Origin of the sequence: Domibacillus epiphyticus (genome assembly GCF_001975785.1) — a bacterium.
In the GTDB taxonomy this organism is placed as follows: domain Bacteria; phylum Bacillota; class Bacilli; order Bacillales; family Domibacillaceae; genus Domibacillus; species Domibacillus epiphyticus.
On record NZ_MSFI01000025.1, the window covers coordinates 1 to 57,671 of the forward strand.

Annotated in this window: 59 protein-coding genes, 1 riboswitch and 2 other annotated features (1 of these 62 running past the window's edge); of the genes, 9 read left to right on the forward strand and 50 right to left on the reverse strand. The window is 41.7% G+C overall.

Translation table 11 applies throughout. The features are described from left to right. Nucleotides 1–395: 395 nt before the first annotated feature. The 5 genes from BTO28_RS13740 to bioB all read right to left on the reverse strand — a co-directional run bounded on the left by BTO28_RS13740 (nucleotide 396) and on the right by bioB (nucleotide 3,259). Nucleotides 396–1,070 (reverse strand): LrgB family protein, encoded by a 675-nt coding sequence (locus BTO28_RS13740; RefSeq protein WP_076767240.1) that lies wholly within the window; start codon nucleotides 1,068–1,070, stop codon nucleotides 396–398. Beyond that, entirely contained in the window at nucleotides 1,067–1,447 is a 381-nt protein-coding gene (locus BTO28_RS13745; protein ID WP_076767242.1) for a CidA/LrgA family protein, read from the reverse strand. The genes BTO28_RS13740 and BTO28_RS13745 overlap by 4 nt, the downstream gene beginning before the upstream one ends. A gap of 2 nt (nucleotides 1,448–1,449) precedes the next feature. Next, nucleotides 1,450–1,797: a MaoC family dehydratase gene (locus tag BTO28_RS13750; RefSeq protein WP_076767244.1), complete on the reverse strand. Its 348-nt coding sequence runs from the start codon at nucleotides 1,795–1,797 to the stop codon at nucleotides 1,450–1,452. Beyond that, complete coding sequence (locus BTO28_RS13755) at nucleotides 1,790–2,188, reverse strand: FAS1-like dehydratase domain-containing protein (protein ID WP_076767246.1); 399 nt, start codon at nucleotides 2,186–2,188, stop codon at nucleotides 1,790–1,792. The genes BTO28_RS13750 and BTO28_RS13755 overlap by 8 nt, the downstream gene beginning before the upstream one ends. A gap of 72 nt (nucleotides 2,189–2,260) precedes the next feature. Beyond that, nucleotides 2,261–3,259: a biotin synthase BioB gene (bioB, locus tag BTO28_RS13760; RefSeq protein ID WP_076767248.1), complete on the reverse strand. Its 999-nt coding sequence runs from the start codon at nucleotides 3,257–3,259 to the stop codon at nucleotides 2,261–2,263. 183 nt (nucleotides 3,260–3,442) lie between these two features. Between bioB and yidC the strand changes: the two genes are divergently transcribed. The 3 genes from yidC (at nucleotide 3,443) to BTO28_RS13775 (ending at nucleotide 6,198) form a co-directional block, all read left to right on the forward strand. Then, a complete protein-coding gene (yidC, locus tag BTO28_RS13765; protein ID WP_076767250.1) occupies nucleotides 3,443–4,204 on the forward strand; it encodes a membrane protein insertase YidC in 762 nt (253 codons plus the stop codon). A gap of 172 nt (nucleotides 4,205–4,376) precedes the next feature. After that, nucleotides 4,377–5,069 (forward strand): 5-bromo-4-chloroindolyl phosphate hydrolysis family protein, encoded by a 693-nt coding sequence (locus tag BTO28_RS13770; RefSeq protein ID WP_076767252.1) that lies wholly within the window; start codon nucleotides 4,377–4,379, stop codon nucleotides 5,067–5,069. Further along, nucleotides 5,014–6,198, forward strand: coding sequence for a toxic anion resistance protein (locus BTO28_RS13775; RefSeq protein ID WP_076767254.1), 1,185 nt, complete (start codon nucleotides 5,014–5,016; stop codon nucleotides 6,196–6,198). Before BTO28_RS13770 ends, BTO28_RS13775 begins: the two co-directional genes overlap by 56 nt. Nucleotides 6,199–6,235: 37 nt before the next feature. Here the strand turns inward: BTO28_RS13775 and brnQ are convergent, their stop codons facing one another. From brnQ to BTO28_RS13800, 5 genes are all read right to left on the reverse strand, one after another. Then, complete coding sequence (brnQ, locus tag BTO28_RS13780) at nucleotides 6,236–7,519, reverse strand: branched-chain amino acid transport system II carrier protein (protein WP_076767255.1); 1,284 nt, start codon at nucleotides 7,517–7,519, stop codon at nucleotides 6,236–6,238. A gap of 16 nt (nucleotides 7,520–7,535) precedes the next feature. Then, nucleotides 7,536–9,446, reverse strand: coding sequence for a vWA domain-containing protein (locus BTO28_RS13785; protein ID WP_233129886.1), 1,911 nt, complete (start codon nucleotides 9,444–9,446; stop codon nucleotides 7,536–7,538). Continuing rightward, entirely contained in the window at nucleotides 9,421–10,290 is an 870-nt protein-coding gene (locus BTO28_RS13790; protein WP_095532690.1) for an ATP-binding protein, read from the reverse strand. The genes BTO28_RS13785 and BTO28_RS13790 overlap by 26 nt, the downstream gene beginning before the upstream one ends. Nucleotides 10,291–10,387: 97 nt before the next feature. After that, nucleotides 10,388–10,798: a Rok-like winged helix domain-containing protein gene (locus tag BTO28_RS13795; protein ID WP_076767257.1), complete on the reverse strand. Its 411-nt coding sequence runs from the start codon at nucleotides 10,796–10,798 to the stop codon at nucleotides 10,388–10,390. A gap of 40 nt (nucleotides 10,799–10,838) precedes the next feature. Beyond that, on the reverse strand, nucleotides 10,839–11,045 hold the full coding sequence (locus BTO28_RS13800) for a DUF6501 family protein (protein WP_076767259.1): 207 nt from the start codon (nucleotides 11,043–11,045) through the stop codon (nucleotides 10,839–10,841). 602 nt (nucleotides 11,046–11,647) lie between these two features. On the opposite strand from BTO28_RS13800, the gene sda reads away from it, so the two are divergent. Continuing rightward, on the forward strand, nucleotides 11,648–11,782 hold the full coding sequence (sda, locus tag BTO28_RS13805) for a sporulation histidine kinase inhibitor Sda (protein ID WP_076767261.1): 135 nt from the start codon (nucleotides 11,648–11,650) through the stop codon (nucleotides 11,780–11,782). Between the two features lie 41 nt (nucleotides 11,783–11,823). On the opposite strand, the gene odhB is transcribed toward sda, so the two are convergent. Both odhB and BTO28_RS13815 read right to left on the reverse strand, forming a co-directional pair. Next, on the reverse strand, nucleotides 11,824–13,056 hold the full coding sequence (gene odhB / locus BTO28_RS13810; protein ID WP_076767263.1) for a 2-oxoglutarate dehydrogenase complex dihydrolipoyllysine-residue succinyltransferase: 1,233 nt from the start codon (nucleotides 13,054–13,056) through the stop codon (nucleotides 11,824–11,826). Nucleotides 13,057–13,152: 96 nt separating this feature from the next. Then, nucleotides 13,153–15,966, reverse strand: a complete 2,814-nt coding sequence (locus tag BTO28_RS13815; protein WP_076767265.1) for a 2-oxoglutarate dehydrogenase E1 component — start codon at nucleotides 15,964–15,966, stop codon at nucleotides 13,153–13,155. A gap of 922 nt (nucleotides 15,967–16,888) precedes the next feature. On the opposite strand from BTO28_RS13815, the gene BTO28_RS13820 reads away from it, so the two are divergent. Continuing rightward, nucleotides 16,889–17,686, forward strand: coding sequence for an ABC transporter ATP-binding protein (locus tag BTO28_RS13820; protein ID WP_233129887.1), 798 nt, complete (start codon nucleotides 16,889–16,891; stop codon nucleotides 17,684–17,686). Between the two features lie 52 nt (nucleotides 17,687–17,738). Here the strand turns inward: BTO28_RS13820 and trpA are convergent, their stop codons facing one another. The 21 genes from trpA to ribD form a co-directional block, all read right to left on the reverse strand. Continuing rightward, the gene (gene trpA / locus BTO28_RS13825; protein ID WP_076767268.1) at nucleotides 17,739–18,521 is read right to left on the reverse strand and encodes a tryptophan synthase subunit alpha; all 783 of its coding nucleotides are present in this window, start codon (nucleotides 18,519–18,521) and stop codon (nucleotides 17,739–17,741) included. Further along, nucleotides 18,518–19,726 carry a tryptophan synthase subunit beta gene (trpB, locus tag BTO28_RS13830; RefSeq protein ID WP_076767270.1) on the reverse strand — a complete coding sequence of 403 codons (1,209 nt, stop codon included), beginning with the start codon at nucleotides 19,724–19,726 and terminating at the stop codon, nucleotides 18,518–18,520. The genes trpA and trpB overlap by 4 nt, the downstream gene beginning before the upstream one ends. Continuing rightward, on the reverse strand, nucleotides 19,719–20,336 hold the full coding sequence (locus BTO28_RS13835) for a phosphoribosylanthranilate isomerase (protein ID WP_076767272.1): 618 nt from the start codon (nucleotides 20,334–20,336) through the stop codon (nucleotides 19,719–19,721). The genes trpB and BTO28_RS13835 overlap by 8 nt, the downstream gene beginning before the upstream one ends. Nucleotide 20,337: 1 nt before the next feature. Then, nucleotides 20,338–21,108, reverse strand: a complete 771-nt coding sequence (trpC, locus tag BTO28_RS13840; protein WP_076767274.1) for an indole-3-glycerol phosphate synthase TrpC — start codon at nucleotides 21,106–21,108, stop codon at nucleotides 20,338–20,340. Continuing rightward, nucleotides 21,105–22,718 (reverse strand): bifunctional anthranilate synthase component II/anthranilate phosphoribosyltransferase, encoded by a 1,614-nt coding sequence (locus BTO28_RS13845; protein WP_076767276.1) that lies wholly within the window; start codon nucleotides 22,716–22,718, stop codon nucleotides 21,105–21,107. Before BTO28_RS13845 ends, trpC begins: the two co-directional genes overlap by 4 nt. Further along, on the reverse strand, nucleotides 22,715–24,109 hold the full coding sequence (gene trpE / locus BTO28_RS13850) for an anthranilate synthase component I (protein WP_408606678.1): 1,395 nt from the start codon (nucleotides 24,107–24,109) through the stop codon (nucleotides 22,715–22,717). Before trpE ends, BTO28_RS13845 begins: the two co-directional genes overlap by 4 nt. Nucleotides 24,110–24,161: 52 nt before the next feature. Further along, nucleotides 24,162–24,372 (reverse strand) — a binding site (T-box leader). Between the two features lie 23 nt (nucleotides 24,373–24,395). Further along, nucleotides 24,396–24,627, reverse strand: a binding site (T-box leader). 40 nt (nucleotides 24,628–24,667) lie between these two features. After that, nucleotides 24,668–25,333 carry a GNAT family N-acetyltransferase gene (locus tag BTO28_RS13855; protein ID WP_076767278.1) on the reverse strand — a complete coding sequence of 222 codons (666 nt, stop codon included), beginning with the start codon at nucleotides 25,331–25,333 and terminating at the stop codon, nucleotides 24,668–24,670. Then, nucleotides 25,333–26,199, reverse strand: a complete 867-nt coding sequence (locus BTO28_RS13860) for a carbon-nitrogen hydrolase family protein (RefSeq protein ID WP_076767280.1) — start codon at nucleotides 26,197–26,199, stop codon at nucleotides 25,333–25,335. Before BTO28_RS13860 ends, BTO28_RS13855 begins: the two co-directional genes overlap by 1 nt. A 228-nt stretch (nucleotides 26,200–26,427) precedes the next feature. Next, entirely contained in the window at nucleotides 26,428–27,330 is a 903-nt protein-coding gene (thrB, locus tag BTO28_RS13865) for a homoserine kinase (protein WP_076767282.1), read from the reverse strand. After that, nucleotides 27,327–28,391 (reverse strand): threonine synthase, encoded by a 1,065-nt coding sequence (gene thrC / locus BTO28_RS13870; protein WP_076767284.1) that lies wholly within the window; start codon nucleotides 28,389–28,391, stop codon nucleotides 27,327–27,329. The genes thrB and thrC overlap by 4 nt, the downstream gene beginning before the upstream one ends. Continuing rightward, nucleotides 28,391–29,692: a homoserine dehydrogenase gene (locus BTO28_RS13875; protein ID WP_076767286.1), complete on the reverse strand. Its 1,302-nt coding sequence runs from the start codon at nucleotides 29,690–29,692 to the stop codon at nucleotides 28,391–28,393. Before BTO28_RS13875 ends, thrC begins: the two co-directional genes overlap by 1 nt. Before the next feature lie 152 nt (nucleotides 29,693–29,844). After that, the gene (locus BTO28_RS13880) at nucleotides 29,845–31,335 is read right to left on the reverse strand and encodes a pectate lyase family protein (RefSeq protein WP_076767288.1); all 1,491 of its coding nucleotides are present in this window, start codon (nucleotides 31,333–31,335) and stop codon (nucleotides 29,845–29,847) included. Between the two features lie 38 nt (nucleotides 31,336–31,373). Next, nucleotides 31,374–32,126 (reverse strand): NRDE family protein, encoded by a 753-nt coding sequence (locus BTO28_RS13885; protein ID WP_076767290.1) that lies wholly within the window; start codon nucleotides 32,124–32,126, stop codon nucleotides 31,374–31,376. A 76-nt stretch (nucleotides 32,127–32,202) separates the two neighbouring features. Further along, nucleotides 32,203–32,559 (reverse strand): DUF779 domain-containing protein, encoded by a 357-nt coding sequence (locus BTO28_RS13890; protein ID WP_076767292.1) that lies wholly within the window; start codon nucleotides 32,557–32,559, stop codon nucleotides 32,203–32,205. 22 nt (nucleotides 32,560–32,581) lie between these two features. After that, nucleotides 32,582–34,099, reverse strand: coding sequence for an aldehyde dehydrogenase (gene adh / locus BTO28_RS13895; RefSeq protein WP_076767294.1), 1,518 nt, complete (start codon nucleotides 34,097–34,099; stop codon nucleotides 32,582–32,584). Nucleotides 34,100–34,222: 123 nt separating this feature from the next. Continuing rightward, nucleotides 34,223–34,897, reverse strand: a complete 675-nt coding sequence (locus BTO28_RS13900) for a phosphatase PAP2 family protein (RefSeq protein ID WP_076767296.1) — start codon at nucleotides 34,895–34,897, stop codon at nucleotides 34,223–34,225. 69 nt (nucleotides 34,898–34,966) lie between these two features. Further along, nucleotides 34,967–35,953, reverse strand: a complete 987-nt coding sequence (gene dapF / locus BTO28_RS13905) for a diaminopimelate epimerase (protein ID WP_076767297.1) — start codon at nucleotides 35,951–35,953, stop codon at nucleotides 34,967–34,969. 471 nt (nucleotides 35,954–36,424) lie between these two features. After that, nucleotides 36,425–36,895, reverse strand: a complete 471-nt coding sequence (ribH, locus tag BTO28_RS13915) for a 6,7-dimethyl-8-ribityllumazine synthase (protein ID WP_076767300.1) — start codon at nucleotides 36,893–36,895, stop codon at nucleotides 36,425–36,427. Between the two features lies 1 nt (nucleotide 36,896). Continuing rightward, complete coding sequence (locus BTO28_RS13920; RefSeq protein ID WP_076767302.1) at nucleotides 36,897–38,105, reverse strand: bifunctional 3,4-dihydroxy-2-butanone-4-phosphate synthase/GTP cyclohydrolase II; 1,209 nt, start codon at nucleotides 38,103–38,105, stop codon at nucleotides 36,897–36,899. A 12-nt stretch (nucleotides 38,106–38,117) separates the two neighbouring features. Then, nucleotides 38,118–38,762 carry a riboflavin synthase gene (gene ribE / locus BTO28_RS13925; RefSeq protein ID WP_076767304.1) on the reverse strand — a complete coding sequence of 215 codons (645 nt, stop codon included), beginning with the start codon at nucleotides 38,760–38,762 and terminating at the stop codon, nucleotides 38,118–38,120. Beyond that, complete coding sequence (gene ribD / locus BTO28_RS13930) at nucleotides 38,762–39,844, reverse strand: bifunctional diaminohydroxyphosphoribosylaminopyrimidine deaminase/5-amino-6-(5-phosphoribosylamino)uracil reductase RibD (RefSeq protein ID WP_076767306.1); 1,083 nt, start codon at nucleotides 39,842–39,844, stop codon at nucleotides 38,762–38,764. Before ribD ends, ribE begins: the two co-directional genes overlap by 1 nt. A gap of 141 nt (nucleotides 39,845–39,985) precedes the next feature. Continuing rightward, a riboswitch (FMN riboswitch) is annotated at nucleotides 39,986–40,122 on the reverse strand. A gap of 751 nt (nucleotides 40,123–40,873) precedes the next feature. On the opposite strand from ribD, the gene BTO28_RS13935 reads away from it, so the two are divergent. Together BTO28_RS13935 and BTO28_RS17200 are read left to right on the forward strand one after the other, a co-directional pair. After that, nucleotides 40,874–41,425, forward strand: a complete 552-nt coding sequence (locus BTO28_RS13935) for a GNAT family N-acetyltransferase (RefSeq protein ID WP_076767308.1) — start codon at nucleotides 40,874–40,876, stop codon at nucleotides 41,423–41,425. Between the two features lie 242 nt (nucleotides 41,426–41,667). Then, the gene (locus tag BTO28_RS17200; RefSeq protein WP_158068831.1) at nucleotides 41,668–41,838 is read left to right on the forward strand and encodes a hypothetical protein; all 171 of its coding nucleotides are present in this window, start codon (nucleotides 41,668–41,670) and stop codon (nucleotides 41,836–41,838) included. A 147-nt stretch (nucleotides 41,839–41,985) separates the two neighbouring features. Here the strand turns inward: BTO28_RS17200 and BTO28_RS13940 are convergent, their stop codons facing one another. Beyond that, complete coding sequence (locus tag BTO28_RS13940) at nucleotides 41,986–42,282, reverse strand: IDEAL domain-containing protein (RefSeq protein ID WP_076767310.1); 297 nt, start codon at nucleotides 42,280–42,282, stop codon at nucleotides 41,986–41,988. Nucleotides 42,283–42,573: 291 nt separating this feature from the next. Between BTO28_RS13940 and BTO28_RS13945 the strand changes: the two genes are divergently transcribed. After that, nucleotides 42,574–43,374: an NAD kinase gene (locus tag BTO28_RS13945; RefSeq protein WP_076767312.1), complete on the forward strand. Its 801-nt coding sequence runs from the start codon at nucleotides 42,574–42,576 to the stop codon at nucleotides 43,372–43,374. 468 nt (nucleotides 43,375–43,842) lie between these two features. Here the strand turns inward: BTO28_RS13945 and BTO28_RS17320 are convergent, their stop codons facing one another. The 4 genes from BTO28_RS17320 to BTO28_RS13960 all read right to left on the reverse strand — a co-directional run bounded on the left by BTO28_RS17320 (nucleotide 43,843) and on the right by BTO28_RS13960 (nucleotide 46,869). After that, entirely contained in the window at nucleotides 43,843–44,007 is a 165-nt protein-coding gene (locus tag BTO28_RS17320; protein WP_198936778.1) for a hypothetical protein, read from the reverse strand. Between the two features lie 190 nt (nucleotides 44,008–44,197). Then, the gene (locus tag BTO28_RS13950) at nucleotides 44,198–45,265 is read right to left on the reverse strand and encodes an ABC transporter substrate-binding protein (protein ID WP_076767314.1); all 1,068 of its coding nucleotides are present in this window, start codon (nucleotides 45,263–45,265) and stop codon (nucleotides 44,198–44,200) included. Between the two features lie 13 nt (nucleotides 45,266–45,278). Continuing rightward, the gene (locus BTO28_RS13955; RefSeq protein WP_076767315.1) at nucleotides 45,279–46,058 is read right to left on the reverse strand and encodes an ABC transporter ATP-binding protein; all 780 of its coding nucleotides are present in this window, start codon (nucleotides 46,056–46,058) and stop codon (nucleotides 45,279–45,281) included. 4 nt (nucleotides 46,059–46,062) lie between these two features. Next, a complete protein-coding gene (locus BTO28_RS13960) occupies nucleotides 46,063–46,869 on the reverse strand; it encodes an ABC transporter permease (RefSeq protein ID WP_076767317.1) in 807 nt (268 codons plus the stop codon). Nucleotides 46,870–47,055: 186 nt separating this feature from the next. Between BTO28_RS13960 and speD the strand changes: the two genes are divergently transcribed. Further along, nucleotides 47,056–47,883 (forward strand): adenosylmethionine decarboxylase, encoded by an 828-nt coding sequence (speD, locus tag BTO28_RS13965; RefSeq protein WP_076767319.1) that lies wholly within the window; start codon nucleotides 47,056–47,058, stop codon nucleotides 47,881–47,883. Between the two features lie 75 nt (nucleotides 47,884–47,958). On the opposite strand, the gene BTO28_RS13970 is transcribed toward speD, so the two are convergent. From BTO28_RS13970 to BTO28_RS14025, 12 genes are all read right to left on the reverse strand, one after another. Further along, complete coding sequence (locus BTO28_RS13970) at nucleotides 47,959–48,138, reverse strand: YjzC family protein (protein ID WP_076767321.1); 180 nt, start codon at nucleotides 48,136–48,138, stop codon at nucleotides 47,959–47,961. 43 nt (nucleotides 48,139–48,181) lie between these two features. Next, complete coding sequence (locus BTO28_RS13975) at nucleotides 48,182–48,598, reverse strand: VanZ family protein (RefSeq protein WP_076767323.1); 417 nt, start codon at nucleotides 48,596–48,598, stop codon at nucleotides 48,182–48,184. 100 nt (nucleotides 48,599–48,698) lie between these two features. Further along, the gene (gene galE / locus BTO28_RS13980; protein WP_076767415.1) at nucleotides 48,699–49,679 is read right to left on the reverse strand and encodes a UDP-glucose 4-epimerase GalE; all 981 of its coding nucleotides are present in this window, start codon (nucleotides 49,677–49,679) and stop codon (nucleotides 48,699–48,701) included. Nucleotides 49,680–49,829: 150 nt separating this feature from the next. Further along, complete coding sequence (locus tag BTO28_RS13985; RefSeq protein ID WP_076767325.1) at nucleotides 49,830–50,306, reverse strand: HIT family protein; 477 nt, start codon at nucleotides 50,304–50,306, stop codon at nucleotides 49,830–49,832. A 54-nt stretch (nucleotides 50,307–50,360) separates the two neighbouring features. Beyond that, complete coding sequence (locus tag BTO28_RS13990; protein WP_076767328.1) at nucleotides 50,361–50,894, reverse strand: KdsC family phosphatase; 534 nt, start codon at nucleotides 50,892–50,894, stop codon at nucleotides 50,361–50,363. A 2-nt stretch (nucleotides 50,895–50,896) separates the two neighbouring features. Further along, complete coding sequence (locus BTO28_RS13995) at nucleotides 50,897–51,880, reverse strand: KpsF/GutQ family sugar-phosphate isomerase (RefSeq protein WP_076767330.1); 984 nt, start codon at nucleotides 51,878–51,880, stop codon at nucleotides 50,897–50,899. A gap of 4 nt (nucleotides 51,881–51,884) precedes the next feature. Then, nucleotides 51,885–52,724, reverse strand: a complete 840-nt coding sequence (gene kdsA, locus BTO28_RS14000; RefSeq protein ID WP_076767332.1) for a 3-deoxy-8-phosphooctulonate synthase — start codon at nucleotides 52,722–52,724, stop codon at nucleotides 51,885–51,887. Further along, complete coding sequence (gene kdsB, locus BTO28_RS14005) at nucleotides 52,721–53,449, reverse strand: 3-deoxy-manno-octulosonate cytidylyltransferase (RefSeq protein ID WP_076767334.1); 729 nt, start codon at nucleotides 53,447–53,449, stop codon at nucleotides 52,721–52,723. The genes kdsA and kdsB overlap by 4 nt, the downstream gene beginning before the upstream one ends. 90 nt (nucleotides 53,450–53,539) lie before the next feature. Beyond that, the gene (locus tag BTO28_RS14010; protein WP_076767336.1) at nucleotides 53,540–54,781 is read right to left on the reverse strand and encodes a flippase; all 1,242 of its coding nucleotides are present in this window, start codon (nucleotides 54,779–54,781) and stop codon (nucleotides 53,540–53,542) included. Nucleotides 54,782–54,952: 171 nt separating this feature from the next. Then, a complete protein-coding gene (locus BTO28_RS14015) occupies nucleotides 54,953–56,161 on the reverse strand; it encodes a capsular polysaccharide export protein, LipB/KpsS family (RefSeq protein WP_076767337.1) in 1,209 nt (402 codons plus the stop codon). Between the two features lie 41 nt (nucleotides 56,162–56,202). Further along, nucleotides 56,203–56,595, reverse strand: coding sequence for a hypothetical protein (locus BTO28_RS17015; RefSeq protein ID WP_144289489.1), 393 nt, complete (start codon nucleotides 56,593–56,595; stop codon nucleotides 56,203–56,205). Between the two features lie 752 nt (nucleotides 56,596–57,347). Further along, nucleotides 57,348–57,671, reverse strand: partial view of a glycosyltransferase gene (locus BTO28_RS14025; RefSeq protein WP_076767341.1) — the 3' portion only. It continues 744 nt past the right edge of the window; 324 of the gene's 1,068 nt are visible here — the last part of the coding sequence; its start codon lies beyond the right edge, outside the window; it ends in the stop codon at nucleotides 57,348–57,350.

Here is a 57,671-nt window from a genome sequence, read left to right on the forward strand (position 1 = left end):
TTGACGTTTTTATTGATTTTGTTCAGTTTTCAAAGATCAATTTCCTTACTGTTGTTGATGACAGCTAAATCATAATAACATTTTTCATTACCTAATGTCAATAAGTTTTCCTAAGAAAATATTCTTGTAAAATATCAAGTCCGAAAGAAAACGAACTGACTAACATTAGATTCGTAAACAGCACCGTTTCTGCCGGCGGATTAACAATATAACACGATAGTTAAAAGACAGTCAATTAGTTTTCCCGAAAAAAATTTTATCAATATTTTCCTCTTTATCTACTTATATTGTTCATCTGATCTGTCAGCAGTATTTAAAAATAGAATAAACCGCTCAAAAATTTTGAACGGTTTTTATGCTTTCACGTCTTAGTTTGAAGCGCACTATTTTCTAAATTAATTTATGAGCGGGAAAAACCAAGGCAATATTACTGATGTTACGATCGCTGCAAAACCCATGGCGGCACTAGATACAGCACCCTGTACAGGTCCTTCCAAAACAGCCTGGCTTGTCCCTATTCCGTGTGAAACTGTTCCAATACCAAGTCCTCTAGAAAATGGATCTTCTACCTTCATGATAGTTAGAAATAGCGGTCCAAAGACGGCGCCAAAAATACCTGCTACCATGACAAACGCAGCCGCAAGAGCAGGATCACCGCCGATAATAAGTGCTGCTTCAATGGCTACCGGTGTCGTCACCGCTTTAACAGCTGACGTCGCCTGAATGGTCTCAGATAGATCGAATATAGACGCGATCCAGACAGCTGAAGCGATCGTTGAAAATGTGCCAACAATAAGCCCCACAGCTGCAGGTACAAGCAGATCACGCAGCACACCCCAATTATGATAGAGCGGAACGGCAAGCGCGACAGTTGCAGGACCGAGTAAAAACGTCATGATGTCTTTTGCAGGTGTATATTGTTCATATGATACATTTGCCAAGAGCAGCAGGACGATCATGACAACTGTTGATGTAAATACCGGAGTCGTAAATGGTGACGGAAATCGGATGGCGATTGTTCTTGAGATAAGATACACAGCAATGGTGACCGTAATGTAAATGATTGTCAAGCGCACTCCCTCCTATGTTCCTTCATTTTTTTTGATAAACGGTCTGTTAATGAAGCAGTAACAAATAGACCAATGAGAGAACTGCCGCCAATCATGATCGTTAAAGGAATACCAGTCGTTTTAATTAAGTCCCCGAATGTCATTAAACCAACAGCAATGGGAATAAAGAAAAATGCCAAATGCTTATTTAAAAACGCTGCTCCTTTTTCAATATAACGCATATGTATAAGTCCTTTTGACAACAAAGCCAGCAAGATCATCATTCCGAAAACGCTAGCTGGAATTGGGATATGGAGGTAGGTGACAATAGCAGCAGACAACTGGTATATAATGATTAATATGATGATTTGTCCTAAAAATAAAACAGTTTCTTTCATGGTCAAACAGTAAATGTCCCTTTCATTTTGATTTCTCCCTCTTCGTTTTCAACTGTAATGAGCCCTTTGCCAGCTCCCTCATCTGTCCACTGCCCTTTTAAAACAAGCGGTTCATCCGGATATGTCATTGACTGAAACCGTACATCGTACGTTTTTACTGACTGTACGCCCCATTCCCGAATTGCGCTGCTGCCAAGCGCCATGATAAGCATTCCATGTGCTATACAATCCTGCAGTCCTGCTTTTTTTGCCGCTTCTAGATCCGTGTGAATAGGGTTGAAATCGCCCGATGCCTTTGCATATTCTTTTATTTGATCACGAGTAACAACAGTCGAAATTAATTTAAACATTGCGGTCTCCTTTCTGTTCAATGAGCGTTGAACGTGAAATAATCACACATTCTCCATTCCTCATGTACTTTGTTTCCAGTTTCGCAAATGTCATGCCTCTTTTCGTTGTTTTACTTGTTAAAAACACGGAGGCATCTATCGTGTCACCCGTAAAAATCGGTGATATGTACTCATATTGCTGTGACCCATGAAGTACACATTTCGGGTCAAATTCAAGCAGTTCCGTTAATTTATCAAACGACATGCCGCCCTGAAAATCAATGACTGTTGCATATGTTGGGGGAACGATATTGCTAGAATCAATTTCCCGAATTGCATGTTTAAACGTTTCTACTTGTTTTTTATCAATTGTATGGCTATAGCGGTGCAATTCGATTTCTTCTTTTTTCATCATCATCCGTCCTTTCTCATCACGATTTTATCATAGATAAAAACAAAAATGATCCCATAGCGGGATCACTTTTTATGCGTTTACAGGTTCTTGTTCTTGTGCTGTTTCTACAACAAAGCCCATTTCTTCTATCATTTTATGATCAGCTGTAACTTCCTGTCCTTCAGTTGTTAAATAATTGCCAAGGAAAATAGAATTTGCTGCATATAAACCAAGAGGCTGCAATGAACGTAAATTCACTTCCCGGCCTCCGGAAATGCGAATTTCTTTTGACGGATTAATGAAACGGAACAAAGCAAGTACTTTTAAGCAATAAGAAGGTGTTAATGGCTCTGTATGTTCAAGCGGTGTGCCTGGAATCGCATGCAAAAAGTTTACTGGGATGGAATCAGCATCGAGGACGCGCAAACTTTTTGCCATATTGACGACATCTTCTTTCGTTTCACCCATCCCGATTATGACGCCAGAGCAAGGGGACATGCCGCTCTCTTTAACGCGCCCAACTGTTTCTGTGCGGTCTTCGTATGTATGAGTAGTTGTAATGTCCGCATGGTGTTCTTTTGACGTATTAATGTTGTGATTATAACGGTCTACACCAGCTTCTTTTAGTTTTTCCGCCTGTTCTGGTTTTAAAATACCTAAACAAGCACAAACGCGCATTTGGTACTTTTCCTTAATTTCTTCAACGGCCCCGGCGACAGTTTCAAGCTCTTTATTCGATGGACCGCGTCCGCTCGCAACAATGCAATAGGTTCCAGCTCCAAGTGAATGAGCACGTTCCGCCCCTGCGACAATTTGATCCTTATCCATCATCCGGTATTTTTCAATCGGTGCATCTGAGCGGACGGACTGTGAACAATAACCGCAGTCTTCAGGGCATAGACCCGATTTCGTATTAATGATCATATTTAACTTTACTTTGTTTCCATAAAAGTGACGACGAATTTTATAAGCACCATCCAGCAGCTGAAGCAGTTCTTCATCGGAACTGTTCAAAACCGAAAGAGCTTCCTCATTTGTTAATTCATGACCGGCTAAAACGTTTTCTGCCAGATTGTTCCACTGATTCATATAGCATCTCTCCTTTTCTTTTATTGTCAGAATAAAGTAAAAGTTTCTATAATGTCAACTTATTTTTAAAATTAGTTGACTAATATCTAGCAGCAAGTTAATTGTTTTCATAGGGAAAAAAGAGTATACTTTTTTTGTCTATAGCAACTTGCCTTAACTACTAGGCGCAGGAGGAAATCTATTTTGAAAAAATCATTAATACTCGCGCTTACATTGCTTTCTGCAGTTATTCTATCTGGCTGTCAAAGTGCACAAACAGAAGGTCATTTCTTTCATGACTATTTAGTAAGCCCTTTCGTTGAACTCATTCATTCACTAGGCGTCATGCTCGGCAATTATGGATTAGCAGTCATTGTTATCACAATCGCTGTTCGATTGATTTTAATGCCGCTCATGTTGAACTCAATGAAAAAGCAAGCAGTCATGCGTCAAAAAATGGAAGTTGTCAAGCCGAAAATGACTGAAATTCAGGAACGTCTAAAAGCGGCGAAAAATCCTGAAGAACAACGAAAAATTCAAATGGAAATGATGGGGCTTTATAAAGAGCATAATATCAACCCAATGTCGATGGGATGTTTGCCAGTTCTTCTTCAAACGCCGGTTTGGATGGGACTCTATTATGCAATCACGATATCAGAGGATATTAAAGCACATGAATTTTTATGGTTCCGCCTTGGTCAGCCCGATATTGCGATGGCACTTATCGCTGGTGTAATGTACTACATTCAATTTAAGATTTCGATGAAGACTATGCCAGCAGAACAGCAGCAGCAAATGAAATTTATTGGGTTGTTGTCACCCGCCATGATTCTAATTTTCTCTTTAACAACACCGGCCGCACTTCCGCTTTACTGGGCAGTCAGTGGGTTGATTTTAATCTTCCAGTCATGGATCGGGCGCAAATATTTTCAAACACACCCACCTGTTGAAGAGGGAACAAAATAAAGGAGATGCTCTGCAGGCAGCAGGGCATTTTTTTTGCCATAAAGGGTATTTATCTAAAAGATGAAGGATTGTTTTCATAGAAAAAGTGAAACCATTCTTTTACTTCCTACGTATAGGATAAAGTAGAATCGTTCAAACTATGAGCGAAATGAAATTGTGGAGTGGATGTAAGATGCGATATACTTTCTATTGGTTCCGGCGCATACTGGCAGCACTTGCCGCTGCACTACTTGTAAGCAGTCCATTTGACGAAATGATGGCATATATCGTATTTACGCTTTCATTTGTGTCTATATTCGTTCTGTATACGAATCTTAGCAATATGCGCATCCGGAAAAAATACGGATTAAATCGGAAAGAATATTATTATATAATGGATCAATTGAAAGATGCGAAATTAAAACTTTCCCGTCTGCAGCATCTGTTTTTAAAAGTGCGCAGTTTAAGTTCACTACGTCAGGTGATTGAATTAAATAGTCTTGTCAAGCGCATATATTCAGTCGTTAAAAAAGAACCGAAGCGATTTTATGAAATTGAGTCGTTCTTTTATTCCCATCTTGATTCTGTCGTTGAGCTTGCTGAAAAATCAGCCCTTTTATCAAGAAAAAAAGTAAAAGGTCCTGATATGAAGCAGTCGCTTATCGAAACGAAAGAAACGCTAAATGATTTATCAAAAACGCTTGAAGGCGATCTACGTCAAGTACTTGCTCGTGACATTGAACATTTAACAATTGAGCTCGATGTCGCCCAAAGAAGGGTAAAAAACAATGAATTAACATTTGAACATGTCCCGGAAGGAGAACAAAATGATGACCAACGAATTCAAACTACAACCGGCACCCGCATCGGACGCAAAAAAAGATGATCTTTTAGAAGATTTGCTCGCAGACCCGTTCGGTGATATGCCGGCTGCACCTGAAACGTCTGCGACTCCATCCGTTCAGTCAAAACGGCTGGTCGATGTTCTTCCAGCTGAACACCGGCAAAAAGCGGAACAGCTGGCATCACAAATTGACGCAGGTAACCAGCAGGCAGTTTTTTCATTCGGGACAGCCGCTCAAACAAAGCTGTCAGACTTTTCTCATCATATGCTGGACCATGTGCAGCGAAAAGATATCGGTCCGATTGGCGATATATTAAATGATTTAATGAAAAACTTAAAAAACGTCGATCCGGATGAATTGCGTGATGAAAAGAAAAACGTTTTTTCCCGAATGTTTGGCAAAGTGTCCAATTCTGTGCAGGAAGTTATGACACGTTATCAAAAAGTAGGCTCACAGATTGACCGGATCAGTGTGCAACTTGAACATTCTAAAAAAGGGCTCGTTGAAGATATACGACTGCTGGAGCAATTATATGATAAAAACAAAGAATACTTTCAAGCGCTTAATATTTATATTGCAGCCGGTGAATTGAAATTGGAAGAACTCGAAACTAAAACGATTCCAGAACTTCGCCAAAAAGCAGAATCGACAGGCGATCAAATGGATTTTCAAGATGTGAACGACATGGTTCAGTTTGCCGACCGTTTAGAAAAACGTCTCCACGACTTAAAATTGAGCCGGCAAATTACCATTCAAAGCGCACCGCAAATCCGCTTAATTCAAAATACAAACCAGGCGCTCGCTGAAAAGATACAGTCCTCTATTTTAACAGCCGTACCGCTCTGGAAAAATCAGATAGCCATTGCCTTAACACTTGTGCGCCAGCAAAAAGCGGTTGAAGCACAAAAGCAAGTGTCAAAAACGACAAATGAACTCTTGTTGAAAAACTCAGAAATGTTGAAAGTCAATTCGATTGAAACGGCAAAAGAGAATGAACGCGGACTCGTTGACATCGAAACATTGAAAAAAACACAGGACAATTTAATTACAACGCTCGAAGAAACGATCCGTATTCAGCAGGACGGCCGGGCAAAAAGAAAAGCAGCAGAAGAAGAATTGATCGTAATGGAAGACGATTTAAAGCAACGTCTTCTCCGTTTAAAACAATAAGAAAAAGCTGCTCCGGATTTTTTCCGGAGCAGCTTTTTTATTTCGCTTTAATAAAGCGGCCAAGGATGGCACCCGCCGCAGCAGGTACAATCCAGCCTAGTCCTGAATCAAAAAATGGAACCCAGCCGATGACCTTTGTAAATCCTTCAATATTAAACCCAAAGGCAGTTAATCCATCGTTTATGCTGTATACAGCTGTTAGAATGATCGCCCCTACATACATCCCTCTTGACTTCCCTGCGGCTGGCTGCAGCAGAGAAAGGACAACGAGGACAATGGCAAATGGATACAGCATCACCAGGACAGGTACTGATACTGAAATGATCGTATTTAACCCAAGGTTGGCAATAAAGAAGCTGATTACCGTAAACAAAACAACATACCATTTATAACTTAAACGAGGCCATTTTTCCGCAAAAAACTGTGCGCAAGCTGATGTTAATCCGATACAAGTGGTTAAACAAGCAAGCGCAACAATAACCGCAAGCACGACTTTACCTGCAGAACCAAACAACAGCGAAGATGCGTACGTTAAAATGGCTGCACCATTATCAAATTGATCAGCACCCGGCATGTGAACCCCGATCCATCCAATGGAGCCGTATACGAGGGCAAGTCCCACCGCTGCGATAAGACCGGCTGCCATCGTGTATTTGATAATGGTCTTCTGATCAGTAATTCCTTTATCTTTAATGGCAGATATGACAACAATACCAAATGCAAGCGCCGCGATTGTATCCATTGTCAAATATCCTTCAATGAACCCTTTCACAAACGGAGCATCTTCATATTTTACAGAAGGTGCACCAGCCGGAGAATCAAATTGGAAAAACGCAGCTATACATAGAAGCGCAATGGCCAAAAGCAGAGCGGGTGTTAAATATTGTCCTACCGTGTCTACAAGTTTTGTCGGGTTTAAACTTAATAGTAAGGTAACGATGAAAAAAATCAGTGTAAAGATGAATAACTCGCTTCCCGACGGCTTTGATAAAAACGGAGCAATCCCCATTTCGAACGAGACGCTCGCCCCGCGCGGGATGCCAAAAAACGGTCCAATCGCAAGATATACCAGTATAGCAAAAATAATACCGAAAATCGGATGCACACGTTGACCGATAGACGTAATCCCATCCTTCGAGAGAGCAATAGCCATCACAGCGAGAAATGGCAGACTAACTCCGGTAATGATAAAACCCGTCATCGCTGGCAGAAACGATGTGCCTGACTCCATACCGAGAAATGGCGGGAAAATTAAATTTCCGGCGCCGAAGAAAAGGGCAAACAACATGAGCCCTATAAAAATAATGTCATTGTTTTTCAAAGATGCAACTTCCCTTCTAGATGCTTTCAAACAATAGTTTTTTCAATATTGGTATTAAAACGGCCGGAAGCTCTGAGACATCCGGAGCCATAATCGACCCCATCCCGTAAATGGTTCTCATTGTTTCCTGCCGGGATTCATTAAGTGCTTCGTCACCGATAAATAAATTAAAAACGGTCATGCCTTTTTTCCTTGCAAGCAAAACAGCCTCATGAGTATCGAGCACCCCATTCTTATCGTACTCGGCAGCGGATGGCTCCCCGTCCGAAAATACAATTAAGAATTTCCTCTGTTCACTTCGCACCGCCATCTTTTCGATGGCAATACGTAATGCAAAACCATCGCGGTTATCTTCTTCCGGACGAAGCTGCATGATTGATGGTCCCGATTCAGCCTGATGCGACCGATCAAACGAAACAACCGTTAGAAAATGATTTGGCTTCATATTAGCTGAAAGTGATGCTGTATCCTCCCAAAATCCTGTAATTTCATGCGGAACCCGCAATGTTTTCAAAGTCTCATGAAACAAGACTGCACTTTTTTTCACATCGTCCATTTTGTCATACATCGAAGCGGAACAATCGATTAATAAGAAAAACACAGCGTCAATTTCGCGTGATGGTTCTTGTTTTTTGAAAAAGAGACGTGGATTGTCATCTGTATAAAAGCGGGTCAGCTTGCGGCCTAAACGGCCCGTTAATAAATCGGTGCGGGGGCTCGTTTTTTTCTTTTCGATCGATTTTTCAATCATCCGCTTTAGTTTACGTACGACCGGTGCTGTTTCATTTTTTAAAACCCGATACTGCTCCCTCTCTTCATCCGAAGCAGAAACAGGAGAATCGAACAAAGCCTTTGCTCCTTTATTTTCTTTCCCATATACGGTGTTATCCGGCTGTTCTTCGGAATCACGCCTTTCAGCCAGAAGCCGATTATATTGTTCGCGGGATGCTTTTTTTGATCTGCCCTGGACAGACGCAAGCGCGGCATCGCCTTCGTCTCCTTCACGTGCCGTGTTGCCCATCATCGGGGTTTTCGCCCCTCTGTCTAAATCAAACTGCATAAATGTGCCCCGTGTTTCTTCGGATTCACGATGCCACGTTGAAAACTGCTCATTGAATTGCTCATTGTCTTCTTCTTCCTGCGTGTCATCGTTTTGAAGAGGATCCTGTCTTTTTCCGGGATCGATAACGGTTTCTGGTTCATCTTTACTATATTTCGGCAAATGACTATATTCATTGACCATAGCCCGCAGATCCAAATCATCCATCACATCAGAAATATCGGTGACAGCCCGTACAACATCCGCAGTGGTACGGGCATCGAAAAGAGAGCGGGCTGTTCGATCAATAAACGGGACAGCGGCGTCAATTAACGGGTTGATTGACCGCCATTCAAATGGTGCATCCGCCTGCCAAAGCAAGTACAGTGCATTGTATACTGCGTCTGAATAAAAGCCTTTTGCTATGTTAACAGTCAGCTGAACCTCATGGTACCGTTTTAAGACCTGTTTTCTTGTCTCAAAAGCCCGTCTCATTCCAGGCCGTTCTTGAGCACAAAGCGTTTCAATTCGGACATCTTCAGCCAGTGCAAGCAATTGCCGGGCAAATGAACTCTTCGCCCGCCTCTCAAATTGCTGCACTGCCTGCAAATCCGTGAACACTTTCGTTCCAAGGGCACGCAAATACACGTCGGATTTCATACCGTCTTTTTCTTCTTGTTCGGTGCGATGATGCCAGAAATGACTCACGTATAAAACAGCAGGTTCAGTCTGTAAATACGCAAGCGGTCCGTATTCCACCTTTAAATCTGGATCACCAGAGAGCGCCGCCGCTAGATCCGATAGTTCCATCCAGAAAGCTGAATTTACTGTTTCATCGTTAAATTGAATGAAGCGTTCCACGTTATGCGAACCATGTTTCCGCAGCATTCATGACAGCTGCTTTTTCCCGATCATCATCAAGCTTACCGGCAATGGCCCTCTCAACAGCGCGTAATGGCGGAATGTATACAGCAAGATCACACGCATCAACGAGAGCGCGGATAGAAGACGCTTCCTCCGGCAGACGACCGCTCTCGACCAAAGCCGTTAAATCTGATGACAGCGAGACAAATAGTTGGATGAGTTTTTCATCCTTTAAAATAGACTCCTGTTTCAGAACACTGAGTAACACATCACCTGAAATATAAGGAATATCAAATGTCACAAATCTATTTTTTAGCGCTTCATTGAGAGGAGCAGTACCCGCGTAGCCTTCATTAACCGCAGCGATGACACTGAATGTCGCCTTCGCTTTTACGACTTCCCCTGTAAAAGGGTTCGTAATCTGGCGGCGATAGTCAAGAACACCATTTAAAATCGGCAATGTTTCCGGTTTCGCCATATTTATTTCATCTATATAAAGAAGATGACCGTTTTTCATCGCTTTTATGACCGGTCCCTCAACAAAATCAATGCGGCTCTTTCCATCCACCTCGATGATTGTTTTAAATCCAAGCATCGCTTCCGCATCGAGGTCTACAGAGCAGTTCACGCTGTGGACTGGCTGCCCAAAGTGGGATGCCAGCGATTCTGATAGTTTCGTTTTTCCAGAACCGGTCGGCCCTTTTAATAATATATTTTTACCAAGGGCTAATGAAATAACTGTATCGATCAAAAGGGCTTCGCTTTGCGCCACATATGGATTGACTTCTTCTGTCTTGTTTTGCTGAAACAACAGTTTCCGTTCTTTAATTATTTGGTCAATTTTGTCTGGAAGTGTTGAAATATACACAAAATTCGTCCTTTCAAATTCTATTCACGAGTTACATCATACACCTGCAGCAGCATAAAAAGCAAAAAAGCCGTCTATAAAAGCCGGCTTTTTTTGCTCACATACCATATTCGTAAATATATAACCCGCGGCCTAGTTTACGGACGCGTTCATTTTCTCGTTCAAGACCATTCATAAAGGTTGTCATATTTGCGATTTTTTTACCCGTCCGCTCTTCTACAAAGCGTTGCAGCTCCACTCCGCGAATCGGGGTATTTTGCTCTTTTAATACGCCTACAGCCGTTTCGCGCAGTTCCACTAAGCTCTCACTCCGTCTTCCCCGTCGTGCTTTTGGAGGAGGACCAATCGTTGTTATAGATGCAACGGATATCTCCTGTGAAGCACCATCAAGCTCCTGTAAACGGGCAAATATTTTGTCCCGCTCTTTTTTAAATTCCTGTATGACACGAATTTCCGCGTCTGCAAGCTGATCTAATCTAATTTTTAACGCAATTCGTTCATCAAACATGTTATTTTCCCCCTGCCAATTAATCATCTATTTAATTTATTCAATTAATATCTTGGAAGTAGTCTTTATAAAAACCTGAAACATGGCCTTTATTGTCTACAACAAAATAAAATTCCTCCGTTTCATTTTTCACATCATACAGACTGCCCTCTGTTAAAACATTCTCAACCATATACTTTTCAGCATTTGTATGAATGCATTTTACTTTCTTAATAGTTTCTTTTTCCTTCCATTTTGTATGAATCATCTTGATCGCTCCTTTATTATGTCATTAATCGCTTTATTTAATTGGATGCATATATGGGTCGGATATTTTTATACCTTGAAAGAACCAGCAGCTGCAATACATCGGAATGCATGTAAAACAAAGTCGCTATTTCAATCATGTGTATATGATAATAACGAAGTACCAATAAGTATCATTTCCCATTGCTGAGAGCAAGAAATTCAAAAAAATTATATTGGCGCGTCAAATAACAGTGCAAGTTGCTTTATCTATTATTTACCATAAAATAGTATTCCTGTCACGATTATGTATACATTGTCCCTTCTGCGTATCAAAAAGACGAGAACCTGACAACGTAAAACGATCAGTTAAGTCTTGTTCTTCCGTAAAATTTCTCCGACTTAATATGTTGTCCCTCTTATAAATATACAACATAATGTGACCTTTTTTAATGGTTTTATTACTAATTTTTTTAAAAAAATAATAAAAAATGGTAAAATTATAACATTTTTATTTATTTATCCCCTATTGTTTGCAATTTATGAGATCCCTAGTATAATAATCAGAAAATAGAGATTATTATAATCTTTATTTTAACACCACATTACAAGGAGGTCATAAACATGAAGATTATGAGCAATGAGATGCTGGTGGCTGCTTATCGGGACGCATTGAATAATGGTGACGACAAAACTTGGATTGAAACACTAAGGTCTGAAGTAAAGAAACGTGGATTATCCCCTAAAAATGAAAAATAAGAAGAAATCCCGCAGCGATGATGCTGCGGGATTTTTTGTCTTTATCCTTCAAGAAGAAGATCTTCAGGATTTTCAATAAGCTCTTTTACCATTTTCAAGAAGCCAACTGCTTCTTTTCCGTCAATAATCCGGTGGTCATATGATAGGGCCACATACATCATTGGGCGGATTTCAATTGAATCTCCAACGGCAACCGGACGTTTTTGAATCGTATGCATTCCGAGAATACCAACCTGTGAACCATTCAAAATTGGAGTTGATAAAAGTGAGCCAAATACACCGCCGTTTGTTATTGTAAATGAACCGCCTTGCAGGTCAGCAAGTGCTAGTTTATTATCCCGGGCTTTCAATGCCATCTCCATAATAGAGCCTTCAATTTCAGCGAAATTTTTACTGTCACAGTTGCGTACAACTGGTACAACAAGGCCGTCATCCGTTGAAACCGCAACACCGATATCATAGAATTTTTTCAAGATGATTTCATCGCCATCAATTTCAGCGTTCACATACGGATATTTTTTTAATGCTGCCACTACAGCTTTTGTGAAGAAGGACATAAAACCAAGCCGTACATCATGATCATCAAAGAATTTATCTTTTTTCCGCTTACGAAGATCCATGATATTGGTCATATCAATTTCGTTAAATGTTGTCAGCATCGCTGCTGTTTGCTGTACTTCAACAAGTCGTTTCGCAATCGTTTGACGGCGGCGGCTCATGCGCTCGCGCTCTGTCGGTTTCCCATCATCCTGTTTTTTGACAGGAGCGGCTGCTGCAGGTGCTTTTGTGACAGCTGGCTGTTTCGGCGCATTTTCATGTGTTTCAACATCCTGTACACGTACTCGGCCTAATGGATCAACCGTTTTTACAGCTGTTAAATCAATGCCTTTTTCGCGCGCTAGTTTGCGAGCAGCGGGAGAAGCGATTGTCCGGTTGTTCTGATCTTCTTTCACTGGTTCTGGCTGAACATCTTTTCCTTCAGCTTTTGGTGCTGGTGCAGAAGCTTCTGAAACTGGTGCAGATGGCGCAGAACCTGCTGCTCCAGCTTGCACAACCGCAATCACCTGGCCAACTTCTACTGTATCGCCTTCGGCAGCCTGCAATTCAGTAATGGTTCCTGCTTCTTCAGAAATAACTTCCACGTTTACTTTATCCGTTTCAAGTTCAACGATATACTCGCCTTTTTCAACGTAATCACCTGGTTTTTTCAACCATTGTGCAATCGTACCTTCTGTAATCGATTCTGCAAGTTCAGGAACTCTAATTTCAGCCACTTTTAAAATCCTCCTTGTAAACATTCATTGTTGTTGATCGATCATTATGTAGTCATTGCAGCCGGCGAAAACCGGCCGCAGCTTAAATTGTTACTGCTATTTCGTCATGGCAGCCCGCAAAATACGCGCCTGTTCTTTTTTATGCACAATTGCATCCCCTTCAGAAGGACTAGAACGGCGGCGGCGGCCGACATAACGGACAGACGCGCCCTCAGGAGCCACATCACGAAGCCTCGGATCCATGTATGTCCAAGCACCCATGTTTTGCGGTTCCTCCTGAAGCCAAATGATTTCTTTTACGTTCGGGTAACGTTCCAAAATCGCGGCAATTTCTTCTTTTGGGAATGGATATAGTTCTTCTACCCGCAAAACATGGAGCCAATCCAAATTGTCTTCTGTTTTATCAATTTGCTCGGCAAGATCAATCGACACTTTTCCACTGCAAAGTACGAGGCGTTCCACTTGTTTCGGTTTACTTCCTGTTCTCGAGTCTTCAACGATAATGTTGAATGTACCATCTGAAAAATCCGATGCTTTCGATGCTGCAAGCGGATGACGAAGTAAACTTTTCGGCGTCATGATCACTAGCGGACGCACTTCTTCTTTCTGCAAAATGGATGCCTGTCGGCGCAAAATATGGAAATACTGTGCAGTTGAAGAAAGGTTTGCAACTGTCCAGTTGTTTTCAGCAGCTGACTGTAAGAAACGTTCCATACGGGCACTTGAATGCTCAGGTCCCTGTCCTTCATATCCATGCGGGAGAAGCATAACAAGACCGGATTTTTGTCCCCATTTCGCCCGTCCAGATGAGACGAACTGGTCAAACATGACCTGTGCCATGTTGGCGAAGTCCCCAAACTGCGCTTCCCAGAGAACCAGTGTTTCTGGAGAAAATACATTGTAGCCGTATTCAAATCCGACGACTGCCGTTTCTGTAAGCGGTGAGTTAATGACATCAAATGACGCATTTGTATTGCTTAAATTATGAAGCGGCGTATATTCTTCCCCGTTAATTTCATCATGCAAAACGAGGTTTCTATGCGCAAATGTACCGCGTTGTGAATCCTGACCGGTTAGTCTGATTGGTGTACCTTCTTTTAGGATTGAGGCGAATGCAAGCGTTTCGGCATGACCCCAATCGATTTGACCGTCTTCCTCAAATAGATTCTCACGGCGTTTTAAAATACGTTCAAGCTTTTTAAATGGCTGGAACCCATTAGGCCACTGTAAGAGTTCACTGTTGATATTTTTCAAATCTTCTTCACTTACACCAGTCTTGTCGCTAGGAAGATCCTGTTCGACAACTTTAGGTGGATTCATCACAATATCCGGGTTGTCGTCTTTCTTCGGAACTGTTTCAAAAAGTTCTTTTAACTTTTGTTCGTTTTCACTGTACACTTTTTCCGCATGCCCTGTTTCAATAACACCACGGTCTACAAGTTTATCCGCATACAGTTCACGAACGGTTTTATGCTGATGAATAATATTATACATTTTTGGATTCGTCGTCATCGGCTCATCCATTTCGTTATGGCCGAAACGGCGGTATCCGATTAAATCAATAACGAAATCTTTGCCGAAGCGTGAACGATAATTTACAGCCATTAAAGCGGCTGCAACGCATGCTTCCGGATCATCAGCATTAACATGAACAATCGGGACTTCAAATCCTTTTGCCACATCTGAAGCGTAACGAGTGGAACGAGAATCGTAGCTTTCCGTTGTAAATCCGATCATGTTGTTGGCAATGATGTGAATGGAGCCGCCCGTCTTATAGCCGGCGATCTGGCTCATATTAAATGTTTCCCCTACGATTCCCTGGCCCGGGAACGCTGCGTCGCCATGGATGATGATCGACATGGCTTTTGCCACATCAAGTTCCGGCTTGCCCTTATTAGTGCGATCTTCCTGCGCCGCTCTTGTGTAACCGGCTACAATCGGACTAACAACTTCCAGATGGCTCGGGTTGTTCGCCAGCGTAATGCGCGCTGTCTGTGTATCTTCTTCTTTATAGCTGCGGTCAGCACCAAGGTGATATTTTACATCTCCGGTCCAGCCGTAGTAATTCATTTTCATTGAGCCTAATGGCAGCATTTTTTTATTCGGCGCATGTGCGAATTCAGCAAAAATCATTTCGTACGGTTTGCCGAGAATATGAGCAAGTACGTTCAAACGTCCGCGGTGAGCCATGCCAATGTTGATCGTCTGCGCTCCTTTGACAGCAGAGTGATGAACGAGTTCGTCTAGAAGCGGGACCATTGCGTCCAGTCCTTCGATAGAGAAGCGTTTTTGACCGACAAATGTTTTGTGGATGAATTTTTCAAATCCTTCAACTTCCGTCAATCTTTTTAACAGTGCTTTTTTGCGCTCATCAGAAAATGTCGGATAATAATCCGTTGATTCGATTTGCTGACGGAGCCATTGCTTTTCTTCAAGGTCATGTACTTGAGCAAATTCAAAAGCCACTTTATCCGTGTACACTTTTTTCAAATGCAGGATCGCTTCATAGCCGTCTTGCACGTGGGATGGCGCGCCTTTACATATGTATTCAACCGGAATTGCCCGCAAATCCGCCTCTGTCAATTCATACGTTTCAAGATCGATTCGGCGTGAATCTTTATGTGTATCATCAAGCGGGTTAATATCCGCTGCAAGATGACCATAAAGACGGATGCTGTCAGCAAGCTTGATTGCTTTGTAAAGCTTGTCAAGATCTCCCGCGGATGCCGCGGCAGGCGCTGCATTTCCAAAAGGTGAAGCAGGTGCTCCCCATTTGTCAAACAACTGTCTTAATTCTTGATCCACTGAATCGGGATCAACAAGATAGTGTTCGTACACTTCCATCACGTATCCAAGGTTCGGCCCTGAAAAATCTTTCCATGGACTGCCCTGGCCATTCTGCATGTTCATTGTGAAAAACCTCCAACTGTTTCGCCCATTTGATTTTCTTGTTCGTTGTTTTTATACGTGCGCCGTAAAAAATATGTACAGATAAAACATAAAACGCTTACACAACCAGTTTAACACTGCAAAGCGTTATAAGAAAGAAAAAGGCTTATTTTCTTAATAAATACATCCAGCAATCTGGAACTGCCTTTTTCAAGTACCATATTACTACTGTTCCATATAAAAACCAATGCTTTTTTGAAAATTTCTTTAATAAATTTTCAGTTTTTTTTAATTAGCTTAAAAACGCGCAATTATGCGATTTTTCCTTGTCAAAAAGATGAAAATTCCGTTATAGAACCAGCAGTTTTCATTAGTAAAGTGTTATCATTACAATTCCTTTTTCGATTCAAAATAAAACTCCTCTTCGACACCCCTTCTCATTATATTTACATGGAGTGGCGGCGTATTTAATATATTATGTATAACACGAAAACACCCAATTCAAACGAAATGATCTGGGTGTTGTTATAAATACAGGAATTATGGCGGATTGAAAAAATAATTCATGCACCACTAAAGTAAATAGGCCTATATCGGATACAGGCAATAGTATTCAAATATATCTAATCATAAGCCCCCGTTTTTGTAGATGTATCCTCATCTGAAAAGAAATGTATATTTTATACATGGATGGATATACTGTTATTGTTCAATCTCAATCCTCTCCAGTGTACTTGTCATTTTTTAGCCAGGGCAGCCTGGCTTTTTTTATTTTATTCCTCATACCTTCTACAGCCGCTTCCAGTGTTTTTCATTGATTTCGACAACAGCTATTCTCCCTACTCAAAATTCGTTATCTAATTTAAAGCCTATAACCGCTCTCCTCTTAAATAATAAAACTCTAAGATGCTTTTTTTGATAAACTTATATTGGAGGGATGATGATGGAGATTATTTCATATAATCATGTGCATTTTGTACGGGAAAACCGAGTAATTTTAGATGACATGAATTGGACAGTAAAAAAAGGAGAACACTGGGCGGTGCTCGGGCTGAATGGATCCGGCAAATCGACAATGCTAAATATGATGGGCGGATATGAATTTCCGACGAGAGGTACAATTCATGTATTTGGCCATCAATATGGGAAATACAATTGGGAATACATAAAAAAGCGGCTCGGTTTTGTCGGAAACACATTAAATCGTTTTTTATCGACCTTGAATCAGGAAAGTGCGCATGAAATTATCGTAAGCGGCAAGTTTAATTCGATCGGCATTTATGAGGAGACAACTGAAGAGGACTGGGAAAAGGCCAAACATCTGCTTAAAGAATTTCGTCTTTCTTATTTAGCAGGTCATCCATATCGTTATTTATCCCAGGGAGAGCAGCGCCGTGTTTTAATTGCGCGAGCGTTTATGGCTCAGCCAGATATAATGATTCTAGATGAACCGTGTTCCGGTTTAGATGTTCGAGCAAGGGAGCAGCTTCTAGAAGCATTGCAGCGGAAGGCGGTAAAAACCGATACAGCCTTATTATACGTGACACATCACATTGAAGAAATTATTCCAGCCATTACACATGTGGCGGTTATTTCTGAAGGAAAAATGATTGCGGCCGGTCTAAAAAAAGAGGTTCTGACAAATAAAGTATTAAGTAATGCATTTGCATTACCGGTGGAAATCGAATGGCGCGATGAACGGAGCTGGCTGCAAGTCGTAAAAAAAGTTCACGATTCTTAATTAAAAGCGCTTATAAATAAGCTGCCCGGACCATTTTCCGGACAGCTTATTTTTACTTTACGCCGACTTTACCCGGCACCAGTTCTTTAATTTCATGGCCTCGACCTTCGTGAAGAAGCGAGACAATTTTACTGCCGACGATCACGCCGTCACATGAAGCGCCCAGTGTCTCAGCCTGTTCCTTAGATGAAACACCAAAACCTGCAAGCACCGGCACAGGGCTTTTTGTTTTAATACGGGCTAGATGATCGGACAAATCACCTGCAAATCCGGTACGAGCACCTGTAATCCCGTTTACCGTAACCGCATAAATAAAGCCTTCAGCTCCGTTGACTGTTTCTTCAATTCGTTCATCTGAGCTTGTAAGTGTAACAAAGCGAATGAGCGCGATTTCGTGTTTTGAAAGAGGTTCTTTAAATTCAGCTTCTTCTTCCATCGGTACATCTGGAATGATGACACCAGAAACACCGGCTTCTGCACATTTATCAGCAAACGTTTGTGCACCCAGTTTAAACACCGGGTTTGCATAAGTCATGATCACAACTGGAATGGAAATGTCATTTTTAAACGACGCAAGTTCCTCGAGCACCGATGTTAACGTTACTTTTTCCGCAAGCGCCCTCTTCCCTGCTTCTTGGATAACTGGACCGTCTGCAACCGGATCCGAAAAAGGAATACCAAGCTCAACGACCGTTACGCCTGCGTCTTCCAATAATAGTATCATTTCTTTTAACTTATGAAGTCCGCCATCGCCTGCCATAATATAAGCTGTAAATATTTTTTTTCCTTCTTCTTTTACACGCGCAAAAGATGCATTCATTTTATGTTTCGTCATTTTTGACCCCCACTTTCAAAACGCTCTTTAATTTGCGCGACATCTTTATCACCACGGCCAGACAGACAAACGGCAATAATGTCATCTTCCTTCATTGTTTTTGCGAGCCTTACAGCATATGCGATCGCATGAGAACTTTCAAGCGCGGGAATAATGCCTTCTGTTTTTGTTAATATTTTAAAACCTTCAAGCGCTTCTTCATCCGAAATATGTTCATAAATGACACGACCTGAATCTTTTAAAAAGCTATGCTCCGGCCCAACACCAGGGTAGTCAAGGCCAGCTGAAATGGAATGCGCCTCTTGAATTTGTCCTGCATCATCCTGAAGCAAATACATTTTACTTCCGTGCAAAACACCAACACTGCCCATCGTCATCGATGCCGCATGTTTGTCCGTATCGATTCCGCTTCCGGATGCTTCAACGCCATACATCTTCACTGACTCATCTTCAATAAACGGGTAAAACATGCCCATCGCGTTGCTGCCGCCGCCAATACAGGCAACAACCGCATCCGGGAGACGCCCTTCTTTTTCATGCAGCTGTCGTTTCGTTTCATTGCCAATAACCGCCTGAAAATCACGGACAATTTGCGGGAATGGATGCGGTCCGAGTACTGATCCCATAATGTAATGGGTATCTTCAACGTTCGTCACCCAGTAGCGTAGCGCTTCGTTAACCGCGTCTTTCAATGTGCCGCTGCCTTGAGATACACTTTCCACTCGTGCACCTAGGAGTTCCATGCGGAATACGTTCAATTCTTGACGTCGAATATCTTCTTCTCCCATGAAAATAACGCACTCAAGATTTAATAGCGCACAAACGGTTGCCGTTGCGACACCATGCTGGCCTGCTCCTGTTTCTGCCACGACTTTTTTCTTGCCCATGCGGACAGCGAGCAGCGCTTGTCCAATTGTATTGTTAATCTTATGAGCGCCGGTATGGTTTAAATCTTCTCTTTTTAAATAAATTTTGGCACCACCAGCTGCTTTTGTTAGATTTTCTGCAAAGTAAAGCGGATTTTCACGGCCGACATAATCAGTCAAATACTTGTTTAATTCAGCGAGAAAGGAATCGTCCACCATTGCTTCTTTGTAAGCTGCTTCGAGTTCTTTGACGGCGCGCATTAGGGATTCTGGCACGTATCGCCCGCCATATTCACCGTAATGCCCTCTTTCATCCGGTTGATTGTATACTTTACTCAAAATTAACTGCTCCTTTCGCACGCTGTACAAATTGAAATACTTTCACTTCATCTTTTTTTCCGTCCGTTTCCACACCGCTTGAAATATCAACAGCATAAGGCTGTATGGAACGGACGGCTTCTTCTATATTATCAGGGTTCAAACCGCCTGCCAAAATTAATCGATTTTTATCGACATACGGATCCTCCAAAATCGACCAATCAAACGTCTTTCCGCTCCCGCCACGAAATTGTGCCGGCGGACTGTCAATTAACACGTAGTCGGCCGGATAACGGAACATTTCTTTGAATGTAATCCCTTCTTTTGAGGAAAAAGCTTTAATAACGGGGACTGGCATTTTTTTTGCAAATTCCGGGCTTTCGTCGCCGTGCAGCTGAACGTAATCAAGACCAGCTGTTTTTACAATTTCACGAATCACATCCGCCTCTTCATTTACAAAAACACCCACTTTTTTCACATTTGGTCCAACAGCTTCCGCGAGCTGGCGGGCAAATTCTGCAGGAATGCGACGGCTGCTTTCCGCAAATACAAATCCAATCATATCTGCCCCGGCTTCCCGCGCCCAGCTCGCTGCTTCAAATGAGGTAATGCCGCAAATTTTCACGTTCATGTTACAAATCTACTTTCAATGAGCGGACGGCTTTAGCTACGTTTCCAGCCCGCATTAATGTTTCACCGACAAGGAGAGCTTTTGCGCCGGCTTCTTTTAAACGAATCGCATCTTCTTGTGACTTAATCCCGCTTTCGGAAACGAAAATGGCATTTTCTTTTCCATACGAACGAAGCAGCCGTTCTGTTGTTGATAAATTCGTCTCAAAGGTATGGAGATTACGGTTATTAATCCCGATGATGTTTGCTTCCATTTTCAGGGCGCGCTCCATTTCTGCTTCATCGTGCACTTCGACAAGAACGTCCAGTCCATGCTCTTTTGAATGGCGGTATAATCTATTCATCTCCTCGTCGTTCAAAGCAGCGGCAATTAATAGGATGATGTCGCCGCCAGATGCGTACGCCCGGTCAATCTGCACTTCATCAATTATAAAATCTTTATTTAACACCGGAATAGGAATATTTGCTTTTACCGCTTTTAAATCATCCATTGTCCCTTTGAAAAACGGCGTATCGGTCAACACTGAAACGGCATCCGCCCCATTGTCAGCATAAATCTTCGCCTGTTCGACTGGATCCACTCCAAGGTTAATATCCCCTTTAGAAGGCGAAGCGCGCTTTACTTCAGAGATTAAAGCCATTGTTTTTGACGACACGACACGGTCGTAGAACGAAACCGGTGTCCGGTCTGTTTCGTAAGAAAGCGCCGACTGCTTCAACAGCGCCACTTCTTCACGTTTTTTGTCAATTATTTTGTCTAAAATCGTAGTCATCCTGTCACCACTGCTTTCTTCCGTGATTTTGAATATTCGACAAGGTAGTTTAATTTTTCTAGAGCAGCACCGGAATCGATACTTTCTTCCGCCATCACGACACCTTCACGAACTGTCTCTGCTTTTCCGCTCGCGAATAGCCCGATTCCCGCATTTAACACAATCGTGTCACGCGGCGCTCCACGTTCACCTTCTAAAACGCGTTTCAAGATTTCCGCATTTTCAATTGCTTCTCCACCTTTAATTTCTTCAAGGGAGTATTCAGGCAGTCCGGCTGTTTCAGCAGTCACGATCATTCTTTCTGTTTTCCCGTTATCCAAGACAACCAGGTGATTTTCCCCGGCTAGTGATGCTTCATCCATGAAGCCGGCACCGTTTAACACAACAGCACGTTTACGTCCGAGACGGTGTAACACCTCCGCCATCATTTCCAGCATATCGCGGCGGTATATACCGAGCAGCTGCGTATCAAGTGTCACCGGATTCGTAAGCGGTCCAATCAAGTTAAAAATCGTTGGGATTTTCAAATCACGCCGCACTTTCATAATCCGTTTTAGTTTCGGATGAACGTGAGGTGCAAATAAAAACGTAATACCGTTTTCGTCAAGAAGGCGGTCCGTTTCATCGGCCAGAAAGTCAAGCGAAACTCCAAGATGTTCAAGAACGTCTGCACTTCCTGTTTTACTCGATACACTCCGGTTTCCGTGTTTGGCTACTTTTACACCCGCGCCGGCTAATACAAACGCCGATGTTGTGCTAATATTAAAGCTTTGCGAACCATCACCGCCTGTACCACAGTTGTCCATTACATTTTTCCATGTTGTACGAGTGGACACCGCATTTTGACGGAGTACATGAACAAGTGCCGCGATTTCATCAACTGTTTCCCCTTTCGCTTTCAAAGCCATAAGGAAAGCTGCAATTTCACTGTCCGACACATCTTCCTGTAGAATTTCTGAAACAGCATCTTCCATTTCAGCAAACGTTAATGATTCACCATTCGATAATTTTAATAAATGCTTCTTCATATTTTTTTCCTTCCGGTATGAACGGAAAAATTCGCTCAGCAATTCATCACCGACCTGTGTGCCGATCGATTCAGGGTGAAATTGAAGACCAAATACCGGATATTCCTTATGCCGAATCGCCATAATCTCATTGTCATCTGTCGATTCTGCCATAATTTCCAGCTTCGGATTCAACGTGTTCCGGTCAACAGAAAGCGAATGGTAACGCATGACGGGCACCGGCCCTTGAACAGCTGAAAACAATCCCTTTCCTTCGTGGCGAACCATTGACAATTTACCATGTTTAATCGTTTTGGCTTGAATAACCTCCGTTCCAAATGCCGCTGCAATCGCCTGATGACCTAGGCAGATTCCCAGGATCGGAATGCGGTGGTAAAAAGCATGCACCACTTCGATAGAAATTCCGGCTTCCTCCGGTGTGCCCGGTCCCGGTGAAATGACAATCGCTTCCGGCTCCATCGCTTCTATTTCATTGATCGTAATTTCATCATTGCGCACAACACGCACATTTTTTCCAATACGGCCAATTTGCTGATACAAGTTATATGTGAAAGAATCGTAGTTATCAATAAGTAATATCATTTCTGCACCTCCAGTAACGCTTTCGCTTTATGCATTGTTTCTTCATATTCTGTATTTGGGACGGAATCGTAGACGATTCCCGCTCCGGCTTGAACGTGAGCCGTATTGTCTTTAATGACCATTGTACGGATGGCAAGTGCAAAATCCATATTGCCTGTTGCAGATAAATACCCGACTGCCCCCGAATAAACACCACGCTTCACCGGCTCGAGGTCATTAATAATTTGCATCGCCCGGATTTTTGGTGCGCCGGATACCGTTCCAGCCGGCAAGCAGGCAGTTAGTGCATCCAGTGGATGGTACTCGTCTTTCAATTCTCCGGATACTTCAGAAACGATATGCATGACGTGTTTGTACCGCTCGATTTTCATATACTTATCAAGTGTAACTGAACCGATTTCGGAAATTTTGCCGACATCATTGCGGCCAAGGTCGACAAGCATGCGGTGTTCCGCTATTTCTTTTTCATCCGCCAGCAATTCTTCTGCCAGCATTGCATCTTCTTCCGATGACTTGCCTCGAGGGCGTGTTCCAGCAATTGGATTTGTTGTCACCGTCTTATTGTTTACTTTAACAAGACTTTCCGGCGATGTCCCTAGCACTGTATACCCGTCAAAATCGATATAGAACATATATGGAGACGGGTTCGATGTGCGAAGGCGGCGATACAGTGTAAACGGATCGCCTTCAAACGGGGAAGATAGACGCTGTGAAAGCACAACCTGGAAAATGTCCCCGCGAATAATATGTTCTTTTGCTTTTTCAACCATTTCACAAAATGCCGACCGTTCAATTTTTGACGTGAAGGCAAGTACATTCGTTTCATGGCCGGCGAACGGTTTTTGATCGGAATGAATCTCTGAATATACCTTTTCAATTGCGGCTTCCATTTCATTTTCCGACCGTCCGCCAAATAAATCAGCCGCGACAATCGACACCTTTTGCGTCAAATGATCATACACGACAAATGTATCATAAAACAACATATGAACGTCCGGCATTTCCAGCTCATCCGGAAGTGGCTCTCCAATTTTTTCTTCAAAAAACACGGTATCATATCCAATGTACCCTGCTGCACCTCCGAAAAACGGAAATGGGTAATCATTGTCCCCTTGAACAGGCATGATTTCTTTTAATTTGTCCATGAATTTTCCGGAACCTGTTTCTATCGTGCCATCTTTCTTCGTTATCGAATAACCACTGCCATCCGCTGTGAATTGTGCGATAGGATCAACGGCTAAAAATGAATAACGGCCGCTTTCTTCATGTTTTGCTGAGCTTTCAAATAACATTTTTTGCTTTCCGCCGAGGGCATGATAAATAGAGATCGGTGTAACCATATCCCCTTCCATTTCCTTCAGTTTGTATTGGATCGTGTCCTGTAATTTCATCGTCATTTGCCCCTTTCTTTCCATAAAAAAACTCCATAGATGATTATCATCTATGGAGGACGGGTTTACCCGCGGTGCCACCTCTCGTTGAAGCAAATAGCTTCCCCTTTAATCCGGTTAACGGCCGGATGCCGGGCGCTCTACTAAAACGTTCAAGCAGCCACTCACGGACCCATTCGAGCTGCCGCTGCGTGCCGGTTTCCACCATCCCGGCTCTCTTTGACGCGCTTTACAGCTGTACTTTTTCCGATCAACGTTTTTTCTATACAAAAAGGCCCCCTCATCGACAAAGGACGGGGAGCCGTGGTACCACCTTTATTGATCGCATGACACGATCCACTTTAACGGCAGAAAGTCTGCCTGTCCATGTAACGTAAGACGTACGCCGGAGCCTACTGCTAATTGGTTCGGTCCGGAAGCTCAGAAGCCCATTCACAATGTGTTCTGCACCGGCTCGCACCAACCGCCGGCTCTCTATGGCATTCTTCATTGCTACTCTTCTTCATCATTGCTAATTTATTTGAATATTTATTATCATAATACAATTTTTTAAATAATTCAACTGTTTTTAAAAGGATTTTTCCATTCCATTAACGCTGCACAGTTTCCCGATTCCTCGTCATCAAGGTAATTGTGGACGACATCCACAGGTACACGCCCGACACGCATTAAAAACGTCGTCACCGGATCATTTAATTCACCTGTTATCACTTTATCCAAATATTGCTCGGGTGATAATTCCGCCGCATGTTTATGATAACCCGGCATGCGTCCTCCGCCAAGAAGCCGGTCAAGGTTCAACTCGATAACCGTTTCGTACATCGCCTGCATCAATTTTTTTCCTATGCCAAGTTTTCGGAATGCAGGTTTAACGCTAATATCGACGACATAGAGCGTATTGCCGTTTGGATTGTGATTACGGATATACCCGTTGTCAGTGATTTCTTCCCATGAGTGTTTATCGCCATGCGAATAATTGACGATCAAGGCAGTCATTGAACCGACAATTTCGCCATCAATTTCCACACAAAATGCGCCGTCCGGAAACATTTCTACATGATTCGTAAGCTGTTCCTCATTCCACCATAGTTCTTCTGGAAAAGGAGGTGGAAAACATTCTTTTTGAACAGCAAGGAGCGCTTCAAAGTCCGGTTTCGTATAGTGGCGAATAACCGCTTTAATAGGTGTCCGGTCACGAAACGCAAAATATTCCTGATAATACATTACTCTGTCTCCCAGTCCGGGTACAAATCAGTCCGGCGATCACGCCAAGTCGTCACCGAGCCTTTTTGTCGAACCTCATATAATAAAGATAAATCAAGGTCTGCGGTAATGATCATATCATCATTCATAATCCCTTCTGACAAAATACCCCCCGGTGGAAATGGAATATCGTTCGGGGTAATAATGGAAGCCTGGCCGACATTTGCACGCATTAAATCGACAGTTGGAAGAGAACCGACTGTGCCCGTGCCGACGACATATACCTGGTTTTCCACTGCACGTGCGTGGCTCGTATAGCGGACACGGTGGAAGCCGTGACGGTCATCCGTACAGGAAGGACAGAAAATAACATCAGCTCCACGTGCTTTCGCCATACGGACTATTTCCGGGAATTCAATGTCATAGCACGTGAGAATGGCAATCGTCCCTTTTTCTGTTTCAAAAACTCGGAATGATTCTCCCTGCTGCATGTTCCAGCCTTCCACTTCAGCCGGAGTAATATGGAGCTTCGGCTGCATCTGGAACGAGCCCTCCGGATAAAATAAGTAGGCGGTGTTTTGGATGCCGTCTCCTGATGCGGTTACGTGTGTCCCTGCGATAATATGAACATTATATTTACGGGCAAATTCAGAGAAAATACGTTCAAATTGCAAGGTGAATGATGGCAAATCCGTAATCTTTAAAGCCTCTCCCGTTTGCTCGTCTCCGATTGAGAGAAGCTGTGTTGTGAAAAACTCAGGAAATAAAATAAATTCTGCTTCAAACTCCATCGCTGTTTTTATATAATGCTCACATTGTGCCGCGAAATCGTCAAATGAGTTGATGGTGTGTAAGTGATACTGAACTGCTGATACGCGCATTTTCAAAATGCATCGCCCCCTTAAAATTTATTCATTATCTGCTTTTAACCTAGAGGAAATGTGTATTTTTTGCAAGAAAAAAGAACGGCCTAAAAGCCGTTCAACGTCGGATGAACAATTCAGTCTCAAAAGAGGGGGTTAATGAGAATGAATCTCAATTTCAATTATAACGTGATATTTAAAAAAGTCAACTCCGACTTACCCTATTTTCTTAAAAAGAAATATCCGGCGAAATCATTCGCCGGATTGAATCCATTTTGGACCTGTTGAATCTACGTTTAATAGCAGTACATTGCAATCATTAAATGTCGCGCGGTATTGTTCCGCGATCCCCTGTCCTTTCCCACGAGGAGCAACAGTCAGTACGGTCGGGCCTGCACCGCTGATAACCGTTGCATACGCACCATGATTACGTGCCAGTTCACGAGCAGGCATAAACTCTTTAATTAGTGTTTTACGGTAGGGCTCGTGGAACACGTCGCGTTCCATCATTCGGCCCGCTGTTTCATAATCGTGCTGCATAAAAGCTGCTACAAGCATATTAGACACAGCACTTCCAAGCACTGCGTCCTTACGATCAAAAGCAGCTGGCAATACATTACGCGCATCTTCTGTTTTCAGCTCATATGGCGGAACAAGTGCAATTAAATCAATGTCCGGTGAAGGCAGCTTCAACAGTTCTGCTGTTTCACCAAGTGATACACCACATACCATGCCGCCGAAAAGAGACGCGCCGATATTATCGGGATGCCCTTCAAATTGGTCACCGATGTTCAATTTTTCCGCATCGGTAAGTTGTAAATTCGCTAATTTATCTGCGATTTCAATTCCGGCAGCAATAGCGGCTGCGCTGCTCCCAAGACCTCGTGCGAGGGGAATATCACTTTCAAGCACCGCTTCGAACGGAGCCATTTCAACCCCGCGAAGTGCGGCTGTTTTTTTTGCAACGACAGCTATTAAATGGCGTTCATCTTCCGGAAGTCCACTTAAAAGAGCCGACCGGTGTGAAAATTTCCACCGGTCAGACTGTGTAACATTTACGGTTAAATAAAGATCGAAGGCAAGGCCGATTGAGTCGAATCCCGGCCCTAAATTGGCCGTGCTTGCCGGCACTTTTAATAGGCCGGACTTACTCATGCCTTTACAACTCCCTTAATGAAATCAAATACTGCCTCTTCACTGTTTGGCAATACAGTTGGTTTTTTCTCGATTTGTGCGATCGCTGTCTGTGGATCTTTTAAACCGTTGCCTGTTAATACTGCAACGATGTTTGCACCCTGCTCAATTTCGCCGGATTTCACGTGTTTAATGATGCCTGCAATAGATGCGTTTGACGCAGGCTCTGCAAAAATACCTTCTTCTCTTGTCATCATTTCATACGCTTCTAAAATTTCAGCGTCTGTTACGAAATCAATTTTACCGTTTGATTCATCTCGTGCTGCTTCAGCGAACTTCCAGCTTGCCGGGTTTCCGATACGGATCGCTGTTGCCACCGTTTCCGGCTGTGCAATTGGAGCACCTTGTACGATAGCTGCGGCACCTTCTGCTTCAAAACCGTGCATGCGCGGAAGACCCGTGCCGAATTTTTCGTTATATTCTTTAAACCCTTTCCAGTATGCAGTAATGTTACCTGCGTTGCCGACAGGAATAGCAAGTACATCCGGTGCCTTGCCAAGCTGGTCGCACACCTCAAATGCTGCTGTTTTCTGCCCTTCAATTCGGTATGGGTTTACAGAGTTCACTAGCGTGATCGGGGACATTTCGCTAATATTGCGCACCATTGTGAGCGCTTCGTCAAAGTTTCCTTCGATCGCCAAAATTTCGGCACCGTACATCATCGCTTGCGCCAGTTTACCCATTGCGATTTTTCCGTCTGGAATGACAACGATGGTTTTCATTCCGGCACGTGAAGCATACGCCGCAGCTGCAGCAGACGTATTGCCTGTTGATGCGCAAATAACCGTATTGCTTCCTTCTTCTTTCGCTTTCGCAACCGCCATTACCATCCCACGGTCTTTAAATGAACCAGTCGGGTTGGCGCCTTCTACTTTCACGTGAATATTAACGCCAAGTTTTTTCGAAATATTTACAAGTGGAATAAGCGGTGTATTTCCTTCCATTAAAGAAAGCATTGGTGTATTTTCGTTCACCGGTAAAAATTCTTTATATTGTTGTAATAACCCTTCCCATTTTGCCATTACTTCGCACCTTCTCCTTCGACGCGGTAGAAACTTTCTATTGAATGTACAACCGCTAAATCTTTAATTTGTTCTTGCATTTTTTGATAGTTTTCCAAAGACGCTTTATGTGTCACGATGACAATTTCCGCTACGCCTTCTTCATCAAGAGGCAGCTGGAGAATTTTTTCGAAACTGATTGAATTTGACGAGAACAACTTCGTTAGCTCTGAAAACGCACCGACTTCATCACGTACATGCAGACGAATAAAGTACTTTGCATATTTTTCTTCCGCCGTCTTTAATTGCTTTTCAAATTGCGGCGCTGAAATGCTCTGGCCATTAACACCGAGACGCATATTTGTAATGACCGCAACAAGGTCGCTGACAATCGATGTGGCTGTTGGAAGGCTTCCCGCACCAGGTCCATAAAACATTGTTTCGCCAACCGCTTCACCATATACATAAACGGCATTAAATTCGTCATTGACGGCCGCAAGCGGATGGTCATTTGATAAAAATGTCGGCTGGACGCTAACTTCCGCCCGTGCATCTGATTGATCCGCGTAACCAATGAGTTTCATCGTGTAGCCGAGTGTCTGGCCGTGTTTCAAATCACTGTCCGACACTGCTGAAATACCGCTCACATCCACGTCATCTAGTTCAATGTTCATTGAAAACGCGAGGCGTGCTAGGATCGCCATTTTTCGTGCTGCATCCAATCCTTCGACATCAGATGTCGGGTCTGCTTCAGCGAAACCAAGATCCTGCGCTTCTTTCAACGCCACATCGTAAGACATGCCTTCTTTATTCATTTTCGTCAGGATAAAGTTTGTTGTCCCATTGACAATTCCCATCAATTTTTGAATTTTATCAGAAGCAAGACCGTCAGCAAGTCCACGAATGATCGGGATGCCGCCAGCGACACTCGCTTCATAATAAAAATCACATCCGTTTTCTGCTGCGGCTTTCGACAGTTCAGAACCGTACAAAGCAACTAAGTCTTTATTCGCTGTTACGACATGCTTTTTCTGATTTAATGCATCAAGCAAATATTGCTTTGTTTGATCAATACCGCCCATCACTTCAACAATTACGTCTACATTCGGGTCATTAATGACATCATATGGATCAAGCGTTAATGAATCTTGTGAAAGCTCCACATCACGTTTTTTCTCTACATCTTTCACGAGTACTTTCGTCACTTCAACCGGACAGCCAACACGGTGAACAAGCTGCTCCTGGTGATTTTGAATCATCTTAACGACACCTGTGCCAACTGTTCCAAGACCGAGCAATCCTACTTTTACATTGTCTCTCATCTATACGTCTCCCCATCTATGTATTTTTTAGATGTACATTTGTTTTTGTATAGTAGACATTATATCGGTCTTTCTTTCTTTTTACAACCAATTATTTTCGCAAAATAAAGTTTTTCTGCCTTTTCTAATAATAAAGAATGGCATCAACCGATTCAAGCAAATGTTACATTTTTTGCATGTCCCGATTTGACATCTTTTCCGATGTATACCGGAGTTTTACCACAGTTTTTAAAAGTTGCGCCGCGGATGGACACATCGTCCGCTTTCTGAGCACCTCCAAATACTTTTAAAGCGGATCCTGCAGTGTGAAAATCTTCCATGACGATATTTTGTACATGAACATGCTTTGATTTGTACTGAATGCCCGCGACCGGCAATCCTTTGTAGTCATAATCAGGATCTCCGATTGCCCTCAGCCCGTTGATCACGACATGACGATAGGCGGAAATGGTTAAAGCGCGGGGGTTTGATCCAACATATAAATCTGTGTAAATGGGATGAATGGAAATGATTTTTGTGGCGGTTATAAAACGTGCTGTTTTTGATTCGGGATCCGACGCGCTATGATGGCCGATATGACGAAAATTGTATGATCGATTGTCATTGACAGACAGATGGCCAATAATATGAACATTTGCAGCTGCGGAACTGGTCGCATGGGCTTTTATTTCAATACCCCCAAAGCAGCGTGCCGAGGCATTATGAATGAGCCAAACATATCTTGATCCATCGTCTGCTTCAAACCCATTTGAATTCGAAAACCCTTTTTGATGGCTCCGTCCGGATGGATCATGCATAAAGCAGTTTGAGATCATAACATAATCACTATGGTGTGTTGTCACACCGTCATCCCCAAAACCCGATCCCGTACAGCCATCAATCCAGATGTACCTGCTGCCTCCGCGTGCCCGATGTCCGTCCCCAGAATAATCATATAGAGTAGATGAAATATCAAAGCAGTGTAATCCCGGGTTTAATGCTTCGCAGTTTTTCACCCATCCAAACTCAACATAGGCGTAAGTTAAACAGCTCGACCGATTATTTCCGCTTGATGATTTTTCATCTGGGTGCAGCCTTTCGATGTTCCAATCCATTGTAAGATCTTCTATTGATATATGGCTGTTTCCGTTTACATGGTTCTCGTTCGTTATGCAAAAGCTTCGTTTCGAGGCAGTATCCCGAAGCTTAATAATCGTTTTGCCTGGACCGGCCCCTTTCAGAATCGTAAATGATGGCACGTGCAGTTCATCAACGATGTAAATCCCTTCATCAAAATAAACAGTCCGCTCACCCCCGGACAGAGCAGCCGCTATGTCATCACCCGGTTTTACATAAACATCTTTTACTGCTTTTTGCTGCAAAACATCCCATTCCCTGTCCAGTTTATCTTTCCAATCTGGATACACATTCTTCCCATCCGTTAATGTATGGTGCATATGTAACATTTCATCTGTCTTCGTCCAAATGGATTTTATTCGCGAAAAAAATGACTTCTTTTTTGTATCAGGGACCCATTTTTCTGCCGATTGAAAAAACAGTTTGTCTGTCTCCATAACAGCTTCTTTTAATGGCTGTCCACCTTTAAAATAAGATTCAATTAATTCGGCATTATCGTATGGATGATGTTGCTTATTTAGTTGCATTTGTTTGTGCTCCTTTTTGATTTTTACACATAATGTTTTTAGACTTTTTTGAATGTAAAAGACCTCTGTTGAGAGAATTCACCGGTATCAAATATTCGCTCTTCCCATTCGATCGTATCATCAGTTTTCATCATAATGACGGTTGAGCAGCGTGTACCGTAGCCTTTACTTTTAATAAAAAGCGGTGACAACAAACGTTCCCATTCAAGAGACACGCCTGTCTTCGGCAGCATTTCATCCGCTGCTTGCGTTTCATCCGCTAGCATTGAAAACAAAGATTCCCGGTCATGGTAACACCTTTCCATCTCTTTCTTCGCTTTCACTGTTTTCGGCCATGGTGTATTCATAAACGCATTGCTCACACTGTGTATGCCCGGCGGCAGCTGAATAGGTTTTTCTCCTGACTTGTTGCTGTAGGAAAATAACTCATCTTTCGTTCCAGCAACAATATTAAAGCCGGGATAACAGTCTTTTTCCCTATCCAGCTCTTCTAAAAACGTTTCTGCATTCATTTGGCTTTCTAAAAAAGAGCGCACGATGCTGCCTCGGGATTCTTTCTGTGTATTCAGTTCCGACGGATCACGGTAATTCGTAAGCGCACAAATACGGCCTGATTTGGAAACACCAAGCCACGTACCTCCTTTGGAAAGATCACGACCAGCGAGAATACCAGGTGCATCTTCCCACCAGTGCGAGGGAGCGGTCGGCCGATCATAAAATTCATCTCGATTCGCGGCCAGAATCAGCGGCGTTTCCGGGTTCACTTGAAACGCGATATTGATGACACACATAGCGATCCTGCTTTCTTTTTTTCTTCCATTATGAAACAAAAAGAAAAGGGCTGTCCACCTTGGACGCCCTTTTCCGTCATTGATTTAATTCCAGCCGCTCTTCTTCTGTGAAGACGCGTGAACGTGTTAAAAACCGTTTTCCTTCTGGACCTTCTAGCGAAAACATTCCTCCTCTTCCATCGACGACGTCAATGATAAGCTGTGTATGTTTCCAATATTCGTACTGGGCTTCACCAATGTAGAATGGGCTTCCTCCAATTTCACCGAGCAGCTTGTCCGAATCTCCTGTTAGGAACTCACCGTCCGGGTAGCACATCGGAGAACTTCCGTCACAGCAGCCGCCTGACTGATGAAACATGAGCGGTCCGTGTTTTCCCTTCAGCTGCTCAATTAACTGAATGGCCGCAGGAGTGGCCGTAACGCGCTCTGTCATGACCGTTTCACCTCGCTATTCATTAAAAGAAGCCAAGCGCCTCATCACTGTAGCTGACTAGCAGGTTTTTCGTTTGCTGATAGTGATTGAGCATCATTAGATGATTCTCACGGCCAACACCAGACATTTTGTATCCGCCAAATGCTGCATGAGCCGGATATTGATGATAGCAGTTTGTCCAAACACGGCCCGCTTGAATGGCCCGGCCAAAACGATACGTCCGCTTGGCGTGACGCGACCAGACACCGGCACCAAGGCCATAAAGCGTATCATTGGCAATTTCGAGCGCTTCCGCTTCATCCTTGAACGTCGTAACCGATAATACTGGACCGAAAATTTCTTCCTGGAAGATCCGCATCTTATTGTGTCCTTTAAAAACAGTCGGTTTGACGTAATAACCGTTTTCAAGGCCTGCAATTGTATTTCTCTCACCGCCTGTTAAACATTCAGCACCTTCCTGTTTGCCGATATCGAGGTATGAAAGGATTTTCTCCATCTGTTCATTCGATGCCTGCGCACCCATCATCGTATCTGTATCAAGCGGATTACCCGTTTTAATTGCTTTGACACGTTCGATTGCACGTTCCATAAATTGATCGTAAATGTTTTCATGAATGAGCGCACGAGATGGACAAGTACATACTTCCCCTTGATTCAAGGCGAACAAAACAAACCCTTCAATCGCTTTATTTAAGAACGCATCGTCTTTTTCCATAATATCATCGAAGAAAATATTTGGTGATTTCCCACCGAGTTCAAGTGTGACAGGTATTAAGTTTTGTGACGCATACTGCATAATTAAACGGCCTGTCGTAGTTTCACCGGTAAACGCAATCTTAGCGATCCGCTTATTCGAAGCAAGTGGCTTCCCTGCTTCCAGCCCGAAGCCATTCACAATGTTCACAACACCCGGCGGCAGCAAGTCTTGAATAAGCTCCATCAAAACAAGAATCGACGCTGGTGTCTGCTCAGCCGGTTTCAACACAACACAGTTTCCTGCAGCGAGTGCTGGTGCGAGTTTCCACACCCCCATCAAAATCGGGAAATTCCACGGAATAATTTGTCCGACAACACCGAGCGGCTCATGGAAATGATACGCTACTGTATCATCATCAATTTGACTGAGTGACCCTTCCTGCGCCCGAATTGCTCCGGCAAAATAACGGAAATGATCAATTGCCAGGGGCAAATCCGCATTTAACGTTTCACGTACGGCCTTCCCGTTATCCCATGTTTCCGCAACGGCCAGCCTTTCCAAATTCCCTTCTATTCGATCGGCAATTTTATTTAAAATATTCGCACGGTGTGCAGCCGACGTTTTCCCCCATTCGTCTTTTGCCGCATGGGCAGCATCGAGTGCCAGCTCAATATCTTCCGCCTGCGATCGGGCTACTTCACAAAATATTTCGCCGGTAACAGGAGTGACATTTTCAAAGTACTGTCCGCCAAGAGGCGGTGTCCATTCACCATTAATAAAGTTATCATACTTCTTTTTAAACGTTACTTTTGATCCTTCCTGACCTGGATTTGCGTAAATCATTGACCATTCCCCTTTCGATTTTAAATATGTACCGTGGAGTTAGAATCATGATATAAAGCGCTTACATACTCAATGTAACTTGTCCCATTTCATCTGTCAATGAATAAACTAGAAAGACTCCTCTTATCGAGAAGTCTTTTTGCGGCGGCTTTTAAATGTATATTCACTCACATGAAATACCATGATACAAAAAAATAACCATGCTGCACCAATGGAAAAACCGGCTATCACATCACTTGGATAATGGACACCAAGATAAATCCTTGTTAACCCAATTAGAATAACAATGGACCCTGCTGCCAGTGCAGCAATCGTTTTTTTCCATTTCCCTTTTATGAGCCGGAATAACATAAACGATACCGCGCCATAAAAAATAAACGAACCCATTGAGTGGCCGCTCGGAAAGCTGTACCCTCCCTGTTCAATTAAAGGCAAAACATCGGGCCGCTGCCGTTTAAAAAATTCTTTTAGCAAACTGTTAAATAACCCGCCAAGCGCATTCACGAATATGAAAAAAAGCGCCCATCCGTATCGTTTTCGAATCGCTAAAAAAAGTGAAATTAAGACAGTTGCAGCGGTAAAAAATTTGACTGATCCAAGCTCCGTAATAAACACCATCCGCGCAGTTCGACCTTCGTTAATCCAGGATTGCACAACGTTAATGACCGCGGTATCAAATGTCTCCACTTCTTTTGCACGCAAAGCATCAACCACTTCAAAAAATGCCCATGTGAAAAAAAGCAAGAATGCAAGCAGCGAACCGTAATACACAAACGTACGCCAATTTTTCTTATCCAATCACCATCTCCCTTTCCTTTTAAGACATATATAATCATGAACTCGAAAAAAATCCGGGGAATTCCCGGATTATAAAACATGTTCATTTAAATAAGATACTACTTCTTCACGCAATTTTTCATACGCTGTTTGTTCAGCAAATTCTTTTCGACCTTTTAGCTGAAAATCAATTGGACTATCCAGTTCTAACTGAACGACCGCTTCAAACATATACGTACCGTTTCCAATCAGATCAATTGAGTAACGATCCTGCTCGTGTTTGTGTACTTCGCAGCGAACTTTCCCACCGTTATTATATACTTCAACAGGCACCTCAATTTCATTTAGTCCAAGCTGGCAGGTAGTGAGAGTGGAGGCAGACATCGCTGTACCGCATGCATTCGTGAACCCGACACCCCGCTCAAAGGTGCGTACATAAATCACGCCTTTTTCGATCGGGTGGACAAAGCTGACATTGACACCGTCCGGACAAATGGCATTTGGACTGTTCAGCATTTCCGAGATTCGTTTTTGTTCACCGGACGCGATAAGAGCACGGTCTCCAACGGCAATCAGATGAGGATTTGGAACCGCAACAGCCGTGAAAGGAATGGAATCTGACAGCTCCGGCACAATCTCATTGAATAAACGGTCTTTTCCGATCGTCATTGGCAGGGACTCAAGATCAAACAACACCGGAGAAATTTCAACACGGTAAGCTGGTACACCTTCATAAATGTCACCGTCACGTTTTACATACAAATCCGCTTTATTTGTCTCAACGACAATCTCATCACGCTCTAATTTATCCAGCACGTAACGGCCGTGAAGACGAAGGCCATTTCCGCACATCGATGCTTCCGAACCGTCCGAATTAAAAATACGCATTTTTGCGTCTGCATGCTGGCTTTCCATAACGAAGACAATTCCATCTGCACCAATCCCGGTTTCCCGGCTGCAAAGCGCCAGCGCCAAGTCATGCCGATTTTCTTCTGTAAATGTATAACCGTGTGTCCACTCATCAATTAATAAAAAATCGTTCCCTGACCCATGGCCTTTTATAAATGATAATTCCAACAAAATCGCCTCTTTCAACTCGTCATTTTTTATAGTATAACAGAGAAATCATGTTCGTGGCATTCAACACGAGGAATGCCGGACATGTGTTATTTTTTGAATAAAAAAGCTGCCGGCTTCGAAGTGAAACCAAAAAGTTAGACACTTTTATTCAGTTAGGCAGTACTTTGGGTAACGTCCCATTTTTTATGTAGTACGTCCAGTTTAAACGCAAGCAATAGGATGTATACCGTTGTCGAACGCTTCATGTACTTCATGTTGTTTCACCCTGTTACTTACTACAGTCATACTCACATGAAGAATTTTGATAGAGAGTCGATCCTTTCTTTTCCCGGTTGATACCTTAACACGGCCTGTATTTTTTTCTTTTGTAAATTTGGTCATAGAAAAACTGCACCTCCAGTTGTTAGATGACTAACCATGGGGGTGCAGTTCACTTTATCCGGTCAGCTTTTCGACTCAATGAGTCTATTACGCGTTAAAAGAACGAAGCAGGTTGGCCATTTCAATTGCCGAAACAGCCGATTCCCAGCCTTTGTTTCCTGCTTTTGTGCCGGCACGTTCAATCGACTGCTCGATTGTATCCGTTGTAAGCAATCCAAAAATAACAGGTACACCCGTTTGCATTCCTGCCTGCGCGATTCCTTTCGCCGCCTCATTGCAAACATAGTCAAAGTGAGCCGTTGCGCCGCGAATAACTGCACCAAGCGTAATAACCGCATCGTATTTTCCGCTCTCTGCCATTTTTTTCGCCACGAGCGGCAATTCAAACGCACCTGGCACCCAAGCAATATCAATATTTTCTGCTTCCACACCGTGACGAATGAACCCGTCTTCTGCACCGCTAACAAGTTTGTCTGTAATAAAGTCGTTAAAACGCCCGGCAACGATCCCTACTTTTAACCCTTTGCCAATTAAATGTCCTTCGAACGTTTTCCCCATTTTATCTCTCTCCTTCAGTTAAGTTTAAAATATGACCAAGCTTTGAAATTTTCGTCTTCAAATAGTTACGGTTATCATCATTTGGAGGCATTTCAATTGGAACACGTTCGGTGACGTCAATGCCATACCCCTTTAGTCCAGTGATCTTGCGCGGATTGTTCGTAAGCAGCTTCATTTTTGAAATACCGAGATCCTGCAAAATCTGCGCACCTATGCCGTAATCGCGTAAATCATCTTTAAAGCCAAGCTTGACATTTGCTTCAACTGTGTCATAGCCCTGCTCTTGCAGCTCGTACGCTTTCAGTTTATTAATAAGCCCGATACCACGGCCTTCTTGACGCATGTACAAAAGGACACCGCGTCCTTCTTCCTCAATTTGACGAAGCGCCGCATGAAGCTGAGGACCGCAGTCACAACGGTGTGAACCGAATATATCGCCCGTTAAACACTCAGAGTGGACGCGGACAAGTACCGGTTCATCACCCGAAATATCTCCTTTAACGAGAGCGATATGATCCTGTCCCGTCAATTCCTCTTCATAACCGACCGCTCGAAATTTCCCAAAGTCGGTCGGAAGCTGAATGTCCGCTTCACGGCGAATAAGTGACTCGTGTCCACGTCGATACTCAACGAGCTGTTCAATTGTGATCATTTTCAGCCCTTGGTTTTCTGCCATGATTTCTAGTTCCGGCAGCCGTGCCATCGTACCGTCCTCATTCATAATTTCACATATAACGCCTGCTGGTTTTGCCCCGGCAAGTTTCGCCAAATCAACCGCTGCTTCTGTATGGCCTGTTCGGCGCAGCACTCCCCCGTTTTTCGCAACGAGCGGGAAAATGTGGCCCGGACGTTTAAAATCGGACGGCACTGAACGTTCATCCACTAATGCACGAACGGTATCCGCTCGTTCAAATGCGCTGATACCCGTCGTCGTAGATATATGGTCAACACTAACGGTAAAAGCCGTTCCGTGGCTGTCTGTATTATGCTCCACCATCGCATGAAGCTGAAGGCGATGGGCAATGTGTTCATCTACAGGCACACAAATTAAGCCGCGCCCTTCTTTTGCCATATAATTAATCATGGCGCCGTCCGCAAATTCAGCAATCCCGACAAGATCACCTTCGTTTTCACGGTCTTCATCATCGACAACGATGATCACTTTGCCATGTTTTAAATCTTCAATGGCTGATTCAATGTCTGAAAACATGGTGTTTCCCCCTTATAAATAGCCGTTTTCCTTTAATAAATCCATAGTGACGCCTTTCGATGGTGCTTCCTTTTTCTCAAGCATATTGCCGACATATTTGGCGAGCATATCACACTCAATATTGACTGTGTCGCCAACACCTTTCGATGCGAGAACCGTTTCATCACGGGTATGCGGGATAAGAGACACAGTCAAATCGGTTTCAGTGACACCGAACAAAGTGAGTGACGTACCATCAAGTGCAACTGAACCTTTATAAAGAAAATAGCGTTCAAGATGTTCTGGAAACGATATTGTAATATACAGCGCGTTTTCTTCCTGTCTTTTAGAAGTAATATGCCCAACTCCATCGACATGGCCTGAAACAAAATGACCGCCAAAACGGCCATTCGCCGCCATCGCCCGTTCTAAATTGACTGAAGAACCCGGAGTCAGCACAGACAATGCCGTCGTTTTAAATGTTTCCGGCATGACATCCGCTGAAAAATGCGTTTTCGTGAAAGTTGTCACGGTTAAGCAGACGCCATTAACAGAAATACTGTCTCCAAGTTGCACATCCGTCAGTACTTTTTTCGCTGCAATGGTTAACTGGAGTGATTTCCCTCCGCGGACAATCCGTTCAATTTTGCCGATTTCTTCAATAATACCAGTAAACATTACATACCCCTTCTTTCGGCCACAATTTTCAAATCGGGACCGATCATCTCGACCGATGTAAAGTCAATCGCAAGTGCTTCGTCCATCGTCGAACCACCTAGACCACCAAATGAAGATGGTGCGGACTTGCCGCCAATGAGTTTTGGTGCCATATACATAATGAGCTTGTTAAACGATCCAGCGTCTAAAAACGAAGCGTTTATTTCAGCACCCGCTTCCACGAACAATGTCATGATGCCCATTTTACCTAGTTCATCAAGCACCTTATCAATTGACATGTGAGAAAGACGGATCACCGTAACGCCTTCATCTTCAAGCTGTCGCTGTTTTTTTGTCTGTGCATCACTCGCACAAAAAATAATTGTTTTCGCTTCTTTGTTTTGAATAATGTGGAAATCAACCGGTACGCGCAAATGCGTATCCAGCAGCACCCGAATGGGATGTTTTCCTCCGTGAGGCAGTCGGGAGGTGAGGAGCGGGTTATCGAGCAGTACGGTTCCAATGCCCGTTAAGATCGCATCGTGTTGGGATCTTAGAAGATGTACATCTTCTCGTGCTTCATCACTTGTAATCCAGCGGCTATGTCCTGTATGGGCAGCCGTTTTGCCGTCGGCGGTGACAGCAGTTTTAATCGTTACATATGGACGTTTCGTTTGAATAAAATGAAAAAATGGTGTTAATAGTGCAATTGCTTCCTTTTCACAAATACCCGTTGTCACTTCAATACCGGCAGCGCGTATTTTCTCAATTCCTTTACCTCCAACAAGGGGATTAGGATCAACTGCGGCAATAAACACGCGGCGAATGCCTTTCTCAATCACGAGATTCGCACACGGAGGCGTTTTACCGAAATGCGCACACGGTTCAAGTGTGACGTATATGTCAGCACCTTCTGCTTCAGCACCGGCCTGTGCGAGTGCGTTTACTTCCGCATGGGCTTCCCCGGCTTTTAAATGGGCACCCATTCCAATCACCCGTCCGTCTTTTACAACGACAGCGCCAACCGGTGGATTGGGCGACGTTTGATAGGCAGCTCCTTTTGCGAGCGACAGGGCAAGATTCATATAGTATTCTTCTTGCATGAGTACTCTCCTTCTATTTAAAAATTCCGCCAAAAACCATGAATTACAAACGAAAGCCCCATATTGTCAACAATAAGGGGCATTTTTTGCAACAAGAAAATAAGCGTTTTGTTCGTGATAGAAAAATCACAAAACGCATCTCGTCCTTTCCTCCCATCCAGACTTTCACTGTCGGCTCCGGAATTACACCGGATCCACCGCATATATGCGGGTCACGGACTAAGGGCTTGCTGCCCATCACCGCCGGTCGGGAGTTGCACCCTGCCCCGGAAAGGTAGTATTCGAATGTTGCATTTATTATGAACTTTTTTTGTTCTATCTGTCAAGCAAGTGAACTTGTCTTTTCATTCCGATGATGGCTCCAAATATGTACAGACCCAACCTGGCGGGATGATTGTTTTTCATGACTGCAGCATTTATCTAACCGGACCAGAGGTACATGTACTATCTGGTAATCTTTGTCCCTTTGTCGGCAAAAATAAATTGAAGTTTTCCGTTTCAGACGATGCACACAGGGTATTCAAAACGCATACAATAGTAATCAGAGCAAGGGTAGTAATGGAAGTACTGTACGAAAAACCGTCCTTTCTTCACGCACTCATTTTGCAGACAGGATATCCTCATTGCCCAAAGTTCAACATTTTTTCCCAACTGCTACTGCGATCCACGTAATAATGGATACTTTTTCACAGAAAACACCCCTTGAAAATGAGTGATAATTTGCATTATTCACTAAAAAAAATGTCGTCGAAAAAATTTTATTTTCACGTTTAAAACCTATTTTCAAATGGGTAAAAATTTTATATTATGAGGTTACAGCGACATGTGAATGATAGTTGTATATGGGAAGGCAAATGGTGCGCCACCGGTTTCTTCAATCGGTTCTAATGGGTTCGATTCCCATCCCGGAATTTTTTGTGGACAGGCTGAGTTGTGACGGTCTTGTTGAACTCTATAAAAAATTTCGAGGGCGAATCGGACATTAATGAACCGCTATGCCCTCAGTATGTAAAAAAGGAGGGATTTACAATGTTGAAGAAACGCGATGTTCATGAAAGTCATGCTTTGTTTGATTTGATGACGCACCCGGAGGTCTTCCCCTTCGTGCGCCATAAAGCAAAATCTTATGAAGAGTTTGTGTTTGTCACGAAGCAATATATTGAATCGGAGGAGCGCGGGGAATTAATCTCCCGGACCATTCTCGATGAATGGGGCAGCCCGATTGGCACAATTAACCTTTATGACATCGAAGAGAATGCCGGCTTTCTTGGCACTTGGCTGGGCAAGCCTTATCATGGAAAAGGATACAATGAGCCGGCAAAAGAAGAGTTTTTTAAAGAATTATTTTATGAGTCAGGCATCGAATCTATTTACATGGCGATTCGAAAGGTAAATATCCGCTCACGCAAAGCAGCGGAAAAACTGCCGTATGCAGTCCCAGCGAATGAAACGCGCCCAGACGTGTATGCAAAGTTAAACAAAGATGACATTGTGTTTGATTTATTCGAAGTTCCGAAAGACCTCTTCACGCTTTATTTGATGCGCAAACAGCAGGAAAACGAACAGGCTATGGAAGCGTAACAACCTTTCCAGAATCCCTCGCGCGTACCTAAACTTCAAATATGAAGCGACTATTCCGTCCATGGATTCCATTCCGAATGACGACAATTTCCCGAAAGGGCCGGTTAGCATTTTGCAGCCGGTCCTTTTCAATTCCTTCAAAACATAACAACCTATACAATAGCCCATGATAGTAAGTATTGAATGCTTGGGCTGAGGAATCATAAGAGTATCATCACTTACTTTTTTAAGGAGGCACATTCATGAACGATCAAAGAAAACAACAAACTCAGCAAAATGAAATGAATTATCGCAACTTTCAGAGCAACAAGGGATTAAGTAAAAAAAATAACGGGGGCGGCTGGGAAAAACCCATCATTCTTTCGTTGTCTCTGCTATACATTTTTATGAACTATAAAAAAGCAAAGTCATAAAACATGAATCGAATTCTCTCCCATTTTTTCATAAAATCACTTATTTTTGTATATATTTTTCTAAAAAGGATAAACTGCTATTATTCCCCCTATTTCAGTAGCACTTTCCAACCCGTTTTGCCGAGACTTTCTCGGCTTTTTTTATTCCTACGCGTCAAGCAATTTCCTTTCCGTAAGCTGATGAAACCATTCTTTATCTCCAGTGAAAATGGCCAGGTCGATCAAACTATCCCAATCCTCTTTCTCCAATGTAACATCCATGTGCGATACGCTGTCCATTGAGCACGTCGCCCGAATAGGTTTTTGCCAAACTGGATGGCCCTTCACATAGCTGGCCACTTTTGTTATAAAGATCAAATCCCTCGAAAACGAAATGTTCTCAATATACCCAATTACAAGTGTATTATTTGATACCGCATAAACCCAATCACCGTAATTAAACATAGCGAAGCCGCCTCCTGCATTTCAAGTAGTACCTTTTCGACTTGTAAAAAATGTGAAATCTTCTTTTACATCATATGGCTTGTTATTTCTCCAAATGACCTTGTCCCACTCCTTCCTTTTCCAATTCCCTATGTAAAAGCCTATAAATCGTTTATTTCCAAGAAAGTGAATTTCTATAACCAGCACTTCTTTTTAAAAAGAGACGATAAAAAGATGCGTTTACTTGCGGCTAGCAACTTCCCCCGTGATCCATTACAATTAACGGTATCATGACAAAAAGGAGTTAATGCAATGGGAACGAGACGGAACATGTTTTTTTCTTATAAAAATGATCCTGCGAAACAAAAGGATATCGAGAACTTAATGTCCATTGCAAAGGATCAGGGATTTGAAATTGTCACGAATCAGGAAGAAGCGAATATTATCGTCGCAGTAGGCGGTGACGGAGCATTTTTGCAGGCAGTTCGTAGGTCTGGGTTCCGTGATGACTGTTTATACGTAGGCGTAACCGATGAAGAAGAAGCAAGCTTGTACTGTGATTTCAATCTTCATAATACGGAAGAAATGATCGAAGCCGTTCACACAGCAGGAGTTTCGGTGCGCCGCTATCCGGTCATTGACGTCCACTTAGATGGACACACTCATTTCCATTGTTTAAATGAATTGTCTGTCCGGTCGTCTATTATTAAAACGTTCGTGATCGATGTGTTTATTGACGAGCTGCATTTCGAAACGTTCCGCGGCGACGGGATTGTGGTCGCCACACCGACTGGCAGCACCGCCTATAACCGATCATTGAACGGCGCTGTTGTCGATCCGCGCATTTCGTGTATGCAAATAAGTGAAATCGCCTCACTCAATAACAATCAATTCCGCACACTCGGTTCATCGTTTATTCTAGGCGACAGTCGAAAATTGACACTCCAAATCGTACAGGATGGCAATGATTATCCGATTATCGGTCTTGATAACGAAGCACTAAGCATACAAAACATAAAAAATATCGAAGTTGAAATGTCCGGAAAAATCATTAAAACCGTTAAACTAAAAGACAATTCCTTCTGGCATAAAGTACAGCGTACCTTCCTATAAAAAGGGATGCTTAAAGCCCCTTCTACAAAGGAAGAAAAAATAAAACAGGAACATAGCGTTGGCAAAGTATCCTATGCAAGGCCGGTTAATTACAAAGTGGGACGGAAAAGCAGTCTTGAAGGCCGAATTTTTGAAAAATAGGCCGGAAAAATATGCCCGATGGCCGAAAAAAAATTATTTCGGCCCACGCATTACAGAATCCGGCCTAAAATGAAATATTCCGGCCTTTATTACCATTAATAAACTACTTTATTTAATTAAAAAAAGCGGTCCGACCATTTTCTGTCGAGCCGCTGCTTTTTTATTTAAAATAACCGTCATTGGTTTTATGGGATAGAAATAATCAGCATAATAACAACTATATCTATTAATAATCCCCTCTTTTCAGTGTTTAATTTAACACATCCAAGAGGGATAGGGTCAAAAGAGGCTATGCATCAATAATCAACCATTTACGATATCTTTTCGTCAATTGCCTCTGCCTTTCCGGCCGAGATTAGAGTTGCGGTTTGCCCCTTTCATTGGATCTTCACCAGCAGCAAATTCCGCGGTATAATCCATTTCATCAACATTTTTCTTCGGGGTTTTAGTGTACTTTTCAACAGCATTTCTTGAAGCTTTCCGCTTAACCATCTTACCATCTCCCTTTCGAGTGTTATGAAGCACCGTTAGATTTCCCGATTCTTGTGTTCATATTCCAGTGGGAGCGCAAATGATTTCACGCTAAACCCGAAAGACAAATCCCCTCTTTACTGGCTTACTCAAGATAAAAGCCCAAGAACAGCAGCACTACCGCCACCATTCCTGGACTAACGTTTTCCGTCTATTCATATTCCCCAATAATCTTAACGGCTTTTTCAGTTATGTCCGTATCAACCGCTTCGTCAAAGTTGAATTCTCCCTTTATAGCGCCGTTTTTCTTGTACATTTCATACTGATCGCGGATGTCATCGACGAACATCTCGCCATTTGGATCAAGTCCTGTGACGAAAACTTCTTCCCACACCGCGGTATCTTTTAGCGCGGTGTACTGTGTCATAATGTCAATTATTTCGTCTTTTCCTTCACCTTTTTTGAAAGCATCGTTATAATCACGGACTCCTTTTAAATACGCGGCCATGAAGCGAAGCGACACATCCTGTTCTTCCTCCATGAATTTTGGCGATCCAAGGACCATCGCAATTTGTGCTTCGGGGGCGAAATCTGTTGCATCACCGAACCGAACATGAATGCCTTCTGATACACCTTGTGTAATGAGCGGTTCAATTTGCAGCGCTGCGGCAATGGAGTCATTTCCAATGGCCGCGAGCATGTTGCCAAAGTCCGGCATGAGAACAAATTCAACATCGTCTTCCTTCAGACCCGCGTGTTCGAGCATTTTACGAAAAATGTAATCATCGACAGCGTGTTCCGTGGAAACGGCTATTTTTTCTCCTTTCAAATCGCTATAGTCTTTTATTTCATCCTGCTTATCAACATCTAGCACAAATGTAAAATACGATTTTCCTTTTACATTGTGGCCTTTATCGGCAATAATTTTTACATCTATCCCCTGGGCAATGGCGTTGAAAAATGAGGCGGATGAAATGCCTCCTGCAATATCGACCTCACCGGATGCGAGAGCCGGCAGCATATCATCACTATTCGAAAATGTGGCAAACTCCACTTCAATGTTGTAGTCATCAAAATACCCTTTTTCTTTTGCGATATAAAAGCCCGCGCCTGACGCAGAACCATCCTCGGCAATGACCACTTTCGTCTTCTTGCTTAAAGGTGCTAAATCGCCTGACGGATTGTCTTTGCTTACGTCGTCATTGACTTTCACTGTTTCCCCTCCCGTACATCCCGCCAGCAAGAAGAAAACACCCAGCATCCCCAGCCACTTTTTCATCGATACTCCCCCTTTACAATCTAGACCCTTGCACTTCCACCTGTAAATGACCCCAAATATCTATAAACTTTGAAGCCATTTCCGGATTGGATCGGATGTCTTCCAGTTTTCTTGGGCGCGGCAAATCGACTTTTATTTCTTCCATAATCTTGCCGGGCTGCGCACTCATGAGCAGCACCCGGTCACTTAAGTACAACGCTTCGTCTATGCTATGAGTGATAAACAACACCGTTTTCTTTGTTTCCGACCAAATGGATAATAGTTCTTCCTGCAAAATATATCGATTCTGCTCATCCAGAGCTCCAAACGGTTCATCCATCAGCAAAATTTCCGGATCGTTTGCAAATGCTCTCGCAATGCTGACCCGCTGCTTCATCCCGCCGGACAATTCTTTCGGGTACATATTTGCGAATTTTGCCAGGCCCACTTTATTCAAAAAATAGGTTGTTCGTTCTTTTACATACGATTTCGGCAAATGACGCATTTTAAGCCCAAACGCTACATTTTCCTCAACCGTTAACCAAGGCAGAATGCCCCGCTCTTGAAACACCATGGACTGGTTTGGACGTTCTATAGTACTTCTTTCAATTTTGAAGTCACCCGAACTCTGGTTTTCAAGGCCCGCTAGTATGCGAAGCAGTGTTGTCTTTCCGCAGCCGCTCGGTCCAACGAGGCAAACAAATTCTCCCTCTTCGATATCGAGTGAAATGTTCTCAAGCGCCGTGACACTGTTTTGTTTTTTATAAAACACTTTCGTCAATTCACGAATCGATATTTTTGGGTTCGCGCCCACGTCCTCACCTCCACGGGATTAGTTTTCGCTGCATCCATCTTAAAAATAATGAAAATATATAGCCAAAAAACGAAATAAGAATCAATCCAACAAACATTTCTTTTAATAAAAATGCACTGTAAGACGTCCAAATCAAATACCCGATTCCTGACCGCGCGCCCATCATTTCAGCGGCGACGATCGTAAGCAGCGCGATAGCCTGCCCCATCTGAATTCCTTCCAGCATGACGGGGAGCGAGCCAGGCAAAGCGATTTTCAAAAAGAACTCTTTTCTGCTGGCTCCATAGTTTTTTGCAACATCCAGGTAAATGGAGTCAATTGAGATGACACCAGCAACTGTATTGATCACGACAGGAAAAAAAACACTTCCCGCAATGGTGACGACTTTCGATCCTTCACCAATACCAAAAATAATTAAAATAATCGGCAATAAAGCAAGCGTGGGAATTGGCATTAACGCCATAATAATAGGAGAAATAAAATGTCGAATTGGTGCATACAAGCCCATACACAAACCGAGGATGATTCCAGGGATGACGCCAAGCAAGAAACCGCCGATGATTCGAGATAAGGAAATAGTTATGTGATAATACAATTCACCGCTTTTAAGCATTTCAATAAATGTCGTAATAATGGCCGTCGGTGGCGGGAAAAAGCGGGCATCAATCAGGCCGCTTTGAGATAAACATTGCCAAATAAGCAAAAGACAAATTGGAGAAACGATCGTTAACGACGTTTTTAATCTCTGTTGGGTTTGTTGTTTACGCCATTCTTGTTTTTCCGTTTCGATTGATTTTTTTATATCTTTCATTTTCACCACCCCTTCATCAAAATAATATGTAGGCGTCCGAAAATGTGTGCAAGAACCGCATTAGAAATGAAAGGGTGTTTTTTTTACATAACGGAAGGGTAACATAAAAATATTTAAGACCATCGCTTTCGGGTTGATATCAATACCGATTGAAGGCTGGACAATTTTGATCACGGAGGGCAAATGATGGAACAGAAGCCGAACAAACGTATTCAATTACATGACTTTAACAACTTGACAAAAACGCTTAGTTTTAATATGTATGATATATGCTGGACCAAGACAAAAGAAGAACGGGAAGCCTATATTGAGTACATAGATGAACAATACAATGCCGACAGATTAACGAATATTTTAAAAAACGTAACGGATATTATAGGCGCACACGTGTTGAATATTGCAAAGCAGGACTACGTACCTCAAGGAGCCAGTGTGACCGTTTTAATCTCCGAAGGCCCCATTGTCGAGGTACCCACAGAATCTTTCGAGGAATCCCCTGGTCCTCTTCCTGAATCGGTTGTTTGTGCATTGGATAAGAGTCATATAACCGTTCATACGTATCCGGAATACCATCCGAATGAAGGGATCAGTACCTTTAGGGCAGATATTGATGTATCTACTTGCGGTGAAATTTCGCCCCTTAAAGCACTAAATTATCTTATTCATTCGTTTGATACGGATATTATGACGATTGATTATCGCGTTCGCGGCTTTACAAGGGACATTAATGGAAACAAATTATTTATTGACCACGATATTAGTTCCATCCAGAACTACATACCAGACGATATCAAAAGCCTGTATGACATGATTGACGTAAATATTTACCAGGAAAATATTTTTCACACGAAGTGCAAGCTGCGGGAATTTGACTTGGACAATTACTTATTCGGACATACAAAAGAAGATCTGCATTCTGATGAAATCAAAGAGATCACAAAAAAACTTCATCATGAAATGGATGAAATATTTTATGGAAAAAATATCACTCCAGGTTCTGAGGAAGAGTCATAAACGTTTTTAAATGGGAATAAGCACACCGATGAGTGTGCTTATTCCCGTTTCCTTTATTCTTTTAAAACTCCGTGATTATGGTTTCGGCTGATACGTCCAAACGCGATTATGATTTTTTGTATCCGGGAATTTCTCCCCTGCTTCCAGCTTAATTTTCTGCGGATCGTTTACATTGCTTCCTGTTTCGCCAATTTCAACATAAACTCCATTGTTCGGCGCCTTTTGTCCGGGCTTAAATTGATGATTTTGTCCCACAATGCTCACTCCTTTTTATTGATGCATGATTAGCTTTTCCGATTTAAATTCGGTTTATGAATGATTTTAAATTTAGCAGATAAAATGAAGCGAATAGATAACCAATTATCGTTCCAAGCGTATTCAAAATAACATCGTCAATGTCAGTCCACCTGTTTGGCAGCCATAGTTGAATGATTTCAATCATTATTGAAAATAATGCGCCTATAGCAGCTGTTTTTAAAAAATCTCTATTTAAGATAGAAAGAAAAAATCCAAATGGCACAAATAAAACGACGTTACCCACTGTATTAATGAAAAATCCCTTGGACAGTTCAAATTGTATTGATGTAAAAGCATGTACTTTTACTCCCCCTTCACGAACGCCTATCCCTAAGGTTGCATGGGGGAAGATAGTAAAATAAAGGATAGGTACGATTGATAATAACAAAGCTAGTTTTTTTCCACTTGTTCCTGTCATTTTGTTCTTACCTTATCCTTTTTCTGCTCGGGTGAGAATAAACTGTTTACAACTGAGCCGCTCTGCAGTGTTTGGAAAAAAAACTGAATCCTCTATCTCCTTATATATTCTGGATGTCTGTTCTACTATGCCACTTCCACGCACTTGATATTATGTCTTGAAGCCCCATTTCGGCTTTCCAGCCAATCTCGTTAAATATCTTTTCAGAGGAAGCGACAAGCTGTGCCGGGTCCCCCGCACGGCGGCCAGTGTACACCACATTTGCCGGGCGTCCTGTAATCTGTTCACATGTTTCAATTACTTCTTTAACCGAATATCCTTTGCCGTTGCCCAAATTGTATACAGCCGTATTTAAATGACCATTAAGCAATCCTTGTAATGCGGCAATATGCGCTTTCGCTAAATCCGTGACATGAATATAATCGCGGATACACGTACCGTCCGTTGTCTCATAATCCGTTCCAAACACCGAAATGCTCTCCCGCTGTCCGAGCAAATGCTCCAGCACAATTGGGATTAAATGTGTTTCGGGATGATGGTCTTCACCAATCTCTGCTGTCTCATAAGCACCGGCTGCATTAAAATAGCGAAGTGCCACGTATTTCAAACCGTAACTCGCTGCAAAATCTGCTAAAATATGTTCAATCATCAGTTTAGAACGGCCGTATGGATTGATTGGATTCGTTGCGGTGTTTTCCGTAATCATATCCACAGCCGGAATGCCATATGTTGCTGCTGTCGAAGAAAAAATAAAATGATTTACATTGTACTTTCTCATTAAACGAAGAAGCGTCAGCGTTGCTGCCACGTTATTGTCATAGTATTTCTGCGGCTTCTCCACTGACTCCCCAACAAGACTGAACGCCGCAAAATGCATAACCGCCTCAATTGGGTATTTTTCAAAAACCTCTGCCAGATCTGCTTCCGAACAGAGGTCTCCCTGTACAAATGCCGCCCGATTATCCACCGCCCACCGGTGGCCTGTCGACAAATTATCCAATACGACAACCTCTTTTGTTTTCACCAGTTCTTTCACTAAATGGCTGCCGATATAACCGGCCCCGCCTACTACCAGAATCATAATGTCCCCCCCCTGAAAATTAAGATAAAACGAACATTCCGTTTTGCCGCCATCCATCTTTAGGCTTGTCCTTTTTATACTATCAATTACAGCAAGCTGTGAATAAAGCAAGTCTTCTTTTGCTCTCATTTTATAACCCGTTATTCCTTGTCAGACAGATACGTTTTGTCTGCATCCGTTTTTCTTTACTTCTAAGCTTGCAAGCCGGCTGTGAAGAAACAATGTGCAGTCATCAATTTCTTTTTGTGTTAAAAGAGGATTGGCAGCATTTTTTTGCTGGGTTGCTTTTTCAATCAATTTAAGCCCTTTTGCATTTTGATCTTTGTATCTCGGAATTAAATGGATGTGAAAATGTCTTACCTGCTCACTGATGACAACTGTATAAACTCTTTCTGCTTTATAATAGTGAGTTAACAAAAAAGAAATATATTTAATGGTTTGGCTGACAGCATTTAATTCTTCTCCGGTTAACTCACACCAGCTTTCCACATGTCTTTTCGGCTCGACGTACAGATAGCCTAAAATATTGGATTGAATTGGGCCGTGGTATACTTGCAACAAAGAATGCTCGTAGATGAAAGGGATGCTTTCATTAGCATGCTTTTGGCATATGAGGCAGTTTTTCATAAAACAGTCCCCTTTTTTAAAAAAATCATACTGAAACGATCAAACGTTATCTTCTTATTGGACAACCTTTGATTTTTGGTGCAAATAGCCTTCCACCAGCTTCTCATAGTCATGCTGGGCATGTAATATTACTTCAATCATTTCCCTGACCGCCCCGTTTCCGCCGGAAGCATTTGTTACGCTGTCAACCCGTTTTTTCAGATACGCTGCCGCATCACTGGGGGCAAATGAGTGCCCAACATTTTTCGCTATAATTGTATCGTTTAAATCATCACCCATATAGCAGATCTGCTGGCGGTTTAATTTTGTTTTTTTCATTAATTCGCGCAAGACAGCCAGCTTATCGCTTATTCCTTGATAAACATAATCAATCCCTAATTCCCGGGAGCGAATCTCTACCGATTCTGATTTACGGCCTGAAATGATGGCAATTTGCATGCCGGCATATTTCGCTAAACTGATGCCCATTCCATCCTTAACATGAAAGCTCTTCATTTCTGTACCATCCGAGCCAATGAACAATTTCCCGTCCGTAAGTACGCCATCAACATCCAAGATAATTAACTTTATCTGTTTTAGCTTATCCATCATTAAATCCCCATTTTCGTTAAGTCATGCATGTGGATCATCGCTATGACCTGTCTATTTTCGTTTACAACTGGAAGCACATTTATTTTATTGTCTTCCATCAGCTTTAACGCTTCGGCAGCAAGCATACTCGTTTTAGCATAAAGTGGATTTTTCGTATGAAATTCCTTTACAAGTTTGTCAAAAATATTGCTTCCGGCCGTTAGTGCCCTTCTAATATCACCATCCGTTAAAATGCCTGTTAAATGGCCGCTTTGATCAACGATGCTAATTGCCCCCAGACCGGAAGCCGTAATGATAAACAATACGTCCTTGATATTATCGTCAATATAAGCGACTGGATTTTTCTTTGTTTCTTGAATAATATCTTCAACTGTCAGCAATAACTGCCTGCCAAGAGAGCCGCCCGGGTGAAACAGGGCAAAGTTTTGGGGTGTAAATCCTCTCGCTTTCAGCAAAGCAATCGCCAGCGCATCCCCTAAAGCCAAAGTCAGTGTCGTGCTTGTGGTTGGTGCTAAACCAAGCGGGCAGGCTTCTTTTACCTTCCCAATGGAAATGGTGATATTTGATTTTTCTGCAAGAGTCGATTGGTCATTCCCAACCAATGTGATAATCTTTGCTCCGATTCTTTTAATAGAAGGCAGTGTCTTTAAGATTTCTTCTGTTTCTCCACTGTTTGAAATCGCGATTACAATATCATCTTCTGTCACCATTCCCAAATCGCCATGGAGCCCTTCAGCTGGATGAAGAAAAAGAGAAGGAGTGCCTGTACTTGCTAAAGTAGCGGCAATTTTCTTCCCGACGATACCGGATTTCCCCATTCCTGTTATAATAACACGATGACTGCACTTTAAGATAAGCTCAATCGCTTGATTCATCTCATCACCAAGATGATTGCCCAGCTCTTTAATAGCACTCGCCTCAATCTCCAGGACTTCTTTTACACTGTCAAGGTAATTCGATTTAGCTTTCATAAAGTTTGTCATCTTATTATCGCTCCTGTAATGAAAAGTTTTTCATCATTTGATCGATTTCTTTAATTGGTTTCAACACTTCCTCCAGCTCCTGGAGCTTAATCATATTGGGGCCGTCTGACCAGGCTTCGTCCGGATTCGGATGCACTTCTGCAAAGAGCGCATCGATTCCGACTGCCACTGCTGCACGCGACAGATTAGGAACAAACTCTCGCTTCCCGCCAGTGGATGTACCGTTGCCTCCCGGAATTTGTACACTATGGGTAGCATCAAAAACAACCGGCACACCTAACTCTCTCATAGCAGGAAGAGACCTCATATCCACCACCAGGTTGTTATAGCCGAATGATGAGCCTCTTTCTGTTAATAAAATATTCTCATTCCCAGACTCCTTGAGTTTTATGATTACATTTTTCATATCCCATGGAGCAAGAAACTGCCCTTTTTTCACATTGATAATTTTATTGGTGTTTGCGGCTGCCACAAGTAAATCAGTTTGACGGCATAAAAATGCGGGAATTTGAATGATATCCAACACTTGTCCGGCCGGCTCTGCCTGGCTTGCTTCATGAATATCGGATGTAACTGGCACGTTAAATTCCCTTTTGACTTTCGCTAAAATTTCTAATCCTCTTTCCAAACCAGGGCCTCGATTGGCGTAAATGGACGAGCGGTTTGCTTTATCGAATGATGCTTTAAACACAAACGGAATATCCAATTTCCGGGCAATTTCTTTAATCGTACCAGCTGTCTCCATCACCAGCTCTTCACTTTCAATTACACAGGGACCTGCTATTAACACAAACGGTTTGTCATTCCCAAAAATAATCTGGTCGTTTAATTTTATTTCGTTCACCGCACAAAACCTCCTAATAGTTCTTCTACTTTTTGAATATCCCCCGGCACATCTACACCAACAGCATCAAATGTTGTTTGAATGACTTTAATGTTGTATCCATTTTCAATAAGGCGCAGTTGTTCAAGCATCTCAATTTCTTCAAGTCTGGACTTCGGCATTTTGATAAAATCCATTAAAATCTGCTTAGGGTAGCAATAAATGCCTAAATGCTTGTAATATGCTGTATTCTCCTGCGTCCTTTTATATGGAATAGGCGACCTGGAAAAGTAAAGGGCATTTTGGTCTTGTCCCTCTACCACTTTCACCACATTTGGATTGATAATATCTTCTTCATTTTCAATTTTTACTTTTGCAGTTATTACACTTTCCGGACTTTTTTTGGCAAGAGAGACGATCTCATCAATTAAGTCCGGATGAATTAAAGGTTCATCGCCTTGAATATTAATGAAAATATCGCCTTCTATTTTTTCAGCCACTTCAGCGATACGGTCAGAACCCGATTCATGATTATCCCTGGTAATCATCACACTGCCGCCAAATGTTTGTACTTCCTCATAAATTTCCGGATGATCCGTCGCCACAATGACATTATCAATCAGCGCAGCTGACTTCACCCGCTGATATACGTGCTCTATCATCGTTTTGCCATGGATCAGTGCAAGAGGCTTTCCGGGAAAACGGGTCGAACCGAAACGGGCCGGAATCACAGCAATGGTCTTCATTGATTTTCAACACCTCTTTTTCAAAATTTTTACTCTTCCACACAAAAAAAAAGAGCCTTCACATATGCTCTTAACCTCTGCTTATTCACATTAAAAAAATTTGTATGCTTTAACCTTAAATTTTTTACAAACCAATATGTAACCTAAAATATTAATAAACGCGACAGACACCATGCTTGCAAACGCTGCACCGTTAATTCCATACAAAGGAATCAATACAAAATTAAGCCCGACATTTAAGAGGCAGGCTCCTAAATTCCCATACAGCTGCAGCTTGGTTTCTCCGGTCATTGATAACATATACCACACACTGCCTACTGCAGTAAAAATAAATTGTCCTATCGCTCTTAAGCTTAGTGATAGATGGCCTGCAATAAACTCTGCTCCAAATAAAAAAAGAATATATTTTGAAAATATAACCAATATTAACACTGTTAATAAAGAGATTATCCCAAGTATTCTAGTAGATTTGATATAAAGATTTTTTACTTCAAGCAGCTTATCAGCCTGATATAAATTTGATATTTTAGGGGCGAATACAGAGTTAAAGATAAGTAAAATCATTGAAGTAAGTGTTGCCACTTGCACTGCTATTTGATATACCCCAACATCAGTTTTTGTCATCATATGCCCAATCATAATTAAATCAATACGATCCATAATAATGCCCAGCATGGAAGAAAAAACAAGCGGGTAAGAATATTTTACAAATTCTAGATCGAAAATGATTTTACCAAATCGATTTTTGTTTTTGTAAAAATAATACATATTAGCGAAAAGAAAAGAACTATATAAAGCGATCAAAATACTAAACATATTCTTCCCAATTAAATAGTAAGCAACAACAGCTGCTATTATACGCAATAACATGGAAAGAAAGCCGTTAATAAAGTAAAACTCTTTAAATTTCCCAGTGTGTCTGTATACACCAAAAAAGATATGCTCCATTGAAAAAAGCCATATCAGCGGCATAAACCATTTAAGATATTGATTTTCGATAAAAACAAGAGAAATGGTTATGATAAGAAACGAAACTATTGTGTTTACTAAAAAACTAAAACTCACATATGTGTTTCCATTTCTAGGCATATAATAGATTAAACCATTATCCAAACCTGCTCTGGCAAAAACCATGAGAAATGTAACCAGGGCGAAAGCATAAGAATATTCCCCAAATAATTCAACACCGTAAAGCCGTGTTAAAATCAATGAAAAAACCATCATTGACAAGGCATAAGCAGCTTTTCCAAAAAGAGAATCTATAAACTTTTTAATAAAATCACTTTGAAAGATATCAATGATATGAATATTGCTATTAACTTTACTAAACAATGAAAAGGCCCCTTTTCATCCAATTTCAATTAAGATTTTTTCTGACTTGTACGTAACGATAAGCAGAAAAAAATGATTACGCCCCTAAAAAATACTGAATTTCCCAATTATTTAAATTGATATGATTGATTTTTCTAAAGATTAAAATTGACAAAACAGGAGGAGTCCACCTTATACCTTATATTTTATATATTTCTTGCCCATACCAGCCCTATTTATAAATTCTTCATATGTTTTCCTCGAGATCTTCCCACTGGAAAAATACTCCATATGCAATAAATAGCTCATAATGTAATTTTTCATTTGCTGATTATTCATGTTTTTATATATGCTGTCACCAAGAAAAGTAACTTTTTTTCCAACTATTCTGCTTTCCAGGCCAACGGTGGAATTAATCGTTATTACTTCACTGCTTTTCTTTATTAATTCAAAGGTATTATTGCTAGAGATAATGATATTTTCTTTTTCTTTCAATTTAAGTACTTCACATATAACATCCTGATTAATTTCAGCTGGATGCATCTTTATTACTAATCTCTTTCTTTTCTCTTTGCTGATCCGAATTGCTTCTTTTAAACCATCAAGAATATTTTTTTTATTGTAATTAAGGATTATTTGGGCATCAGTGCTTACTTGCATTGGAAAAAAGATAAATTCTTCTTTGTAATCAAAAGTATCTGCTTGATATTCAACTTTTTTAAAGGTCTTCATATCGCTAAAATGATAGCTATTTTCTGCTGCTATACCGAAAATTCTTTCTAAATAACAAAAGTTAATTTGAATGAACTTTTTTATTTTTACTTTTGCATCTAAATTTCTAGCCTGCCCAATTTTATGGCTTTTAAACTTTTTGGTTAAATATTCCTCCCTCCAACTATTGTATTCTTTTTCAGTAACTTGATAATTATTTAAAATATTTATATTGCTAAATAAAGATGATTGTTTATCAGTTCCTTGAGGATCTACAAAAGTTCTATCCGGAATGTTTCCATAGCCTACATACAAGGTTTTTATATTATATTTTTCAGCAACATCACTAATTGCTATTTGATTTATTAACCTTCCGCTAGGAATGATTACTAAATCCCATTTTCTTTTTTTGTACTGTTTTTCCATAAATTTTTTAAAAGAACCATAAACCCACTCTGCCTCTTCATGCGTTAGTCTTTTAGTTAGTTCGCTAAAAGAAACTTCATCAAACCGTTCGTAAGTATCTTTTTTTATTAAATATATCTTTTCTCTTTTTATCTTTAAAAATAAATAAATAAATAAATTATTTGCCAAATATTCAATTTCGATATTTTTCTTGTAGAATTCTTCATAAAATCTTTGAAAAAAACCATAATCTTCTGAATTGGATATGTTAATTAAAATCTTCAACGATAAATCACCTCAATTTATCAAATAATTAATTACAAGATTTAGCTGCTTAAAGACCCAACTTCTTTTACTCTCGGATTTTTAAATGATTTCTTGTTTACTATTAATAGAAGAATCAAAAGCGTTAAAATTAATTCGTTTCCTGTTATAAAATCATTGAGCAACATGTAATAAGCCATTAAAGCGCCTATAATTTCGAAATTATTTTTAACATATTTATTCATTATTTCATTAAAAATGAGGATAGCTATCAGGCCAACAATAAAGCCGTACCTATACATTGCCCTAAAAAATGCATTATGAGGTCTATGATGGCTTTGTTCATCCATTGTTGTCCCATTTCCCATCACTAAAAAATCACCTTGCAAAATACGATTAACAAAATCAAGATTAGCAGAGAACCTTGAATAGTTAGAAGAATCGGCAATATTCATTATCCTTTCATATCCACCTGTAACCTGAGTGTAACTTACATGATTAACGTAATAAGAAGATACTAGAAAAATAAAAATAATAGATAACAGGACAATTAAGTGCATCTGTAAAAAAAATCTAAATCTAGATAAGAGATTTTTGATAAATTTAAGAGAGAGGATCTCGAATATTACAACTGCTAAAATAAAATTTCTGCTGAAACTAAAAATCCCGAGTGACAATATAATTAAGGACACTATATTGTTATTGTAATTCCGGAAGAAGATATACGTTAAAAATAAGTAATACCCTGAGATATTAGGGTCCAAAAAACTTCCAGTCAGTCTTCCGTGGATTCGAAATAAAAAGTATTGAATTGGGTAAACAAGGAATATTACTTTTATAAATTTAATCTCTATAGAAGAAAAATTCACATATTCCATTCTTGACAGGATCAGAGCTGATAAAATCCCAATAACGACATAAAAACTAGTGTATTCACCAAAGAAGATTTGTATTACTGATATACCAGTTATTGTGATTAAGTAAAGAACATTAGAAACTTTCATTTCAATGTTTTTCAAATTTAGAACTATGAAAATTGAAAGTATAACTGTTAATAGCATCCTTTGAAAATACCAAGGACCTAAGTAATTTCCAACTTCTTGGTATATACCGTTGTAATTAAATTCCAAAGACTTAGGAAGCAGAAAATATATTATGATAAATGAAAATAATAACGTCTTAAACGCATTTACTTTTACGGTCATTTTTAATACCTTTTTTCAAAATAGACAGTTTTGTAATTATTTAGAGTTAATGAGATATCAAAATTATCAATAATATTTTTCTTAGATTCTTTGCCCATTTCCCGGATAACATTTGTGTTATTTAACAAGAAATTTATTTTATTCGAAGCTTCTTGAGAATCATGGAATATATACCCATTCAGATTTTTATTTACTGTGTCAACATTTCCTGTTGATTTTTTTACCAAAACGGGCTTGTTTAAATACATAGCTTCTAAAACAGAAAGAGGTAGCCCTTCCCATAAAGAAGTTTGGATATATATATCAAAACTTTTTACCTTTTTTAA

Excerpts from the sequence above, each read along its gene's own strand:
- thrB (WP_076767282.1), bottom strand. The coding sequence starts at position 27,330 with ATGAGTAAGTCCGGCCTATTAAAAGTGCCGGCAAGCACGGCCAATTTA.
- BTO28_RS13835 (WP_076767272.1), bottom strand. The coding sequence starts at position 20,336 with ATGAACGTGAAAATTTGCGGCATTACCTCATTTGAAGCAGCGAGCTGG.
- ribH (WP_076767300.1), bottom strand. The coding sequence starts at position 36,895 with ATGGGGAAAACGTTCGAAGGACATTTAATTGGCAAAGGGTTAAAAGTA.
- BTO28_RS13820 (WP_233129887.1), top strand. The coding sequence starts at position 16,889 with ATGGAGATTATTTCATATAATCATGTGCATTTTGTACGGGAAAACCGA.
- trpE (WP_408606678.1), bottom strand. The coding sequence starts at position 24,109 with ATGAAATTACAGGACACGATCCAATACAAACTGAAGGAAATGGAAGGG.
- BTO28_RS13875 (WP_076767286.1), bottom strand. The coding sequence starts at position 29,692 with ATGAGAGACAATGTAAAAGTAGGATTGCTCGGTCTTGGAACAGTTGGC.
- BTO28_RS13770 (WP_076767252.1), top strand. The coding sequence starts at position 4,377 with ATGCGATATACTTTCTATTGGTTCCGGCGCATACTGGCAGCACTTGCC.
- BTO28_RS13940 (WP_076767310.1), bottom strand. The coding sequence starts at position 42,282 with ATGTTTAATTACGGTGATTGGGTTTATGCGGTATCAAATAATACACTT.
- BTO28_RS13745 (WP_076767242.1), bottom strand. The coding sequence starts at position 1,447 with ATGAAAGAAACTGTTTTATTTTTAGGACAAATCATCATATTAATCATT.
- BTO28_RS13945 (WP_076767312.1), top strand. The coding sequence starts at position 42,574 with ATGGGAACGAGACGGAACATGTTTTTTTCTTATAAAAATGATCCTGCG.
- ribD (WP_076767306.1), bottom strand. The coding sequence starts at position 39,844 with ATGCAAGAAGAATACTATATGAATCTTGCCCTGTCGCTCGCAAAAGGA.
- galE (WP_076767415.1), bottom strand. The coding sequence starts at position 49,679 with ATGATTCTGGTAGTAGGCGGGGCCGGTTATATCGGCAGCCATTTAGTG.
- BTO28_RS13995 (WP_076767330.1), bottom strand. The coding sequence starts at position 51,880 with ATGACAAACTTTATGAAAGCTAAATCGAATTACCTTGACAGTGTAAAA.
- ribE (WP_076767304.1), bottom strand. The coding sequence starts at position 38,762 with ATGTTTACTGGTATTATTGAAGAAATCGGCAAAATTGAACGGATTGTC.
- thrC (WP_076767284.1), bottom strand. The coding sequence starts at position 28,391 with ATGGCAAAATGGGAAGGGTTATTACAACAATATAAAGAATTTTTACCG.
- BTO28_RS13800 (WP_076767259.1), bottom strand. The coding sequence starts at position 11,045 with ATGATTCATACAAAATGGAAGGAAAAAGAAACTATTAAGAAAGTAAAA.
- bioB (WP_076767248.1), bottom strand. The coding sequence starts at position 3,259 with ATGAATCAGTGGAACAATCTGGCAGAAAACGTTTTAGCCGGTCATGAA.
- BTO28_RS13785 (WP_233129886.1), bottom strand. The coding sequence starts at position 9,446 with ATGCTGCGGAAACATGGTTCGCATAACGTGGAACGCTTCATTCAATTT.
- BTO28_RS13750 (WP_076767244.1), bottom strand. The coding sequence starts at position 1,797 with ATGTTTAAATTAATTTCGACTGTTGTTACTCGTGATCAAATAAAAGAA.
- BTO28_RS13885 (WP_076767290.1), bottom strand. The coding sequence starts at position 32,126 with ATGTGTGTCATCAATATCGCGTTTCAAGTGAACCCGGAAACGCCGCTG.
- BTO28_RS13990 (WP_076767328.1), bottom strand. The coding sequence starts at position 50,894 with ATGGATAAGCTAAAACAGATAAAGTTAATTATCTTGGATGTTGATGGC.
- kdsB (WP_076767334.1), bottom strand. The coding sequence starts at position 53,449 with ATGAAGACCATTGCTGTGATTCCGGCCCGTTTCGGTTCGACCCGTTTT.
- BTO28_RS17200 (WP_158068831.1), top strand. The coding sequence starts at position 41,668 with ATGAACGATCAAAGAAAACAACAAACTCAGCAAAATGAAATGAATTAT.
- BTO28_RS13975 (WP_076767323.1), bottom strand. The coding sequence starts at position 48,598 with ATGACAGGAACAAGTGGAAAAAAACTAGCTTTGTTATTATCAATCGTA.
- BTO28_RS13815 (WP_076767265.1), bottom strand. The coding sequence starts at position 15,966 with ATGAACATGCAGAATGGCCAGGGCAGTCCATGGAAAGATTTTTCAGGG.
- BTO28_RS13880 (WP_076767288.1), bottom strand. The coding sequence starts at position 31,335 with ATGCAACTAAATAAGCAACATCATCCATACGATAATGCCGAATTAATT.
- BTO28_RS13755 (WP_076767246.1), bottom strand. The coding sequence starts at position 2,188 with ATGAAAAAAGAAGAAATCGAATTGCACCGCTATAGCCATACAATTGAT.
- BTO28_RS13775 (WP_076767254.1), top strand. The coding sequence starts at position 5,014 with ATGACCAACGAATTCAAACTACAACCGGCACCCGCATCGGACGCAAAA.
- BTO28_RS13985 (WP_076767325.1), bottom strand. The coding sequence starts at position 50,306 with ATGAAAAACTGCCTCATATGCCAAAAGCATGCTAATGAAAGCATCCCT.
- BTO28_RS13950 (WP_076767314.1), bottom strand. The coding sequence starts at position 45,265 with ATGAAAAAGTGGCTGGGGATGCTGGGTGTTTTCTTCTTGCTGGCGGGA.
- sda (WP_076767261.1), top strand. The coding sequence starts at position 11,648 with ATGAAGATTATGAGCAATGAGATGCTGGTGGCTGCTTATCGGGACGCA.
- BTO28_RS17320 (WP_198936778.1), bottom strand. The coding sequence starts at position 44,007 with ATGGTTAAGCGGAAAGCTTCAAGAAATGCTGTTGAAAAGTACACTAAA.
- BTO28_RS13960 (WP_076767317.1), bottom strand. The coding sequence starts at position 46,869 with ATGAAAGATATAAAAAAATCAATCGAAACGGAAAAACAAGAATGGCGT.
- BTO28_RS17015 (WP_144289489.1), bottom strand. The coding sequence starts at position 56,595 with ATGAATATTGCCGATTCTTCTAACTATTCAAGGTTCTCTGCTAATCTT.
- BTO28_RS13935 (WP_076767308.1), top strand. The coding sequence starts at position 40,874 with ATGTTGAAGAAACGCGATGTTCATGAAAGTCATGCTTTGTTTGATTTG.
- BTO28_RS13795 (WP_076767257.1), bottom strand. The coding sequence starts at position 10,798 with ATGTTTGATGAACGAATTGCGTTAAAAATTAGATTAGATCAGCTTGCA.
- BTO28_RS13920 (WP_076767302.1), bottom strand. The coding sequence starts at position 38,105 with ATGTTTTCAGACATTGAATCAGCCATTGAAGATTTAAAACATGGCAAA.
- BTO28_RS13855 (WP_076767278.1), bottom strand. The coding sequence starts at position 25,333 with ATGTATTATCAGGAATATTTTGCGTTTCGTGACCGGACACCTATTAAA.
- BTO28_RS13845 (WP_076767276.1), bottom strand. The coding sequence starts at position 22,718 with ATGATATTACTTATTGATAACTACGATTCTTTCACATATAACTTGTAT.
- trpC (WP_076767274.1), bottom strand. The coding sequence starts at position 21,108 with ATGACTACGATTTTAGACAAAATAATTGACAAAAAACGTGAAGAAGTG.
- trpA (WP_076767268.1), bottom strand. The coding sequence starts at position 18,521 with ATGACGAAACATAAAATGAATGCATCTTTTGCGCGTGTAAAAGAAGAA.
- adh (WP_076767294.1), bottom strand. The coding sequence starts at position 34,099 with ATGATTTACGCAAATCCAGGTCAGGAAGGATCAAAAGTAACGTTTAAA.
- BTO28_RS13890 (WP_076767292.1), bottom strand. The coding sequence starts at position 32,559 with ATGACAGAGCGCGTTACGGCCACTCCTGCGGCCATTCAGTTAATTGAG.
- speD (WP_076767319.1), top strand. The coding sequence starts at position 47,056 with ATGGAACAGAAGCCGAACAAACGTATTCAATTACATGACTTTAACAAC.